This is a genomic window from Rhizobium sp. ZPR4, assembly GCF_040215725.1.
In the GTDB taxonomy this organism is placed as follows: domain Bacteria; phylum Pseudomonadota; class Alphaproteobacteria; order Rhizobiales; family Rhizobiaceae; genus Rhizobium; species Rhizobium rhizogenes_D.
This window is the reverse complement of sequence record NZ_CP157967.1, coordinates 3,105,326-3,162,996: the sequence shown is the minus strand read 5'-3', so window position 1 is coordinate 3,162,996 and position 57,671 is coordinate 3,105,326. Positions and strand designations below refer to the sequence as shown.

Here is a 57,671-nt window from a genome sequence, read left to right as displayed (position 1 = left end):
ATTGAACTTTCATCCAACGGCGATTAGAGCCCTGGCGGTGGCAGGTCAGAAACCAAAAAGCGTGGTTCTGCAAACTACGCCATTGGTCCGTGTTGTCGGTCAGCCGGAAGCTCTTGCCTAGCAAGCTCAGCGTGGCAAAGGGGTGTTATTGCTATGGGACGGCCCTCGACCAGACAGAAACCTAGGGGATTGACGGCACTCTGTAAACGTCCAGCAGTCAACCTTTGCTGGGCAGCACTAGGCACAAATAGGAACGGCTTTTCAGAGTTTTACAAGCGGACATTGCTGAGGACCTGCTATCGAACCCAGTAAATCTCGCTCGATAGAGCGTCGCAGCGTTGTTGTTGATCTTTTGTGTGTAGGGCGAAATCTCTCTGTATCCCGTAAGAGCCTCTGATTTTGCCTTGGCCAGAAGGCGTTGTGCTGCGGCGTCAGATTCGGACGCGGCGATTTGGATCTCCCAGCCGGAGCGAGCGATTGCGGTCCGGTTTGCCGCGGAGCCTTGAATAGACTTCGTCACCTCATTGCTGACCGAAGCAACTTCGATCGCGCCGGTGCGCTCAGGCGAGATCGGAACATTATCTTTTGGAAGGGATGAGCCTGTTGCGATTGAGACGTCAGCGATTTGTGTCCCGCTGCGGCTCGTTGCGAGGGATATGTTTTTGTCCAGTAGCGCAGCCATTCGATCGTCACGGCTGCGAGCGGTTTTACCACCCAGAACAACTCCGACGACATGCCTCCCTCGGTCGTTCACCGCGCTGACAAGGTTGAAACCGGAAGCGTTGGTGTAGCCGGTTTTAATACCGTCCATGCCCTTATAGCGGTACATCAAATTGTTGTGTCCGGTAATCTTTCGTCCCCGAAACATGAAAGACCGCTCGGAGAAGAGTGCGTACTCCTTGGGATAGTCCCGCATTAATGCGACAGCGAGGGTCGCCATGTCTCGTGCAGTTGTTACCTGCCGCCCGTCAGGCAGGCCCGAGGCGTTGCGGAATGTCGTTCGCGTCATCCCCAGCTGACGAGCCTTGCGCGTCATAATCTCCGCAAATTGTGCTTGTGATCCTCCGAGGTAATCACCCATTGCCTCGGCAGCGTCATTTGCAGACTTAATGATCATACCTAAAACCGCTTCACGCACAGTGAACATTTTGCCGGCGGGAACACCGAGTTTCGTGGGAATGGTGTTGGCGCCGTTTTTAGTCATGGGAATCGCCTGATCCCACGTCAGTCGACTGTCGTGAAGCGCCTCGAATGTCAGATAGAGGGTCATCATCTTTGTAAGAGATGCTGGGTGATTCAACACATCCGCGTTGTGGCTCTCTAAAACTCGACCAGAGTTCACGTCCATTACGAAATCAGCACTCCCTGCACGAGCCGGGGAGCAAACGGCAAATAGCGAGCACAGACTAATGGCTGCTGCTGCAGCCCATGCGTTTACGTATGGCTTCATGATGACATCTCAGAATTGTTTCAAAGCGTTTTAGTGTGGCATTCCAATCACTGGAAGATATTTAGTAAGCTCATCAAACTTTAGATAATTATTCGTAAATTTTTTATAAAACTGAATGTTGCAAGTGAATGGCATTACCCTTGAACAAGGTAACGATTTCGCGCAGCATGAGTAGCCTCTCCCTGTTGGTGTGGCTTTATCGCGAGCATCTAACTCCCATCATCAGTCCTTGGTCGATGTACCGCCTCGGCAACTAGCGATGGCCGTAGCAAATCGGCCTTCGCTTCTGTTCGCTGACGGCCCGTAGGATTTTTGTCCCTGTGGGTCACTCCGGTCGCGGGAAGACCCAGCGCTACGCCGACCTCGCACCTCATTCGGAAGCTGAGCCGACATAAACGAGCCGTCGCCAATGGGCAGCCAACTGGCTTTTAGGCGCACGAGAGCGAGGCGAACAAGGAATGTCTAGAATATTCGGACACGCACCCCACCGATCTGGACATCAAGGGGAATGATACGTGCTCGTCAATCGGCAGCGTGCTGGTCGCGGTGCCATCGGGACGTTTCCATCAAAATTTCCTTGATCGACTTGCTTGGTCGGGAGCAACCTTCGCGGAGGACCATTCTCCACAGGACGTCGGCGCGTTTTGCCTCATCATGAGAAAACCTCCAAGCGTTAAAGCGCAAATTAAAAGAAATCTTGGTCCCAGTATCCACAAACCCTACATTTAACGCTCTCTTCAAATTTGGTGTTCCTGGGTTCGAAAGGCGCTGAGATATGACGCCGTCGAAAGAGGGAAGAGGTTCCGCCGTTTGATAGTTCATGGCAACATCGGCGATTGGTTGTGAGAACACGCCATCGGCACCCGCGATATCGTTATATAGTTGCTCGAAGGGATATTCTTGATGTTCGTAAGCCTGGTTCATCTCCGTTTGAACCTTTGAAACAAGATCCGCGAAGCCGCAAGTGTCCTCGATCCTAACCACTATCGGGATATAATTATAAAGGCGTCCCACAACGGACGAGAGCGAGGGGTTTCGTCGATTTGCGGCGGCAAGGAGAATGACCAGATTGGGCGAATTGCTGAGTTTTTTGATCAAAAGCGCGGTGACGACGAGAAACGCAGCAAGTGGCGTCGCCTGAGCATGTTTCGCGATATCGTGAACAGCATTTCGGGTGCTGCTATCAAGGACGTGATCGAATCTTCGTTCCGGGACTGTTAAGCCTTCAGGAGGCTGTTCTTTCGGAAACTTCGCAAAAGGTAAGCTCGGAAGATTCAGTAATTGCTCCCTCCAGAACTGCCTTTGTCCATTGAGTTCTTCACGGACCTGCGCACTGTTTATCCAGCGAGCATAGTCAATAAATCCAATACTTTGGCTCGACCGAAGCTCTTTTGCCACTCTATCGGCATTGTAAAGCATCGCGAGTTGATCGATCACCAGCCCCATAGACCAGCCATCAATCGCAATGTGATGGAAAACAAGTACCAGGATAACATCGCCGCGGACGGCGCTCAGATATCCGCATCTAAAAGGAGGCCTATTACGCAGATCAAAGGGCTTCGCACAATACTTCTCAATGACAGAAGGTATCTCTTCGTCGCTAATTGGAGAAGGGACGATTGTGTCGAGTTCTACCGGTGGATAGTTGAACGCAGCAATTTTTACCTCATCACCGTGCTCAATAAATCGCAGCCCAAGGCTATCGTTTCGAACCTGAAGCTCGCGAATAGCGGCTCTAAGAGAATCCAGATTCATTTCAGACGAGCATCTGTATATACGCGACAGGTTTTCAGAGACATGATCCCTTAAGACTGCCGCCTGTTTGAATATCCGAGCCTGGCCAGGGGTTGCGTTGCAGTATGGTTCGTCAACACTAGGAACGATCGGGGCTAGAAGACCATTGGCCCCGGAATTGTTCGTTGCCTCCAGAAACTGTGCTAAACGGCCAATTGTTTGTCGTTGGAAGATGATCTCCGCAGAAAGCTGTGTCCCAAAGACTTGCTGAAGTTGTGCGACAAGCTGCATTGCGATGAGTGAGTGACCACCCAGGTCGAAGAAATTGTCATCTAGCCCTACGGGAGTTACTTTCAGTACATTCTGCCATATATCCACGAGCGCCCGCTCGGTATCGGTCCGCGGCGGGACGTGTTCTTTCCGCCCTTGATGCGCAGGATCTGGCAAAGCATTCTTGTCGAGCTTTCCATTGACAGTGAGTGGAAGAGCCTGCAGCAAGACGATGGCTGACGGTATCATATAGTCCGGCAGGATGGTCTGAACAAACGTTCTTAGATCTGCGATATCGAGTTCAACGCCGGCTGCAGGGACAACGTAAGCGACGAGGCGAGACGCCTCGGCGCCGCCATAGACGCGCGCGATAACTGCGGCCTGCTGCACGGAGGGATGACGGGCCAGGGCTGTCTCAACCTCACCCGGTTCGATGCGATACCCGCGGATCTTGACTTGTTGATCGGCCCGGCCGAGGAAGATCAGCTGGCCGTCTTCACGCCAGCGCGCCCGATCTCCCGTTCGATAGAGGCGCTCGCCTGTCCCGAATGGACTCGCGACGAACCGCTCCGCCGTCAGGTCGGGCCGGCCGAGATAGCCGCGTGCGACGCCAGCGCCTCCAATGAAAATCTCACCCGCAACGCCGATCGGCACTTCCTGCATCTCGCCGTCTAAAAGGTACAAGGACAGACCTGAGAGACGCTTGCCGATGGGACTCATATGGCTTACGGCTAGGTCGTCCTTTGTCATCTTTTTAAAGGTCGCATGAACGGTGATTTCGGTAATTCCGTACATGTTGATGAGTTCCGCCTTGTGGCCACAGATATCCCACCAGCGCTCCAGGTCTCGAGGCCACAACGTCTCCCCGCCAAATACGATGTAACGCAACCGATTGGATGTGGAGAAGGTTGGGAACATCTGAAGAGTTTCGCAGACTCTGCGAAAGGCGGATGGGGTTTGACTGAGGATTGTAATTTGCTGGTTTGTAATGAGGCGCAGAAATTCTTGTGGGTCTCTTGTAGTCGCCTTTGGAACAATGACCAGCTTCGCTCCGGTCAGAAGTGCGCCCCACATTTCCCAGACCGAGAAATCGAATGCGAAAGAGTGAAACAGACTCCAGACATCTGAAGAACCGAAGCTCATCTCGGTCGCTACCTCGTCAAGCAGACGCAACACATTCCTGTGGTCGATCGCGACGGCTTTTGGTTTTCCGGTTGAGCCAGACGTATAGATTACATAAGCAGTTGCCGTCGAGGAAACGGGCGGCAGCGTCGGCCACTCTTTTACCGTCCCAGTGTTTTCGGCTCTAGCTGGAATATGGGTCGTTGGCGGGAAGGTCGACTCGAAGCAGAAGTTATTGGGAATGACGACGATCGAGATCGCCGAATTCTCGACTATGTGCGCTATGCGCTCCGGCGGGTGCTCTGGATCGATAGGCACGTAGAACGCCCCTGCCTTGAGGATTCCCAGCATACCGATTGCCGTTTCCACGTTGCGCAGAGCGAGGATTCCAATTGAATCTCCTGATCTTACCCCGGAACGGGTTAAGCGCCGCGCGAGATCATCTGAATAAAGGTCCAGCTGAAAGTAACTCAATTCGTCGTCACCACAGACAACCGCAGTCTTTTCGGCCCATAAGGTCACTTGTGATCGAAAGCGCTCATGAATGGATTCCTCATGCGCAGGGACCCGCAGCGACAGATTTCGCTCGGATAGGATTTCCTTATCTTTGTTTGAGAGAAATGATATTTTTCGGAAAGAGCGTGTGGGGTCGTCGATCGCGTTCTGGAGGAAGTTCTTGAAGTGCTCGACGAACCGTTCGGCGGTGGTGCGCAGGAAAAGGTCAGTCGCAAAGTCGAGCCGACCCTGATAGGTAAAGCCGGTTTTTTCCAGATACATGGCAAGGTCGAATTTGATGAACGGGCGCCGATTGATGGCGAACCACTCAACAGCAAGCCCATGCACAGTCGGAAGCGGTTCGGGCTCGCCCTGGAGCGTAAGGGTGGTCTGCAGCAGAGGTGTGCGCCCGGCCGTCCTCGGCAAGTTCAGAGCCTCGACGATCCTCTCGAACGGGACCTCCTGGTTGGCATATGCTTCAAGCGCAGAGGTCCGGACCCGATCAAGAAGCTCCGTGAATGATGGGGCGTTGCTCAAGTCGACCCGTATCGGCAGAGTGTTGACGAAAAATCCGATGACATTTTCCATCTGTTGGTAGGTGCGCCCGGAGACCGGTGAACCCACGATGATATCGTCTGCTTCAGTCCATCGACTGAGCAAAGCTTGATAGACCGCGAGGAAGACCATGTACGGCGTGACCTTGTGCTCCCGGCAGAAGCGTTCGAATTTCTCCGCAAGTTCGATTGGAAGGTCGAAGCCGACGCTGTCACCTTGGAAAGTTGGTTCCGATGGGATCGGGTAATCTGTTGGAAGCTCGAGCGGCTCCGGCGCATGCGCGAGGTTCTGGCACCAAGACTCAAGTTGATCATCGAGCACATGCGATGAAAGAGCGCGCCGCTGCCAACTCGCATAGTCGCTATATTGGATTTGCAGATCCGGCAGCGTTGGTGGCACCCCACGCTTTAAAGCATCATATGTAAGCAAAAGCTCGCGAGCTAGCAGACCTGCGGACCACCCATCGAAGGCGATGTGATGGATAACCGCCAGAAATATGAATTCCTCTGGCGCTACCTTGATCACGGAAACACGCAAAATCTCCGAGGAAGGCTCCATGCCTTTCGCAAGTTGCCCGTCGATCCACCTGACCAATTCCAGAGTTGTGTCGTGTCGTTCAGAGAAGTCAACGAACCCTACCTCCACCTCATGCTGGCACGCGCTGAGCATGGGCGTCCCGTCGGCAGCCGTCCGCACTAGGGTTCGCAATACCTCGTGGCGAGAGACCACGCCACGCAATGCAGTCTGGAGCAAACCAAGATCGACTTTGCCCACGAACCGAAGTGCGAAGGGGACATTATAGCTGGCACTGGCCGCAGGCTCGATCTGGTTGTACAGCCACAATCGCTCCTGCCCAAAAGAAACTTCCTCTTTCGAAACCTCGCCCCAGACCGGCCCCGAAATTACCGCAGATTTTTGCCGGTTTGCTGCTCGAAGAAAAGTTTCAGCCGCCTCAGAAAGCGCCATTGGTCGATCCCCTTAAACTGTTCATCTGGAGTTGATGATAATCGACGCACCCTCCAAAGAAATAATATCCCGAAATATAAAATAGAAAATTTCCAGTATTCTTGGAAATTATTGTCTATGTTCAGCCTACGGCACTAATGTCTCCCGTTGCAATCATGTTGATAGGACTACGAATGACGCAGCAACACGACGGCTATCGGCGCAAAGCTGAACCTGTGGACCACGAACTAGCAGTCATCATTGACAAGGCCCTTTTTCGTCATCCTACCGAGACCTTCCCGCCAAGCCACGAACGAGAGGTTCGGCCATATGACTATTGGAAGTTCGCTCGCCTCAAAGCGGCCTTCGAAGCAGCCGATTTCATGGAAAAGCATTTTCCTCTCGCCGCCAATTTAATAAACCGTGTCGATTTGCTTCAGCATGCATGTTCGATAGCAAGTTCTACTGGAGACGTTCTGGAGTTCGGGGTTATGGATGGCCGAACTCTCAAGGTCATTTGCGAAAAGCTCCCCCACCATTCCGTTTACGGCTTTGATTCTTTCCTCGGTCTGCCCGAAGATTGGAGGCATGATCGCCGAAAGGGCGAGTTCAGTCGAGGCGGGAGAGTCCCGGATGGCCTGCCGTCGACCGCGACGATCATCCCGGGAATGTTCGCGGAAACGATACCGCCTTACCTCGCGGCAACAGCCTCAAACGATCTCAGTCTGCTCCATATTGACTGTGACTTATATAGTAGCACCCGCGATGTCCTCTTCGGCCTCCGCACCCGGATCGGTCCTGGCACAATCATCGTCTTCGATGAATTCCTGAATTATCCTGGATGGCGCGACCACGAGTACAAGGCACTTTCTGAATTCGTTAGCGAAACTGGAGCCGCTTTCGAATACGTGGCATTCGCGTCGAGCTACCTTTCGGTCGCGATTAGGGTCACAAAGAAGGGATCATAGCCGCCTCACGCCGGAGACGCTGACCGGTATCTGCAGCGAACGGCGTAGCTTGTCGGTTAGCGCTACTCCTCATCTGTAAGACTACTTAAAATGGTAGCTTGTGCCCTGCCTCAGTTTTCGCTTTGTATGTGAGAACATAATGAGGAATGACGCTGTTCAACGGATCGCCGCCATATAGCGAAGAGAGGATTAAAATGCCCCCAGATGCCTCCCATGAAGCAAGATCTAGCGCTGCAATTTACTCGCAGCTGAAAGAGATGGTAGTCAGCTATGCATTTTCGCCGTCGCAGCAACTGCAACCATGGAGCTTGGCCGATGCATTTAAGGTCAGCGCTACGCCGGTGCGAGAAGCTCTCATTCGCTTGAATGCTGAAGGACTGGTAATGACCCATCCGAACAAGGGCTTTTTCATGAAGCCTTTGAATGTCGCGGAAAACTGCGAATTATACGTGCTTCGTTCGCAGTTGGTGAAATGCTCGGTGGAACACATCATTGATCATGCTCAGACTCCGGCACTTAATTGGCTAACTGAAAGTTGGCTATCCCACCTCGAAATAATCCGCGAAGGCGGTGCTTCTGCCCCTTCCAGCCTTGAATTGTTTTTCGAGGACTGTCTTCGCGCCGCAGGTTCAGGAGCTTGCTTCGAAGTTGTCCGTGGCGTCCACGAGAAAACGCGCTATCTCCGGTCGCTATTTATCGAGCAAGAATCGCAAACAGCCGTCTATTTCGAAATTCTCGAAGAGCTTGCGTACACCGTACGCGAGAGGAATAAGCAGGCGGCCGCGGCAAAAATACGTGATGAACTAGAATTTAAACTCAAATGTGTTCCGGGGCTTTGCGATGCAGGACTCATACGAGCCTTTAGGTGCCAATAACCCCCGCCACCGAGCTATCCCAGTCGGCGACGCGGCGCCCGAGCCACGGGCCGTTCGTTCCGAAGCGGAGCCGAAAGCCAAGCGTTTTGTGTTTGTCATCGACCGGTACATCGGCCACCTCAACGGAACTCTGGGTCTCGCCCAGCGCCTTTACGAAGCCGGCAATCAAGTTATCTATATAGTCGCCCCAAGCGCTGCTCATCATTTCCGCGGGCAGCCCTTCGATGTTGTTTCCTTTAAATGGCTGGAGGGCACCAAAAAGCAACGAAGCATCGCCGATGCCTTCTTTCGCCGGGGTATCATTGCCGACCGTCGCAATGCTCGATTGATGGCCATACAGGCTGACATCGCACTTTTCGTGGAGCATAATGCTCCCGACCTCATAGTATTTGACCCGTTCCTTCTGAAATATCTGCCATTCTTCGATAAAACGGGAGCAGAGTGTGTGTCCGTCAGCACCAAGCCGCTGTTGACACGTTCACCGATGACACCTCCCTACACGTCCACGCTAGTGCCTCGAACCGGGAAAGCAGGTCAGCTACGCGTCGCTTTAGCATGGAAGAAACAAGAACTTTCCTATTTTTGGTACTGCCTGAAGGAGTTGGTAAATCATCTGATTTTTGCAGATAATCGTTGGCTCGAAGAGGCGGCTATCGAAAAACTCGCGGGGGGGAAATTTCGCCGCATGGATCGTCCCGTTCGTTTCGATATGCGATACGCCGGCGTGCCCGAAATTGTCCTGCAGGCCAGAGAATTTGATTTCCCAAGGGAACCGGAAAATCTTGGTCCGGCAATTTTTGTGGGACCTTGCGTGCGGCAATCTGCTGACACCTCGGATATCTCCGAATTTATTCCTGAAGGAGATGGTCCCTTGGTTCTCTGCTCGCTTGGAACCGTGCGGCGCGCTTCTCATGCACATATCGTGCCCTTCTACCTCGATGTGATCAAGGCTCTCGGGAACTCAAAATACCGCCTCGTTATCGCGGCGGGTTCTGCGGAAGATGTTGCGGCAATCCAAATGAACGATCATTTGCCGTACGGTAACGTGCGAGTACATCCCTGGATACCACAGCAAGAAATCTTGAAAGCCTGTTCGCTGCTGATCACACACGGCGGCGGAGGATCCCTGAAGGAAGCATTCGCGATCGGAGTACCTGTTTTGGTCTATCCCATGCGCGCCGACCAACCGGGCTGCGCGGCTCGGGTTAAGTTTCATGGCCTAGGCGAAACTTCTAGCCTTAAACGGGCGACACCGCGAAGCATACGACGGGCTGTTGAGGCCCTCTTGCAGAATGAACGCTACAAAGCAAACTGCGAGAAACTTGCCGAAACCTACCGTCGTTACGACGCCGAGCGCACTGCCGTAACTGTTCTTACAAGGCTCGCCACTCCGATGTGCGATCATAACTTCGACGGAGAGAGGATATGACGGGTTCAATTGCGATGCCGTTTAAACGGGTCTACCCAATCAAGCCAGAGCAACGCGTCATTTTTATTCATATCCCGAAGTGTGGAGGAACCTCTGTGCACGACTTTCTGGAGGCATCGGCACCGCTGCGACAAAAGCCGTCGACTGCAGCACAGCTGTCTCAATATTGTGAACACCGCCTACACAAACATATTAAGGCTCGTGATCTTTACGCAATTGTCGGTAGCGACCTTTGGGAAAGCACGGGCCGGCTGGCAGTTGTGCGCAACCCGTGGGACCTGATGGTTTCTAGTTACTGCTGGTGGCTTGAGAAAGCGCATCGTTTTTCGAGCTTACGCAACGACGCGTTTGAAGTCGCTAAATTCGGCGACTTCTCAAGCTTCATCATGTCTGAATATGGGGGCAATCGTATCAACGAATGCGATGGAAATCCGCAGGACTGGTTCATGGACGAGAAAGGGGCGGACATGGTAACAAGTGTCGCTCGGTTTGAAACTCTGGAAGAAGATCTGGCTCTCTTTTGTGAAAAGGCGGAAATTATTCCACAAAAAGCTTTACCTCGGCTAAACTTTACTGTTCGAACTGGCTACCGAGATTACTATAACACTGAAACGCGCAATATAGTAGCCAAGCGGTTCACTTATGTGATCGATCGTTTTGGATATGGGTTCTGATCGTATCTCTCGGCAATAAACTCGAATATATTTACCATTTCACTTTCCACCCCATCCTCGATGTGGCCTAGTATCTCATAATATTCAATCGCCGTGGTGCTAGCCCTGTGAATCTTATCCGGGAATTCATCGATCGACTACAGTTGATGGTCGACATCACGCCAGAGAGCGATGAGGTTTCTCTTCCTCCCGACCTTAAGAGCTTTTACCTTTTTTTTATCCGCCAGACTTGGCGCCCTTTGGCCGCTATACTGTTACTGGGAACCATAACAGCTGTGATCGATACGATGATACCAGCGGCGATAGCCTATTTCATCAGGACATCACTAAACGGCGCAAACCAGTTATCCTCGTATACGATTCCCATCATCGTGTTCTTCGTGGCGTTTCATCCGGCCGTTTCGACGCTGCATCGATTGTTTACGAACCATGCGATTTCAGCAAATCTGCCGACCCTTGTCCGCTGGCAGAGCCACACGCATATCGCTCGGCAACCCATTTCGTTCTTCCACAGCGACCTTTCCGGCCGGCTGGCTAGCCGAGTTTTGCAGACCGGTCCAGCCTTAAGAGATACCATCGTAACTGCGACGACGTCTGTCTGGTATATCGTCGTCTTCGCGGGAAGTTCGTTGTTTATGTTGGCAAACGCCGACTTAGTACTCGCAGTGCCTGTAACGATCTGGATACTGATTTATACGAGCCTTCTGGCCTGCTTCCTCCCTCGTCTGAAACAACAATCGCGAGAGATGTCAAAAATGAGGTCGTCTGTTACGGCGAGGCTTGTTGACACCTACGCGAACATCCAGACCATAAAGCTGTATTCTGGAGCGGGTGCTGAGAATGATTTTATCCGGGAGGGGCTCCGTGAGCACAACCAGACCTATCAAGCACTGCTCGCGCAGAATAGCATATTTAGCAGTCTGTTGGCATTTCTAAATGGCGCGCTGATAGGCAGCACATTGGGTCTATCGTTATGGCTCGCTGGCAAAGGCGAGGTGGAGCCCAGTCAGTTTGCGCTAATCATCCCACTCGTGTGGCATATCGCTAGTGCTTCTGTGAACGTCACTCAACAGCTGTCGTCGATTTTTGAGAACATTGGTGTTGTTCAAGAAGGCATCCGATCCATAGCGCGACCCATTCCCCCCGAGAACAAAAACACGCAAACCCCGTTGGATTTAACAGACACATCGATCAAATTCGATCGAGTCTCCTTCCGCTACCCTTCTTCTGACTCATCAGTAGAAGACATAACATTTGTAGTGCCCGAAGGTAGGCGCCTGGCAATCGTTGGCCCATCAGGAGCCGGGAAATCCACCATTATAAATCTCCTGCTCCGCCTACATAAAGCTGACTCTGGTTCAATTACTATCGGCGACCGATCAATTGCCAACGTCACCAACAGTAGCCTACGTTCCACGATGGCAGTTGTGTCGCAGGAAACTGCCATTCTAAGTCGATCAGTTCTGGATAACATTCGGTTCGGAAAGCCCGGCGCGAGCCTCGCCGAGGTTCAGAACGCCGCGAGCCTTGCCGGTGCTTGCGAATTCATTGAGGAGCTACGGGATAATCAGGGGAGATGCGGCTATAACGCCCATATCGGCGAACGCGGAGTGAAGCTTTCCGGCGGACAGAGACAGCGGCTCGCGCTTGCCAGAGCGTTGCTGAAGGACGCGCCGATCCTTATTCTGGATGAGGCTACGTCGAGCTTGGATGTGTTGTCTGAAGCTGGGCTGCGCAAAAAGCTGGAAAACCACCTGCAGGGAAAGTCGGTCATCGCCATAGCCCACAGAATAGAGACAATAGTCGGCTACGATGAAATTCTTGTTCTAAAGGACGGTCGCATTGTAGAACGCGGCGCGCATGCTGATCTGCTGGCCCATCAGGGGACATACCACGCGATGTGGATTGAGCAAAGTGGCCGCAGGGCGGGGTCGGACCTAATTGTCTCTTCTGAATAGGGCATATAGGGACATAATTTTTCGGAATATATTCAGAAATATTCCGGCCCTGTCACTTAACAAGAAACACAACTGAACTCTATTGTAGGTTCACTTCGTATTATTGTGTCAAAAATTCCACCCTGAAAGAAGATGTAATGTCTTGTTCGGCAGCAAACGGATTGAACATCGGAATCGTTGGAGCAGGAAAAATGGGCGCGCCAATCGCCCAACGACTGGCAGACGGCGGCTACAATGTCACGATCTGTGATAGAGATCCGACTGCCACTGAGTCATTAAAGAAGGCCGGGTTCCGAGCCTTATCTAGCGCACGCGATCTAGCTGCACGTTGTGAAATCATACTAGGATGCGTGAGTGGCCCTGGTTCTTACTGGAGCGTGACCGGTGGTCCAGACGGTATTTTGCACGGCGATCGTGTGCACACATACATCAACGTCGGGACGACCGGCCCCGAGTTGGCCGCCAAAATAGAAGAGACGCTCGCTGAGCGAGAGATCCAAACGTTGGATGCGCCTGTGACCGGCGGGCCGCGACGAGCTCATCGTGGCGAGCTCGCGGCAATGGTGAGTGGCCCTTCTGCGCTCGCGGAGAGCCTGAGACCCATCCTCAAATCCTACGCATCCAAGATCGTTTACGTTGGCGATGCCGTCGGCCAAGCCCAATATCTGAAGGTGGCCAATAATCTTATTACCGCCGGTAATCTGGTGATAGCTCTTGAAGCCCTGACGCTCGCCAGCAAAGTCGGTATCTCGCCCGGTGTATTCCTTGAGGTAATCAACGCTGGATCCGCAGCGAGTGATGTCACCCTCGTCAAACTTCCCAACCATGTTCTCACGAGAACGTTCGACTTCGGCGCCAGCCTTGCACTGGTCGACCATGATGTGTCGGCCTGCCTCGCCGCCGCAGAAAGCGCGGGGGTCGAAATGGCGGTGGGACACGCCATACAAGCTATCTACCGCGAGGCGATCGCCAGCAGCGGTCCTTTGGCAGACCTGACGATCGTAGCGAAATTTTTGGAAGAACGGGTCGGCGCCGGTCTTTGCAACGAGGAGTCGCCTGGCGGTTGGGACGTGGTTCCTTAGACCTGTTCGGCGTTTGAGGACATTAAATTCTATCGCCGTTCAAATGGAGGGCAGCATGTCTGATTTGATCCGGGAAAGCGCTCAACGGAGCCATGTGATCATTCATGAGGAGATAGCGCGCGACGGAGCTCAGGGCAAGACTCTCCTGAACGGGGATCAGCGAGTGCAGATCGCAAGACGACAATCCGCTTTGTTTGGCACCGCGGCTATGCACCATCTAGTGTTCAATGCTGGTTTCCCGAGCGCAGGCAAAGAGGAGTTCCGCGCAACCCGCCAGGTCGCGGAGGAGGTTGAAGAATGCTACATTGGTGCCGCCGGGCGCGCTATCCGCGAGGATATAGATCTTCTCTTATCAGCAGTCGATGGGGCGAAGTTTCCTCGAATATTTATAGCCGTTCCAGCTTCCGACCGAATGGCTCAGACTATGATGCATTGCGACGGAGCACAGGCAGCAAGATCAGCCGTCGATATGGTGCGCTATGCTAAAGACAAGCGGCCCGAGCTTTGCGTCGACGTAGCACTTGCGGATGCCTGTCGTAGCGACCCAGGTCGCGTTGCCGATACTGCTGTGGCGTTGACTGGAGCAGGCATGTCCATGGCTATAGTGTGTGATACCGTTGGTTCCTTGTATCCATCAGAAAGTAGAGCTTACTATCGTGACCTTGTCGGAAGTGCTGGCAGCGAAGTAGGTTTTGTGGCGCACATGCACAATGACCTCGGCTTTGGGCTTGTGAACACGCTCGAAGCCCTCTCTGCTGGCGTTTACGGTCTTACAAGCTCGTGGCTCTCTCTTGGAGAAAGAGCAGGGATGGCGGCCACCGAACAATTGCTATTCATCCTCGGGTTTCAACCTGAGGCTTTTGCTGAGAGGTTTGGAGTTCGAGCGCCTTTGTGGCGCCAGGAAATTAACCTAAAAATGCTCCCGTCTTTGGCTCGGTATGTGAGCGACGTTTCCGGGAGGCCTCTAGGAGCGACCGACCCAATTGTAGGCACAGGCGTGAACTCGATCTCGACTGGAACGCCATTCACGAATCCAGAGTTGTTTCAACCGTTCAATCCGCAAACGGTTCTCGGTATCCCGCCACAAGTCCATCTTACTGCCCTTGCAAGCAAACGTGTTGTTGCGGCCGTGGCGTCGGAGCTCGGGTTCTCGCTGAGTGATGACGAAATTTCATCGTCACTAAACTGGGTAAAGGCTGAAGCTTTTAGTCGCGGATCAGGAGTGTTGGGAAAGGAAGATTTCCAAGCATATCTGCACGAACAGGGGTTCGGAAGAGGCACAGAGCAGAACGACTTAAAAGAGCGAAAAGTACTGTTCGCCTGATCGGAGAACTGTGTTGTCTGAGACGGATATGAACGAGTAATTCAGTAAACGGAGAGCAGCCGATCATGTCAGACATTGAAAAATTCGGATCGTTACGGCCTCTTGCAGATCTGCGGGACAACATCGCTCAGGCAAGTTGCCTTTACGATCTCGTCCGGAGAACAGCTGATACTGTGCCTGCCTCTCCCGCCATCAAATTTTCCGGCGGACACCTGACCTACGCAGATTTGGTAGCTCAAGCTGAAAAGCTCGCGCAACGTCTCGCACTCATAGGCATCGAACATGGCGACGTCGTCGCTGTCGCCATTCCCCGGTCTTTCGACATGATCGTTGGCCTTCTTGGGATCTTGGCCCGTGGAGCGGCATTCGTTGCGATCGATCCTCAGTTTCCGCGCGAGCGTATCAACTTGATGCTCACCATCTCGGCCGCGAAGGCAGTGGTGACCATCGGAGACACAAAGGCGGCATTTCTTCCGGCGGGCCTGCTCGTAGTAGATTTGGGGGAGGGCTTGGACGAGCTAAATCGTTCGATAGATGTTGGTGGAGATCGCGTCGCGGCCGCTTATATTGCATTTACATCTGGCTCGACCGGTCAGCCAAAGGCTGTAGCGGCGTCGCATGGGGCTGTGCTCAATTATCTTCAATATATTGTATCGGAATATGGCGTGAACGACCGCGACACCGCCTTAAACATATCCGCACTGACATTCGATGCGGCAATTCGCGATATTTTCACTCCGTTGGCGGTCGGAGGTACTTTGGTAATCCCAGCCCAAACCGCTACTCGGGATATCGAACCATATGAAGACGCGTTGCGGTCCGGAGAGATATCCGCGATTCTCAGCATAACGCCATCGCTCCTTGGGTTACTTTGTGACCAGCTCAGCCAAGAGGACTGGTCAAGATCGGTTAGGCTGATCTTGGTCAGCGGCGAGATCTTCGAACCACGGCTCCTCGGGGAAGTTCGGCGTGTTTTCGGCACCGATGCAGTTATCGTAAACCAGTATGGTCCAACCGAATGCACAATGACTACGACCTATTTCCCAATCCCTAGGGATTTCCAAGGGGAAATTATTCCGGTCGGAAAGCCAATCAACAATGCATTCGTTCACCTCCTTGACACGGAAATGCGGGAAGTCGCCAACGGCGTTGTCGGTGAGATCTTCATTGGAGGACCAGGCGTCGCACGCGGTTATCTCGGTCGCCCCGACCTCACCGCCGAGCGATTTGTCGCCAGCCCCTTCCATGAAGGTGACCTTCTTTTTCGGACTGGAGATCAAGCGCGTATCCGCGGGGACGGACAATTGATCTTCCTTGGCAGAGCGGACCAACAGATCAAAATACGGGGTAACCGTATCGAGCCCGGCGAGGTTGAAACCGCCTTGGCGCGGCACCCATCAGTGCATCATGCCGCGGTTCTTGCGCGCGTCTACGGCAATGCCGATTCGGCTCGCCTTGTTGCCTATGTCGTTCCAGCTGGGGACTTTAAAGTTGACACCGACGATCTGAGATCATTTCTTCAGGAGATTTTGCCGGACTACATGATTCCGTCTGCTGTCGTTACAGTTCAGGCGCTTCCCCTCTCCGTTAATGGCAAGCTCGATCGTAGCGCTCTGCCTGATCCTGAGAACCCGCGCGGGATTGAACAAGTTCTCCCACGAACCGGAACCGAGAGGGTAATCGCCGAAATATGGCAGGACGTTCTTAAAGTTGCTCCGATCGGAGTCCATGAGACTTTCTTCGAGCTTGGCGGTCATTCTCTTATGGCGATGCGGCTCCACTCCCGCATCCAGCGACACTTTCAAGTCAAACTCCCTCTACCGACAATATTCGAGTTTCCCACGATCGAGAAGCTGGCCGCTGTCGTTGACGCGTATGTCACCAAGCGAGAGCAGGACATCTTTGCCCGAGCGCAGTTGATTGCTAGCGAGGAACAGAGTGGACGATAGCGCAACTGATTCGGTACGAAACGCTCGTCTCAGAGCACTGGTCGAACAAGAGACGGCGGCGTTTTCCGAGACGATTTCGGGGCCGGTCTGGGGCGAGGTTTCGAAAGAGGAAGTTTCTTTTGGGCAGGAGCGATTGTGGCTGTACAACCAGATCGAGCCTGCGGCCAGTGCCAGCTATAATGTCCCCTTCGCACTTCGGTTCGTGGGCAAAGTCGATCTTGGTTTGCTCCAGACTGCATTGCGTGGCGTGGTCTCTCGCCACGAGGTATTGCGAACCCTAGTGCGGACGGCTGCCGACGGGACGCCCATGCTCAGCGCGTGCCAGCATGAGGTGGAGGTAGGGTTCGTTGACTTCTCTGAACGACACGACACAACTCTGGAATTGGTCAGGTGGATCGACGGGCAACTTGCGAAAGGCATGGAGCCTTCCTCGGAGATTTTGCGTGTTTCCGTGATCAAGGTAGCGCCAGAGGAATTCATATTTCTGGCGGTTATCCATCACATCGCCTTCGATGGGTGGTCCGCAGGTCTGCTAGCTCGCGAGCTTTTGCTTACATATGATGCTTTAAAGCGTGGGGTGCCACCAACGCTGCCGGATCTGCAAATCCAATATAGCGACTATGCGAGTTGGCAGCGGCGCGCTCTTTCATCGCATGTGCTCGATGATCAACTTGAGTCTTGGTGCCAGAACCTCGCGCATGCGCCGGAGCCGCTCGAGCTTCCAACAGATTACCCGATCCCATCGGAACCAACTTTCCAAGGTGACAGCGTCGGCTTCGACCTTCCAATCGAACTTGCGGAGAAATTCGAACGCTTCTGCCGGGAGCACAAGGTCACGCCGTACATGGTCTTCCTCGCGGTCTATCAAGCTTTGCTCAGTCGATGGACTGAAGCAGACGATATCATCGTGGGTTCACCGGTCTCCGGGCGCACCTACCAACAGATGGAAAATGTCATCGGATTTTTCGTCAACACTCTGCCGATACGGGTCGACTTGAGCAACGCCCCATCATTCACGGAGCTTCTTGATCGGGTCCGGACCTCTGCGCTTGAAGCATATGCCAACCAGGAGGTCCCGTTCGAGAGGATCGTCGAGGCTCTGAACTTGCCGAGGACGGCCGGGCGCACACCTCTGCTGCAGACCACCCTTACGCTCCAGGGCGAGCCCGAACCGCTTCCGACTGTGCATGGGCTTGCTGTTGAGTGGTTCGCCATCAATCGGCGCCCGTTCATCAAATTCGACCTTGCCATGTATCTGGAAAAAACCGGCTTTACCTATCAGGGTCGGCTCGACTTTGCGACTGACCTTTTCCTGCGCACCACCGCCGAACGGTTCGTCGAGCACTTCAAGAACTTCCTCCAGAACGCGATCGACGACCCCACACGCTCTTTCCGAAAAATATCATTTCTCTCAAAGATAGAGCTTGAAACACTCAAAAGCTACTCTGGGAGAGCTTCCTTGAGCGAGGCTTCTTCATTTTCCGTGGTTGACAGAATTTATCACTGTGCCCAAGTGCACGGGTCGCGTCGAGCTATCGATGATGGAACACAAGCTCTAACATATGTCGAGTTCATGGCTCTGGTCGGCCAGATTTCGGGTCGCCTGGTTTCACTAGGGGTGCAGCCAGGCGCAATAGTCGGCGTAGAAACCATTCGATCTGTGGTGACTGTCGCCACGATCGTCTCGCTCATGCAGATTAAGGCGGTTTACGTCCCTTTAGACTCCCGACTGCCCCAGGCACGCCTCGAAGTAGTTCTAAAAACGGCTCGATGCGGATTGGTCATCTGCGACAAGATTAAGGCTTCCTCGGAACGTAATTACATCCAATTCGAAGAACTTGTATCCTGCCGAAACGCCGACGGCCACCTTAAACTTCTCTCCCTTTCTGAGACAGACGTTGCGGCCATCTACTTCACCTCAGGATCAAGTGGCCAGCCCAAGGCCGTGATGTCAACTTTCACCGGAATCGCGAACTACTTCCGGTTTCTGGACCAAAGTTTTGGCCTCGGTCATTGTGATGTTATAGTACAGATTCCGACAATGGGTTTCGATGCGTCGCTCCGGGACCTAATTTATCCTCTTACGATTGGCGCGAGCTGCATACTACTCGATCAAGAATCTGCACGGGATCCAGAGCATCTTTTCGATAAGATTGCTTTCCATCAACCGAGCGCTCTGTTGAGCATAACTCCCTCGTTTTTGCATGCATTGATAGAGTGCTCCTCTTCACATCCTGAAGCTCTCGGGAGCCTTAGGATCGTGCTAACCTCCGGCGAGCCTCTCCTTCCCAAGCTCGCGGTCAGCTTGCTTCGTAGCGTGCGAGACCTCAAACTCGTCAACCTGTACGGCCCGACAGAATGTACCATGACGACGACATACTTTCCGATCCCCCAAACCTTCGATGAAGCCACTATTCCTATCGGCAAGCCAATCGGTAACGCCGTCGTTCAGTTGCTCGACGGCGAGATGCAGGAAGTGCCGATCGGCGTTGCGGGTGAGATTTTCATTGGAGGCGCTGGCGTCGCACGCGGCTATCTCGGCCGGCCCGACCTGACGGCGGAGCGGTTCGTCGCGAGTCCATTCGGGACAGGCGAGCGCCTCTATCGAACGGGAGATCGGGCGCGCTGGCGTGAAGACGGCCAGCTGATCTTCCTCGGCCGGGCCGATCAACAAGTCAAGATCCGCGGGTATCGCATCGAACCGGGTGAGGTTGAGACAGCCCTGGCCCGTCATCCCTCCGTGCAGCAGGCCGCAGTTATCGCGCGCGTCTATGGCGGCGCCGAGGCGTCTCGCCTCGTCGCTTACGTTGTCCCTGCAGCCGGCGTTGAACTCGATATCGCAGATCTAAGAACGTTTGTTCAGACCATCCTGCCGGACTATATGATACCGTCAGCCATCGTCTTGCTGCAGGCTCTTCCACTCACTGTCAATGGAAAGCTCGACAAGAATGCTTTGCCAGATCCTGCGCATCAAGGGCGGAAAGAACACGTCCCGCCGCGAACTGCTTTCGAGCAAGTGGTAGCGAACATTTGGCAGGAGATCCTGAAAGTTCCCTCGGTCAGCGTTGATGACAGCTTTTTCGATCTAGGCGGCCACTCACTCAGTGCCGCTCGCATGCTATCGAAATTGCGGAGCACTTTAGGAGTTGAAATTCCGCTCCGCACGATCTTCGACAAGCAAACGCTCGGTGCCTTTTCCGACCACACCCTCTCTTATCTACCAGCAGAGCTCCGGGATCTTGCAGCTCGGAGAGTTTGAGCGCTCACATAATATATTTCATAAAATAGCGCGCACATTACTTTCGCGGGGGTAATATGTTGCTAACATCTCTCAATGGTAATCGTTGTCACATATTAGCCTGGTGACTGAAAGACCTCTCCAGATTGTTATCCTCATCAGGATCGCAATTCCCGAATCTCGTTGGGTGCGGCATCATCCCGCGCCATGCTTCTGAGAAAGGAGGGAGCCATTTGGTGACGCTTTGATTTACGGAGTCCATGATGGGAACAGATTACTGCACTGACCCCCATCTGCGAGAACCGGAAGGTTATCTCGGCATATGCAATCGCGATTGTTCGAGCTGCGGGCGAATGCGAGCTGAATTTGAAAGCAAGATTGTACATGATCAGAAAATCCCCTCGGTCGAGTTCGTTGGTATCTTAGGAGGCATGGGTCCGTTAGCAACACTCGACCTTCTGAAGAAAATCGCGGACCAAACAGAGGGAGATCGAGATCAGGATCACATCCCAATGATTGTTCTTGCTGACCCCTCAACACCCGATCGGACCGCCTCTATTCTAGACGAAAATGCTCCCCCGAGCCTTCCATTCATTTTGAGCGCGATCGAAAAGCTGAATCGATCCGGCGCCAGCGTAATTGCGATGCCATGCAACACCGCTCACCATTGGCTCGCCGAGATTAATGAAATATCCAAGGTTCCGATTTTGAACATGGTCGAGCTTACGTGTCGTCACATAACCCGGATACTGCCTCGAGGGTCGGTTGTCGGTATTCTCGGAACGCAAGGAACGATCTCCGCCGGAATCTATCAGCATGGCTTAAGCGAAGTCGGGCTGCAATCGATTGTGCCTTCTGAGAGCGCGTGCGCCGGCGTTTCGAATGCGATCGACGCAGTTAAAGCTAACAGGGTCCAAGAGGGCAAAGAGGCCCTATCCTTTGCATTAACCGAGCTCGCTGACGCTGGAGCCGCCGCGTCGGTCTTGGCTTGCACAGAGTTGCCCCTAATATGGGATTTGATCGCCGCGTCAGCGACGGTCGACATGCATGTCGTTGACCCCACGGCAATCCTCGCGCGAGAGTGTCTCAGGGTTGGAGAAGAACTCAGATTGAGAAATCGCTCCCGTTTTTCTTCGGACGATTGTTCACGTGTTCTCGGGGAACGGTAATGGCTGACGACACCCGCAAGTCCACCAACGACCCCTTTTTGAATCGAATGGCACGGCGAGCTCCCGATCGTCCACCTATGGACGAACCCTTCATCAATATGGCATTGAATGAGAACCCAGCCGGCTCTGATCCGAGGGTGGTCAAGGCCCTTCTAGACTTTAACGTGGACATATCTCGTTATCCAGATGGCGGCTGCTCAGCGTTGAAGGATGCGATAGCCAACAAGTTCTCTGTGTCCCGTGCGTGCATCGCGATCGGAAACGGCACCGACGATTTGTTGGATCTGGCAGCCAGAGCGTTGCTCTCTCCTGGTCGCAGTGCGATATTTTGCGAGCACGCTTTCTCTGCGTATCGGAAAGCGACTGAACTCGCAGGCGCGCGAAGTATAACCGTCCCTGAATGTGGGTGGGAGACGGATCTGACTGGCATTGCACGCGCGGTGGAACCCGATACATCCATGATATTCATCTCGAACCCCAGCAACCCAGCGCCTGGCTTCTTCACCGAGGCCGCTTTCGTAGCATTTCTTAAAGAAATTCCGGACTCGGTTACGGTGGTTCTTGACGAAGCATATGTCGAGTTCGTCGATCCCAGTCAACGAATCGGGTCCGCCCGGCTGACGCAACGCGCTTCTAACCTGCTCGTCCTCCGAACTTTTTCAAAAGCTTACGGTCTCGCGGGGCTTCGACTTGGATTTGGAATTGGAACAGAAGCGTTAATAGAAAAAATACATGCCGTGCGGCAGCCATTCTCGATTGGAGCAATCAGTCAATACCTGGGCGTGATCGCTCTGGAAGATGACCAATTTGTTGAAGCAGCTTGCGCACGCAATCGCAACGCCATGGCTAGGCTTGTTGAGGGCCTCGTAGCTCTCGACTTCAAGATTAAAGCATCGCAGGCGAACTTTATCATTCTTGAATCGGATCAAGCCCATGCCATCCAGCGGTTTCTCCTTCAGCGCGGCATAGCGGTGCGAAGCCTCGCATCATATGGATGGCCCCAAGCTCTGAGGATCACAGTTGGATTAGAAGAACAGAATATGAATCTCCTTAATCAGATGACAAGCTTCAAAGCCGGATAGGCGATGCGCTGGCGAACTTTACGGGGCTCGCCAAACCCATCGAGCGATGGGAGGCTCTGGCGATATCAGCGTTCTCACTATTGGCAGGATTCATTTCGGTGTTCGTCGAGCCGGGGGAGCAATATGGACGGTGATGACTTGAGCTCCGAGGTCTCGGGAAAGGTCCAGTTTGAACGACACAGCTACAGGGCCGTCTCGCTCGAGACTACGAAATGTCAACGTCAACATCCCTTGTGAAATTGTGGCACTGCGTTAGTGCGGTCAGCGAGCAAAGCGCATGCTCGATCTCAAGAAGCCTCTGCGGACCAAGAATGCAAGTTGATCGAAAAGATTGCAGAACCTACCAGCCCTCGACCGTTCTCCAACGGTCGAAAAGGAAAATGACCAAGCTTCATGGAACGACTCGTACTGGCGGGGAACGCAACATTTCCCCCATCAATCAGAACGCTATTTCATAGAGACCTTAACCTAAAGGTCCGAAAAGGCAATATGGTTTGATTGGGCAGTCTAATAGTCGAAATATGTGCCATTGGCAGCTATCACTGCTTTCCGGATGGCGTGGCAAGACACGACCTGCTTGCGGCCCTGACTCTAGGTGAAGCGACGAACTATTTTAAAGGTTCTTTGCAGTACGCCCGCAGGCTCGATTAATGAATTTGATTGGTGGCTCGGCCGTCTCGGTTCTTTCGTGCGGTTCAACAAGACTCATTGCTCGGATGCGGGCATTAGTTGCCAATGTCAGAGTGTACTATCACACGTGCAATGGAATACTTCTTCGTTACAACGGAAAATCTTATTTTATTTTTCAAAATATATTTTCCTTTAACTTGGACTCGGGCCAACACTTGCATATCATATTAGGCAGTGGAGATGCTCGTGTGCTCAATTTTTCTGATTGCTACGTACACGCTATCTCTCCGCGTCCATACATTAAGGCGCGACCGCCGCATTGGCGCTATGCGCCACGAACCAAGGCTGTCTTGATGAAGAACCCATTTGAAGACGAAGCACGCGAGTTTTTGGTGCTCGTCAACGACCAAGGTCAGTATTCGCTTTGGCCGAATTCTTTTTCGATCCCTTCAGGCTGGAAAACTGCCTGCGGTCCGGGCAGCCGCCGTTCCTGCATTGAGTATGTGAACGTGACTTGGGGGGGCCTTCGGCCAGGGAACGCGACAGGCGTAACCGCCGAGCGCTTGAAACAATACGGCCATTAAGGGCGTGACGCTTGTCCGCTTTGCTCGTGCGGGGCAGTAAGCCTTTAACGAGTAGGTTGCCTGATGACATAAGAATGCGATCGCATGACTTGAGTGGCGCGCCTGACCGGCCACAGAATGAGAGCATGTCATGGACATCAAGATCAAGAAACGACCAGGCCTCATACTTCAAGCAAAACTCAACATCTGAATGCCAACTCGCGAAACCCTAGATCATATGGAGGAGCCTCAATGGATACCCACCACCAAACGAGAACGAAAGACCACAATCCGTCACCATCCGGACTTGATACCTTTCTCTCTGGAGAAATCGAGGTCCTACGTGTTTCAGCCAGTGTGGGCGGTCCAAACACTATATCCGATGCTATTGAGTCGTATCACGAAGTCGAGCCGCGCGTTGTAGCGCATCTAAACAAGTCGGGTGCCGTCCTGTTTCGTGGCTTCGCAATGACGGATGCTGCCGCGCTGCGGAGCTTTGCTGCCGAGACTTCCGATGGGCTTTGGGGATACGTCAATGGTAACTCACCAAGAACAAAACTCGGGGACGGTATCTATACCGCATCAGAGTACCCGCCGCATCTGCCGATATCGCTCCATAACGAACTCTCTTATTCTGCGACTTGGCCAGGAAGGATCTATTTCTCTTGCCCTCAACCTGCTCCTGTTGGAGGCATGGCTTGCATGGCGGACTCAAGAACGATATTCGATTGCATGCCCAAAAGTGTCCCTGACCTTTTCGAAAAGCACGGCGGGGTCCGTTACGTGAGGGTTCTGCCGGGGCGTCCTGGCTTTGGCGCCACCTGGCAGCAGACATTTGATACGGCGGACCTCTCAGAAGTTAGACGGTTCTGCCAAGAAAACGAAAACTTGCTCGAAATTCTTGACGACGGCTACATTCGCGTGAGCAACGTCACACCGGCATATCGGCTTGATCCTGAAAGTGGACGGCGGATTTGGTTTAATCAGGCCGATCAATTCCACCCTTCAGGACTTCCCGCGGACACTTATGAAGCTCTGCTGGATATATATGACGGTAATGAGTCCCTCTTCCCCCAGAATGCATCATTCGGCGATGGCACTCCTATCCCGCTAGAGCTGCTCGCGGATATCCGTTCGATACAAGAGAGTTGCCAAAGAACCTTCCCCTGGGAGGCGAATGATGTGCTAATTCTCAATAATTCGCTCGTGGCTCATGGTCGACTACCATTTGAAGGTCCGAGACAACTGTATGTGGCGCTTACGCGTTAGGAGATGGAAGATCGGTCCAGTATCAGGATCCGTACACCGGCCGTGGCCGTTCCAGAGCGGGTGTAAGAGCGGATTGGTTTAATCCGTGCGACTAGATCGGTCTCGCGTCTCGGTCTTTAAGTCCCGCTAATCCATTGGCTTTTAATTTTTGCCGCACCCCAAGCAACGAAAGGCGGGTTCGAAGAATCTGGGTTGTTCTCCTGGTCCCGCTTGCCATAGAGCAATCGTGTACCATCCAACAAAGCAGTAATGCCTCCCGCCGCCCTCAGAACAGTCTCCGGCGGCAGCCTCAAGAGCTTCTATCATGTGAACGATCTGGCTCGAAGAAACTCGAACAGCTGCAATGCGAGCTCTCCTGCACTGTGTCCGACGGTCTCGAGCCGAATGTCCGGACACTCAGGCACTTCATAGGGTGAACTGAAGCCAGTGAAGTTGGCTAACTCTCCGAGAATTGCCTTTTTGTAGAGTCCTTTTGGGTCGCGCCTGATACATTCTTCGATCGGCGTATCGACAAACACCTCGATGAACTCGCCCTGTACCATCAAGCCGCGCGCCAGTTGCCGCTCTGAATTGAAGGGAGAGATGAGCGAGACCAAAACGATCAGGCCCGCATCGGCCATCAGATTGGCGACTTCGGCCACTCTGCGAATGTTTTCCACCCTGTCCTCCGCAGTAAAGCCGAGATCCTTACTGAGGCCGTGACGGACATTGTCACCATCTAGAACGTAGGTGTGCCGGCCCGCTGCGTGCAGCAGCTTCTCCAAGGCGCTAGCGATTGTGGATTTTCCGGAGCCTGAAAGGCCCGTAAACCATACCACTGTCGACCTCTGCTGTTTCAACTCGGCTCTCGCGTTGCGATCAACTTCCATCGCCTGCCAGTGCACGTTCTCGGCTCGGCGTAGCACGAAATCGATCATTCCGGCGCCCACTGTGCGATTGCTGATCCGATCGATCAGGATGAAATTACCGGTGTTCCGGTTATCCGCATAGGCATCAAATTCGAACGGGGTCTGCACAGAAAAATTGCAAACCCCGACTGCATTCATCTGCAGCGCTTTTGCGGCCAGATGGGCAAGGTTGTTTACGTCAACAGCGTACTTCAAGGCGGTAACCGTCGCCTCTACATTGTGAGTTTCCGTTCGCAGGATATAGCTGCGGCCTGGAATCATTGGACTTGCATCGAACCAGATGAGATGTGCTTGAAATTGATCAGCCACGTTGGGCCTATCGTGGGGAGCGACCAATAGATTTCCGCGAGAAATATCAAGCTGATCCTTCAGAACCAACGTTACCGCCTGTCCCTCGACTGCACAATCAAGCGGTCCGTCCCAAGTGACAATCTCCTTAACCTGCGTTGATTGGCCGGACCTCGCAACAGTTACGAGGTCACCAACTGCGACGCAACCAGAGGCTACTTGGCCGGCGAAACCGCGAAAATCAGAGTTGGGGCGGGATACGTACTGAACTGGGAATCGGAACGGCTTTCCGGGATTGACCTGTTCAGTCGGAATCATCTCCAGATGCTGGAGTAAAGTGGGGCCATCGTACCAGGGCGTGTTATGAGAGTGGCAAGTTACATTGTCGCCATTGCGGGCTGACATAGGGATAGGTTGGATTGTCGCGAAGCCGAGATCCTTAGCGAATGCATGAAAGGTGGTGACAGCGGCATCAAAAAATGCCCTATCGTAGGCGACAAGATCGATCTTGTTTACAGCGAGTACAATATGCCGAATCCCGAGCAACGAGCAGATATAGGAATGTCGCCGGGTTTGAGGGCGAATACCTTGGCGACTATCGATCACCAAAACGGCGAGCTCAGACGTCGAGGCGCCTGTCGCCATGTTCCGGGTGTATTCCTCATGGCCGGGTGTATCCGCGACGATGAATTTTCGGCGGTCAGTTGAAAAAAAACGATAAGCGACATCTATAGTGATGCCCTGCTCTCGTTCGGCTTGCAATCCGTCAAGCAAAAGGGCGAAGTCGACCTCACCTCCCGCAGAGCCGTGAGTGCGACTGTCACGCTCAAGGGCGGCGTACTGATCTTCGAAGATAAGTTTCGTATCATAGAGCAGACGCCCAATCAGAGTCGACTTACCGTCATCCACCGAACCGCAGGTCAAAAAGCGCAATAGGGGTTTGTTTTCCCGCGCGCGGAGGTAGTCAAGGATATTTTCAGAAGTACGCGCCCTCCCATATTCCATCAGAAATATCCTTCGCGCTTCTTCTTCTCCATAGAGGCGGCCTCATCGCCGTCGATCAACCTGCCTTGCCGCTCAGAGGTCCGTCCCGCGAGCAATTCTCGCAAGATATCTTCAGGCGTCATCGCTTCGGATTCGATCGCAGCGGTCAGTGGATAGCAACCGAGCGTACGGAAACGGACCATCATTTCCTTCACCGTATCGCCTTTGTCTATCGGCATACGCTCATCATCCACCATGATCAGCATGCTCTGGCGCATTACAACCGGCCTCTTCGCGGCAAAATACAGTGGCACGATCGAAATATTCTCCGTGAATATGTAATTCCAGATGTCGAATTCGGTCCAGTTCGATAACGGGAAAACACGGACGGTTTCCCCGGCTGTGACGCGGGTATTGTAGGTTTTCCACATTTCCGGACGCTGGCTCTTCGGATCCCAGGCATGAGATGAATTGCGAAAGGAGAGGATGCGCTCTTTGGCACGTGACTTTTCTTCGTCACGCCTGGCACCACCAAAGGCCGCGTCAAAGCCATACTTGTCGATCGCCTGGCGTAATGCGACTGTCTTCATAACGTGAGTATACGTTGTTGGACCGTGAACAAACGGCGAAATGCCCTCCTCGATGCCTTCCGCATTGGTATGTACCAAGAGATTGAGGCCTAGTTCGGCGGCAACGCGGTCACGAAAGGCGATCATTTCCTTAAATTTCCATGTTGTGTCGACATGCAGGAGCGGAAATGGCGGCTTTGCGGGATAAAAGGCCTTCATCGCCAGATGCAGCAGCACCGAGGAATCTTTGCCTATTGAGTAGAGCATGACTGGGTTGGAAAATGTCGCCGAGACTTCACGTAGGATGTGAATCGCTTCAGCCTCAAGCCGATGGCAGCGAACTGAGGTTGTAATATTCGTCATCATCGACTCCGACTATAGCTACGAGGCCTTCTACGCTCTTCGAAATCTGTTTGTTTGCGATACTACCGCGAGACCAAAACGATACTCGCGGCCGGTTTCATACTGTCCATACGTTCATTCGTCGTTTGGTCCTGAAAGCGTCCTGGATCACAAGCTCATATTATGAAGACCCGCCATGCGTTCCTGATACCGGTCAACGACGTCAAACTTACCATCCCAAAGGCGCACTCCGCCTCTAACACTACCAGCTGTAGTCTTGCCCCATACGTTAGCGAACTCAGCAGGCAGTTCGCGACTGCCCGGAACAGAAAACCAAAACCGGAAGAGGTGGCGGCGCCTGTCAAAGTCCTCATGGTCTTCATATGCGGTGCGGGAGTGATAGACGATATGGTTATTCACCAATTGGAGATCGCCCGGCTCGAGTTGCATTTCCATGTGCATCTCTGGATCGCTGGCCATCGTTTGAACAAGATCAACCGCCGCTCTCTGTTCGTCACTCAGCGACACCGAAGGTAAAGACGATGCCTTGATAATCCTGGCTCGGTAGTAGTGGCTAGTAAATGCACCTTTGTGCCAGCCGAAGACTGGAACATAATAAACCCGGACACTATCTTCGCTCGCGCCTAGTGCTGCAAAAGGAACAATCGACCGAAGCTGCTCAAACAGCCGCGGTTCTTCAGCCGCTATGCGTTGGCAAATTTCCACCGAACTGCAGAGCTTACTGCCCCCACCCTTGGCGGCCGCCCTTCGGCAAAACAGCCCAACGATATCACAAGGATCAATGTGGAACTGAATCTCTTCCGAGCTGCCGTTACCACGCAAGGTCTTCTGGCTCGTTTCACCTCGGTCCCGTACATCATGGATAAGCGTTCCACTGTCATTCTGCGGAAGCCCAATGCCGATATACAGACCTATTCCCCACGATATCAGGCGCGCCTCGTCTTCTGTCTTGTCAACAATAGGCAGGCCTTTTATTACGGTGAAACCGAGGCCACTTTCTAGGGCATCGGTAAGCTCGCGAAGGCGCTTCCCGAAGCGTGGAAGCGGAAAGTCGCTGGTTGTGAGATCATGAAATGACTTGTCCAGGTTACGCACAATTTTGAACGCAGTTTCGATCTCGTCTTTTTCTTCACTCGTGATTTGATACGTCCAAAGCTTCGGATCTGCGACATCCCGGCTACGCCAACCGGCTACGGTTTCAAACGGTTCGTTGATCGATGTGTGCTGCATTGTCTTGCCTCCTCGGTTGCATGAGATTCAGTTGGGGTAGCGGGAGCCTGGATCGGATATTTCCATGGTCTGCTTGTTTGATCAGCTCGTTCGAAGGCAGTGATGGCAGACGAATATTTCAACACAAATGTGATCTCGTCGATGCCTTCCAGGAAGATACGCCGCTGCATCTCGGGAAGTTCAAACGGGAAACATCGTCCCGATGGAGAAACGATGACTTGACTTTCGAGGTCGATTGCCAAGCAAGTGCCCCCGCCGCGGTGTTTGATTTCCGAGGCCAGCAGGGACAAAACACTTGCCGGCAGCTCTACCGGCAACACGCCGTGTCGAAAGCAGTTCGCAGCAAAAATCTCTCCGAATGACACGGCCAAAATCGCTCGAAAACCAAAGCCACGAAGTGCCTTGACTGCCCACTCGCGCGACGATCCACAACCGAAATTCTCTCCTGCCAATAGGATTTCAGCTTGGGCCCATTGCGGGTCATTTAGGATGAAGCTTGGATTAGGCGTACGGTCGCAGAGGTATCTCTGCGTCGCGAATAACGCCTCGCCCCACCGGGTATATCCGTCATCGGAAGATCGCATGAGCTCCGTCCCGGGGCTTATCTGGTCCGTATCGATATTGTCTTGAAGCATTGGAACTGCAGCTGCAACTATGCTAGATCTCGTCATAAGATGATTTCCACGGCGGGGATCTTGCGTACGTCAGCAATTGAACCAGCAACGGCCGATGCTGCTACTGTTGCAGGGCTCGCTAAATGAGTCCGTGTGCCTGGCCCTTGCCTTCCAATGAAATTTCTATTCGTCGTACTGATGACTCGTTTGCGTTCGAGGCGATCGTTTCCCATATGCCCGCATAAACCGCAGCCCGCATCGTGCCATTCGAAACCAGCCGACTTGAAGACCACATCAAGTCCCTCCAGCTCGGCTTGCGCTTTTGTCTCCATCGAACCAGGGACGCAAATGGCGATGATTCCGTCAGCGACCTTACGGCCCCTGAGAATGTTTGCCGCCGATCGTAGGTCAGACAGCCGAGCATTTGTGCATGCTCCGATATAGGCGGCGTCGATATGGATGCCTTCAATTGCATCACCAGGCGAGACATTCATATAGGAGAGTGCTCGTATCATATCGGCTCGTTGCGCAGCATCTCCAATGCCCATCGGATCCGGAATCCTTTCTCCGATCGAAATTACCTGCTGTGGAGTTATTCCCCACGACACCTGTGGTTGTAGATCCGAGCAGTCCAAAGAAAACTCGCTGTCAAAGGCCGCCTCTGGATCGGTCGCGATTGACTTCCAATAGGTGACAGCTTTGTCCCAGGCATCGCCTCTTGGTGAAAATTCCCTGCCATACAAATATTGAAATGTCTTGTCATCGGGCGGTACATACCCGTACTTTGCCCCGAGCTCCGACGTCATGTTGCAAAGCGTCAGCCTTGCTTCGATATCCAAACACTCGACAGCTTTACCCGCATATTCAATTGCATGGCCGATGCCCCCGTTAACACCGATCTTGCGGGTGAGTAGGAGCACAATATCCTTTGCCGAGACGCCTGGAGGAGGCGTCCCTGAGACCGTTACACGCATTGACTTTGGCCGCCTCATTGCGAGAGATTGAGTAGCGAGAACCTGCTCGCTATCGGTCGAGCCTATTCCCCATCCAAGTGCGCCTATCCCCCCGACTGTACAAGTGTGACTGTCCCCGCACACGATTGTGAGCCCAGGCAAAGCAATTCCAAGCTCCGGTGAGATCACATGTACGATGCCTTGCCGTGTGTCGCCTATATCAAACAGCCGGAAGCCGTGCTTCTTGGCAGCAGCTCTCGTTTCCTTAATCAACTGCGAACCCAACGATGCCGGAGATTGATTCCTTGTACGCCCTTCTTGTGTGTCTACGACATGATCGATCGTCGTGAATACCAAATCAGGCCGTCGCGCTGACCTGTTAGCGGCCTCCAACTGTCGGATAGTAGCTGCACCCGTCAGCTCATGTAGAAATAGTCTGTCAATATATAGGAGATCGGTGTGGCGATCTATCGGGCTGACAATATGGCTCGCCCAAGTTTTCTCGAGAAACGATTTCGGAGCAGACATGGTGGACCTCGGCTAGGTATACTTCCGTATAATATGCCGTATTCCAGCAATGATACTGTTACCAATGAATTTACGTCTAGGCTTGATCCAATTATATTCGTCAATATATTATTTCGGAGCGGGCTGAAATCGCAGCTCTCAGTTCTTAAATGAGGGTGCCACTTCTACGGCCCGCCCTGTTTTTCCTAAACATCGAGAACATCGGCAGGCGAAACGCCGAGCCTTGGTGATCGTGAACACTTAAACCGTCTCATCTCGAAGCTCAACTCGGGTTGCGAAAAGCCCGGTTGCGGCGCTCTGGTGCCGGCTGCTAGCGGCTTAAAAAAGAGTGGCAGGCTAAATTTGGACTTGCATTGATCTCTGTTGCCGTCTTCATTTCGAATCTAGCGCTTTAGTTGTAGCACCCATATCATCCACGAATCTTTGAGAAGCCTGACAGATGATTGCCACCGCTCAAATCGAAATTTCGTCCGTATCGATATGGTACTACGATATCGCAGCATACATTGATGGAACTATTAGAATACCGCAGGATGTCCGTCAGGTCCTATCGGAGCAAGAGTTTGCGCAAGCACGTCGCCATGTGTTTCATCGTGGACGTTCGGTCGCCCTCCTATCGCGCTACCTGTTGCGGCTCCTCTTGGGAACCGAGCTAAAAGTTCCTCCAAATCTGATTCAATTGGAGTCGGGAGAATTCGGTAAACCGCGATTGGGCGGTGATCATGCCGGCGCTGTGGAGTTTAACGTGTCTCATTCCGGCGCGTTCATTGCGATTTGCACGTCTCATTGTCCGGTAGGAATTGATATCGAGGTTTGTACACCGCTCGACGACATCGATACATTATGCCGCCACTGTATGACTCCTTCTGAGCGGTTGCTCATTGGAAACGCAACTAAATCAATGAAATTGCGCACTTTTCTTGAAATTTGGACCCGGAAAGAAGCTATTTTGAAAGCTCACGGTTACGGGTTCGCAATTTCACCCAGAAGCATTTCTGCTATCGACGCGCAACCGTCAGCATATAGTTGGCGTGTAGAAAACATCCCTTGCCCGCCGGGCTACATTGCGGCGATGGCGAGGCTGAATGTATAAACAATACCGTTGCAATAAATCGCATTTTTGTGACGGCCTAGCAGAACCGCAGAACACATAAATTCAGAGTAGAGTAATGTCCCTAGCACATGCATTTAAGGCGCTGACAACGGCTCTGGTGATTTGTTCGATAGCAGTAACAATTTGGTTATACCTCGCGCCGCCCGCGCTTCTCCGTGTCGGGACTGGATACGCGGCAAAGATTGTGTGTTCGAACGTTTTTCTCGCAAGCCGAGATCCTGATGCAGTTTTGTATGACGATGTCCAGGCTCCGGGGAACGTCCTTCTCCGGCTTGTAACTGTGTCAGTCGACCGTGCCAACAAACGTGTAACGGCTGCATTTTTAGGTTTTCTAGCCCCTAATTTTGCGCTTTTTCGTGGCGCGTCCGGCTGCACGAGTGTACCGGACGGGGATTTCGCTGCTGCATTAAATGCGGCTCCTTTCATCGAGCCAAAGGCGCTCGACTCTAGTGCCCGCACATGGCCGGAGGGCGACGCTGTTTTAGCGCGGAGCGATAGCAATACTTTGCATCTGCTTGATAACGAAGCTCTCACAGGACCGAAAATGCGCGCAGTTATTGTGGTGCACAATGGTCAAATTATTGCAGAACGTTATGGGCATGGCTTTAACGCTAAGACACCCCTCCTGGGTTGGTCAATGACCAAAACCGTCAATGCTCTTCTTATCGGGCGCCTCATTTATAGCGGCAAACTCGGCATCTCTGATACGAACCTTTTCCGACAATGGCAGCATGACGATCGTTCTAAAATAAAACTTAGTGACTTGTTGGCAATGCGGAGCGGGCTAGCTTTCAACGAAAGCTATGGGAGCGTCACCGATGCTACGCGAATGCTGTATCTGGAGCCAGATATGGTGTCTCTCCCGATAACGGCGAAACTTGTGACAGCACCAGGAGCACACTTCAATTATTCCAGTGGCACATCGGTTTTACTTTCTGCAATTTGGATGGATCGCGTCGAGGATCGACAGAAAGCATTTGACTACCCTACGGATGCACTTTTCGGCCCTCTTGGAATGACTAGCGCGGTATTAGAACAAGATGCCCGAGGTACGTTTGCCGGCGGCACCTATCTTTACGCGACCGCGCGTGATTGGGCCCGTCTAGGACAATTCCTTCTGCAGGATGGTGTTTGGAAGGGACAGCGCCTCTTGTCTGAAGACTTCATGGACGCGCTTAAAACTCCTCAGCGATCAGGCAGCCGATATACTCAGGCCCAAGCGTGGGTCGCTGCTCCCGGCGGAGAGAGGAATGCAGACGCTGGAGTGCCGGCCGATACGTTCTGGCTGGAGGGCCATGACGGTCAGAGTATGGCTATCGTACCCTCGCTTAACCTTGTCTTACTTAGAATGGGCCTGACGCCCGATCATCTTAGCTACAAACCACAAATTCTCCTGAAGCAGATAACAGACAAGATTGCAGCGCAGACGCAATAAAATATTACAAAAGGAAACGGTGGCGGTTTTTCTGCGACGGCAGGTAGCAGCTAGTACGCCCGAACCATCGGTAACGTTCGCGCGCAACTTTTCGATAAATATTGTCTCTCAGGCGAACCGGCAGAATACGCATGCAAGTTGCAAGGTTGTTGATTTGCACTGAGAACTGACCCGGGATAGCGGGAAATTATCACTGAGATTTGACCCATGTTTCAATCATCCCTCGCGAGGTTTCAGCGGGGGCTCTGGAGTGATCGACATGGCGTTACTGAGCGTAATCCGACGCTGGCATTTTCGAGAGAATATATCGATCCGGGAGATTTGCCGCAGGACCGGCCTATCCCGGAACACGGTCCGCAAATACCTGCGCCTGAATGGTGTGGATCCGAAGTTCAAAGTCCCGGAACGGCCGAGTAAGCTTGACCCGTTCGCGGCTCGGCTGTCAGCCTGGCTGATGACGGAGTCCAAAAAGAACCGCAAGCAAAAGCGCACCCTGAAGCAACTCCACGCTGACCTAATGAGCCTCGGCTACGACGGTTCCTATTGTCGTGTTGCAGCCTTTGCTCGGGAATGGAAGGCGGACCGGCATAGAGAATTCCAGTCCACAGGACGCGGCACGTTCGTGCCTTTGGCATTTGAACCCGGAGAAGCCTTCCAGTTCGACTGGTCGGAGGACTGGGCGATGATCGGAAATGAGCGCACAAAACTACAGATTGCGCATATGAAGCTGAGCTACAGCCGAGCATTCATCGTTCGGGCCTATCTCCTGCAGACGCACGAGATGCTGTTCGATGCCCACAATCATGCATTCCGCGTATTTGGTGGCATTCCGGGCCGTGGCATCTACGACAACATGAAGACTGCGATCGACAAGGTCGGCCGTGGCAAGGAGCGCGAAGTCAACACGCGCTTCTTGGCAATGACCAGCCACTATGTGTTCGAACCCGAGTTCTGCAATCCTGCGTCGGGCTGGGAGAAGGGGCAGATCGAGAAGAACGTGCAGGATGCGCGTCATCGGTTCTTTCAACCGTGAGCGCGACGCACAACCCACCTTTTCTTTTGTGAATGAGGCCGCGAGATAAGCTCCTTCATCGATAGGAGCTGAATGGAATGGTTGGAGACCGCGCTGATGCCATGCTTGAAGTCATGGATGAAGCCAGGCATGAGGGAAAGTATCGGCGGATCGAGGTGATCACCGGTCGGCGGCAGCGGCGGAATTGGACTGATGAGGAGAAGGCGCGGATCCTTGTGGAAAGCGCGGAACCTGATGTGAACATCTCGGCTGTGGCCCGGCGCTGGGGCGTCAATCGCGGCTTGCTGAACGTCTGGCGTCGGGAAGCCGGGCTGACCTCTCAACGAACCGCGAAGGCCGGCGCGCAGCAGGCGATGTTCGTGCCGGTGACGTTGGTTGGCGATCAAACGTCTCCCCAGAACTCGCCGTCGGATGTCGCCCACTTCGCCGCGGGTCGGATTGAGATCGAGATTGCTGGCGCGCGCATGACAGTTATCGGCTCGGTAGCGCCTGAGCTGGCACAAGCGATGGTGGCGGCGTTGCGAGGTCGCCGGTGATCGGAGTTTCGCCAAATGGCGTGAAGATCATGGTGGCGACGCAGCCTGTCGACTTCCGGCGCGGCATGAATGGCCTGGTGGCTTTGGTGGCGTCAGCGCTTGCGGCCGATCCCTATTGTGGCGATGTGTTCGTGTTCCGCGCCAAGCGTCTGGATCGGCTTCGCTGCATTTACTGGGACGGATCAGGCATGATCCTGGCAACGAACGATCTGCATTCATACTGCATCTCTCTTTCGCATTCAGTTGAAGGTTTTGGGGTGTCTGGCATTTTCCTTATGGGCGGCGACGCGATCGACGAGCTGGTTCCATCGACTGCATTGCTTTTGCGGTAGATCTGCCTCGGGGATCTCATAGAGGTAATAGTGTCCGTTGTAGGAATGGCTGGTGACGAGGCCATGTTCAGCCCATCTGGCGAGGGTATGCTCATGGATATTGAGGCGTGCAGCCGCCTCTTTCTTTGTCAACATCCCACGATCCCGGAGCCGGTCATAGCGTGATCTCAGCTTGTATTCGCGAACGAGGTAGGTGACGCGTTTGGTTGTGAAGCGGGCGTTGCGCTGGTCACGGCGCGTCACCGAGCCCGGACGGTATCCCTGATTGTTGAGCATCTCTGCGATCTCGGAAAAAATATGATCGTCGAGGAGTTTATCGATCAGCACGATGATGTCGGGGTTCGTCTTGACCTGCTGGCTGGGAGATTTGGGGCTCATGGTGACGAGCGTCTGGGTTTTGCCGCCCTTGAAGCGAATATGAGCCTTGGTTGTGCCTCTCTTCGGTAGTTTGAGGAGGGTGACGTCCTCAATGATGTGGGCAAGCAGGCGCTTTCGTTCGCGGTTCGGGGTCTCTGGATTGGTCCAGAGCTTTTTGAAGTCCGCCGTCATTGCGACCAACCGCTCGTGGACGGCCTTATCGAGGATGAACTGATCGTGCTCCCGGGCGCGCTCGCGCTCTTCGCGGGCATTAGCCAAGATGCGGAGCTTCTCGTTCCATTCGCCTTCGAGCGTGTCGGCGACGAGGCGGTTATTGGGATCGACGAGCATGAAACGGCGCTGGGCGAGATCGGCTTCCGTTTGGGCACGCTCGATCGCGCGACAGCGCAGCCGATCCGCCTCTTCATGCCGCGCTTGGATCTCTTTGCGGACTTCGATCGCCAGTTCGACGGCCGCCGGCGTCATCTGCTCTGCGATCAGCATACCGATGGCTTCATCGACGGGAGGTGCGGCGATCGCCTGGCACAAGGGTTCGCCGCGATTGGTACGGGCGCGATCACAAACGTACCAGGCTTCCTGCCGGCCACGCCGAGCAGCATAGCGCATGTGGAAATGCCTGCCGCATTGCCCACACACGGCGCGCCCCTGCAGCAGCGCCGGGCCTTCGCGCGGAGGTGATGCGACCGCCGCGTTCCATTTATGGCAGATGTTCGACTTTAGAATCCTCAGGTTCTCCTGATGCTGCTCCCAGCTGATGTAACCGGGATGGGCATCTGGAATGCATGCTGTCCAATCGTCACTACCTTGTTTGCGCACGAGCTTTTTGCCATCGATGGTTCGTCTATAGCGACGGCGTCCATAGGCATAGGCTCCGGCGTAACGTGGATTGTGCAGCACGCGCATCGCCGTCGAAGGCGTCAGTGGCCGGAAAACCGTCTGGCTGTCGTGCAAGCGGGATGGAAAGAGAATGCCTTCCTGACGAAAGGCCTTGACGGTCTGGGAGGCGGATCCGACGCGAGAGAATGTCTCGAAGAAATGGGCGATCGTCTCTCTGACTTGCAGGTCTGGATCAAGCGTCACATTGCCGGACGGATCATAGACGAGCCCGGTCGGCAGCGGACAACGGAACTCGCCACGCCGGGCCTTGTTGAGGATGCCGCCGCGCAGCCGTGCCTTGATCACATGCAGTTCGGCCTCACTCATTGTTCCCTTGAGGCCGAGCAGGAGCCGGTCGTTGAAACTTGCCGGATCGTAGACACCGTCCTCGTCGAGGATCAGGGTGTCGGCAAGTGCGCAGATCTCGAGCAGCCGCTGCCAGTCGGCATTGTTGCGCGCCAGACGGGAGACCTCCAGGCCCATGACGATCCCGGCATGCCCCATGCCGACATCGCTGACCAGCCGCTGAAACCCCTCACGCCAGACCGCCGATGCGCCGGATTCGCCCTGATCGTTATCGATGACGATAATCTGCTCCTCGCGCCAACCCAGGGCGATAGCGCGCCCGCGAAGCGCATATTGGCGCATGGCGCTCTCGGTATTGTCGATGACTTGCCGCATCGAAGATTGGCGGATGTAGAGGTAGGCGCTGCGTTCACGGTGATGAGACTGGACTTTGAGATGTACATTCATGGTGCTCTCCGTTGGTGGATGCTCATGGCGATGGTCGCCAGGACATGAACGACGGCGCTGAGTTCGCCGTGCGCCGGTCGGGTGGCCGATGACAGGTAAAACTGGTCTTGATCAGGACTTGCTGCTGCAGGCAGTGCGCGGGCCCATCCCCACATGCCGCGACGCAGAAAGAGCATGAGGCCGCTACGAGCCTTGAGCGGCAGAACTTCGCCGAGAGCTGCGCGGCGCAGCACTTCGTACTGGTCTGTGATGGCCGGCGATGAACATGCCGATGCCGTGGTAACGTCTAGCGGATCGTTTTTTTTAACAGCCGCTCGATCGTTCTGGGATGAAGCGCCACATCGAGTTCGATGCGGACCAGCTTGGCGAGTTCGCGCGCACGAACGGGTTCGCCCGCAACCAGCCGCGCCTGCAAAAATGCCAGCACTTCGTCGTCGACCTTGTGGGGTCCGCGGGGACCCGGCTTTGCCGGCACCAGTCCGGCAATCCCCCTCGTGTCGAAGTTTGCCTTGGCCTGGTAGTAGGTCGGTCTGGAAACGCCATACTCGTCGGAAGCGTCCGTTACGGAGACGTTGTCGACAGAGACTCGCCGCAACATCTCGTATTTGACCTGGACGGCGTCGTGCGGATCGAAGAACTCGCTGCCGCGGAACTTTGGGTCGCGCACCTTCTCGGAATTTGGATTGAAGGTGCCTTCGTCGATGAGGGCATCCATCTTTGATCGCTTGCCGCCGTACTTCGCAGGCATTGCGGGCTCCGAGTATGAGATCGGGTCTTAATGTAATGATAATTATACCGCATATCTCATTTACATCAAGGACACTTCCTGAGCTAAATAAAGCAATATGCCGCAAAAATTGAGGTATACCGTTCATTGCGAGTCCTCTTGCGGCATAATCTCGTTTACATCAGCGGCATAATTATCCTTACACTCCGCTCTCGATCGCGCTGCCAACCTGTCACAAAGGTGCTCCACCATGCTGGCTAGTTCCATCAAGTTCGAAACGAGCAAGAGCGCCCGCCCGTTGCTCGCGACAACTTCTGGATCAATGCTCGCAAGATCAGTCCATTGAGGGGGAAGCGGCCATATGGCGCCATCGTCGGTCTGCAACAGCAAACGTTCGCCCTGCAAGTTACTTCGCTTACCAACGCAGGGCAGCTGCCGTCCGAAAAGGGGATGAAACTGATGTGTAACCAGCACTAGCTGCTGATCTGCGCGGGTCGAGGCTGCATTCTCAGGTAAGGTACAAATGGTTGGAGGCGGGCAAGTTCGTTTGGCCGCCGATCCGTGATGGCGCGATGCAGATGAGTGCCCAGGAGTTCTCGCTTCTACTAGCCGGCATTGACTGGACGCGCGTCAAACGAAACGCGGTGAGGAAACCCTCAAAAGCAGGCTGATCCTATTGGTTTTGCTTGAAGATTCAGGCTCATATGGTAGGGTCTGTCATGCCGCTTCGACCCGATCCCTTGCCCCAGGACAGTGCGCAATTGACCCGGATCATTCTCTTGCTCGACGAAGAGAATGCCGATCTCAAGGCGCGCGTTGCCTTCCTTGAGCGCCAGCTCTTCGGGACGAAATCGGAGAAGATGACGGTGCTCCACCCGACGCAGGCGGCGCTCGATTTTGGCGATCTCAATGAGATTCCCGTTGCGGCCAATGACGATGTCGCGCCTGCCGCCGAGGACAAAACGCAGCCACGGCGATCGCCAGCCCGCAATATCGGCCGTTTGCCCAAGCACCTTCCGCGTTATGACGAGATCATCGAACCGGAGAACAAGCTCTGCCCCTGCTGCTCGTTCGAACTTCATTGCATTGGCACGGACGTCAGCGAGGCGCTCGACATCGTGCCGGCGGTTGTCCGGGTGAAGCGGACGATCCGGCCGCGCTATGCCTGCCGGGCCTGCGAAAGCGTCGTTGTGCAGGCGCCGGCACCAGCGCGCGTGATGGACGGTGGCATGGTGACCACGGCGTTTGCCGCGCATGTCGCTGTTTCGAAGTTTGCCTGGCATCTCCCGCTCCATCGTCAGGCCCAGATGCTTGCCTCCTGCGGCGTCATCATTGATCGGGGCACACTCGGTGCCTGGGTGACGCGGGTCGCCTGGTGGCTAGAACTTCTCTATGACGAGCTACTCGCCTTCATCCGCTTGCAGCCGAGGGTGTTTTGTGACGAGACGCCGCTCCCGCGGCTTGATCTAGGGCGCAAACGTACCAAGGTGTGTCAGTTATGGGCGCAAGCGATCGACGATCGCCCATGGAATGGTCCGGCGCCGCCGGCGGTTGCTTATATCTTTGCCGAAAGCCGCAGCGCTCGCGAGATCGAGGGACAATTGTCGTCATTCGCCGGCGTGCTGCAGGTCGATGGATACCAAGCCTATAAGACCATGGTCAAACGTCGGGGGAAGAGCAATGTCGCGCCCATGCGGCTGGCCTTCTGCCTTGCCCACGCGCGGCGCAAGTTCGTCGATGTCGTCAAGCTCACCGGCTCCTCGGAGGCTCTGTCGATCCTTGCCAGGGTTGCCGAGATCTATCGGATCGAAGCGAGACTGCGCGGCGAAAATGCCGATACCCGGCTCATAGCGAGGCGTCGCGAGGCAGCTCCTATCATGGGAGAGCTGAAGGTCCACCTCACCAAATTGAGCGACGAGGTGTCGGCAAAATCGGCGCTTGGCAAGGCCGTCACCTACACGCTCAACCACTGGAGCGGACTGGCAGCCTTCCTGGAGGATGGCCGGATCGAAGTGGACTCCAATGTGGTGGAGCGTTCGATGAAATCGGTGGCCCTGACGAGGAAGAATTCGTTGTTCGTGGGCAACGAGCGCGGTGGCAAGACCTTCGCTGTCCTGGCATCGCTCGTCAACACCTGTAAATTGAATGGTGTGGACCCCGAGGCCTGGCTTGCCGATGTGCTGGAGCGCATCATCTCCAGCAAGGTAAAAGCCAGCGAAATGGAATGTCTTCTCCCTTGGAACTGGAAGGCTGAGCGCGAGGCGATGACAGAACAGGAGCGACGGGCGGCATGACATCGAACAGCCAAGAGACGACCGCACGACCGAAGCTCGATGACAAGGCATTCGAAGCCTTTATAAGGGCACGTCGTCCAGCATCGCCAATCTGGTCAATGAGCGGTCTCGACGGTTATCTTACGGCTCTCATCATCGGCCCGAAGTTCATCGACCCACGCCAATGGATCCCGGAACTGACCGGTCCGCATGCCCTGAACCTGCCGATGGAGACAACCGAACATCGGGCCGTGCAGACGATCGTTGCGGAGTATAACCGCATCTCGGCGAGCCTTTCCGAAACACCGAAAGACCACTGGCCCAGGTTCACCAAGATCGATGATCAGACCTTTGATCCGTTCGATTGGGACCTCTGCTTTTTGTTGGGAACAGGATACGCGCCGAGGCTTTGGCAGCCGGTTCTTCGAGGTCATGCCGGGACTGGCGATATCATCGCGCCCATCCGCAAGCTCGGCGAGACAAAACGGAAAGCGACCCGCCAAGATGCTACTGCCGTCGCCGAAGCACTTGTCAATATCCGAACCTACTTCATGCCGAAGCGGGCAAAGCAGAAGTTCTGAAAGAAAGTGCTATTGCGATCCCGTCAACGCCGAAAGCAGTGGGCTGTTCGTCGCGCTCACTTTCAACCTGTTCCGCGCTTTCCATCGCTGGAAGCGTTGAATGACTGGCTGGAACTTAGATGCAAGGAGTTTTGGGCGCAGACACCGCATGGTCAGATGCGCGGCACCATCGCCGATATCTGGGCTGAAGAGACACAGGCATTGATGCCCATCGTCAGGCCATTCGACGGCTTCGTGGAGCATACGAAGCGGGTCACACCGACCTGCCTTGTGCATCTGGAACGCAATCGCTACAGCGTGCCGGCATCTTTTGCCAATCGGCCGGTGAGCCTGCGAGTCTATCCGGATCGTGTTGTTGTCGCCGCGGAAGGTCAGATCGTCTGCGAGCATCGTCGCGTCATTGACCGTTCTCATGACCGACCGGGCCAGACCATCTATGACTGGCGACATTATCTGGCTGTCTTACAACGCAAGCCCGGCGCTCTGCGCAATGGTGCTCCATTCGCCGAACTGCCGGATGCATTCCGGACTTTGCAGCAACATCTTTTGAAGAAGCCAGGTGGCGACCGCGAGATGGTTGATATCCTGGCGCTCGTCCTGCAGCACGATGAACAGGCCGTGCTGTCGGCCGTAGACATGGCGCTGAAGTCGGGCGCTCCAACCAAGACTCATGTGCTGAACCTGCTTCATCGCCTTGTCGACGGCAAATCCTTCACGCCACCCACTATCGATGCACCTCAGGCCCTGACGCTTACCAATGAGCCCAGGGCCAATGTCGAACGCTACGATACCTTGAGAAAGACGGAGGCTCGCCATGCATCATGACCCTGCAAGCGGCGCTGTCGTCATCATGTTGCGACAATTGAAGATGCACGGCATGGCCCAGGCCGTCGGTGACCTGACCGAGCAAGGCGCGCCAGCGTTCGAGGCGATCATTCCTGTTCTCTCACAACTGCTCAAAGCCGAGACAACAGAACGGGAGGTGAAGGCGATAGCCTATCAGCTGAGGTCTGCTGCCTTCCCGGCCTATCGGGACCTGAACGGCTTTGACTTTACAAACGGCGAGATCAACGAGGCACTCGTGCGTCAGTTGCACCGCTGTGACTTCCTCACCGAGGCCAACAACATAGTGCTGATCGGCGGCCCTGGCACTGGTAAGACGCATATTGCCACGGCGATCGGCGTCCAGGCTGTCGAGCATCACCATAAGCGGGTCCGCTTCTTCTCGACGGTCGAACTAGTTAATGCGCTGGAGCAGGAAAAGGCGCAGGGGCATTCAGGGAAAATCGCCAAGCGTCTCTTCCGATGTGATCTCGTCATCCTCGATGAGCTCGGATACCTCCCATTCAGTCCATCGGGTGGCGCGCTGCTCTTCCATCTCCTCAGCAAACTCTATGAGCACACTAGCGTTATCATCACCACCAATCTGAGCTTTAGTGAATGGGCCAGCATCTTTGGCGATGCCAAAATGACGACCGCCTTGCTGGATCGCCTCACCCATCACTGCCATATCCTGGAGACTGGAAACGACAGCTTCCGCTTCAAGAACAGCTCAGCACATCAACCTAAAACGACAAAGGAGAAGCGGAAGAACTTGACCACGACGACCAACACACACCATACCTAACGGCGGGTCAATTCTCGGCACCAATCCCGGGTCAGTTCTCAGCGCAAATCAACATTGCAAGGTTCCAGGGAAACCTAAGATGCGACGCAATTTCCACCACCGCTGAAGAGCAAGTTAGCAATTTGCCACCACTAATGACGAGGAGCGTTTCGTTCGGACCGATCGAAATTTTTGCAAATTGAGCCAAAATGGGCTCTGCGTGCACCGATGTCGCGGCGGCGAAGGTTATGCTCTCACCAGCTTCCCTTTTGAGAATAAAGTCGACCGCACGACTGCACAGAATGCATTCAGTGTCGAACACGACTATCATGCTCGTCTCTCATTCGATCTATCAGAAAAGCTGGACTCTAAATGGCTCAATGAATTTCTCCGCAAGCGATATTTGTCCAGCATCGGCTTTTTTTCGCTTGGAGTGGCTATCCGGGACAAAGGGAGATACTTGTGCCGGATCTTTTGAGTGCCGCTCTGCACGCTTAACCATCGCGTCGATCTCGGTTGATGATAGTGATACCCCCCACTGCTCAGAAAGCAGTGGGAATATGGCGCCAGGTAATGACGAGTAATTCATATAAGTCGCGTGAAAACCACGTTTCTGTGCAGCAGCCAGACACAATGCGCCAAGCATTCGCGCACAGTACTCCTTGTCGGAACCAAGCCGAACGGCCTCTTCGTCATCATCGAATCGAATGTGCTGGCTGATAACAGGCTCAATCCGCCTCCGGTTTCGTAGCCACAGCGGTGGCATGGCAGCGATTGAGACCATTACTTCTACACCGTTGCGATGAAGGAACGCCCACTTCTGTGCCACCCCGGTTTGAAGAAGTTCTTCAAGATAAAGCGCATTCCAACTCTCAAATTTAATCACTGCATACCGGCTCGGACGCGGTGCGCAAGCAACTAGGCACCGGAGGACTGCTCGGGTAAGTGCGGAACGATCAACAAACGAACCCCTGTAGCTTCTGTCCAGTGCCGAATTGACTATAATTGGTTGAGAAACGACAAAGAACCGGTCCGATGAAGATAACATCTGCGTCAACAGAGTAGAACCGCAGCGAGACATATGGAAAACGAAGAAGGTCTCCATTGAGCCAATATCCAATTCGTCGGAGTACTGCAAAAACTCTGGGATTGTCATGCGTATTAGCCGCGGGTCAACGGGATTATAAGCCAGTTGCGGGGTAAAGGGCGAAGCCCAATGCGAGCCGTGGTCGTTTGATTGCACCGGATATAAAATATCTGTGTGGCGATACAGCGTTTCAACAAAGAACGGATCTCGGAAATAAATTCGCGGGAGGCGAAATAGTAGCACGTGCCCTGTCTCCCCGTCGCCTGTTATGTCAACAGGGAGAAGCATGGTGTCGTTGTCCAATCTGGGTGGTTTCACAGGGCGATTCCTGAGCACGCTTTTGAGCACGGCATGACTTAGTCGCTAGACTGCCTCCTCTAGACGACAAGCTTCCTTGATTAGAATATCCCAAATGTGTCTCGCCACATCTGGATTGATACCAAGTCCTTGAGCGACTTCGGCCCGACTGTCTAGAACAGCAGCCACTCGGTTCGGCTGCATGACAGGTATTCCTGCCTGCTTCTTGAAAAGGCCTACGCGGTGAATAATCTCCATACGCTCCGCAACCAACTTTAAAATTGCAGTGTCAACTGCATCGAGTTGCTGGCGAAATTCGTTGAGATCTGCTTCTTGGTTTGAACTTTTATTTGTCATTGCATCTTCCTAAGTGGTGGAAAGCACAGAAGGATTCGAGCACGAAGGGCTCTGTGTGGAAACCGGTTGAATTTTAAGCGCCACCGTAGGGTGCGCGGTTTAAACGAGACATAATCATTAATCGACTTCACGTGCCCACCGGTAAAAATTCTGGACAGGGCGCCCAATTTGGGGCGCGTCTTTCTCGGTTTTGATCCACGAATTGTGAGCAAACGGCTTGTACTCAAGCTTGCAAATGTCGTCCACATTCACAATTTGGAAAAACGGCCCCCCATTTATGCTATGATTCAAAACCAAAGATACGGTATTCGACGAATTGCAATATTTGTTCTTTGCTGTAGAAAAGTACCCATACGGGTCACAGCGATGAAGCGCATTGCCCGATTTAAATTCGTCAACCGTTTTGCCATTGACGCCTATAGTGCCGAAGCATTGATGGTTTGCCTCAAACATGTAGAGGCCGTAAAAATTTCCCTCTAGCGTAAGTTTTTGGTCTCCGGGAATCGCGAGCGGAACCATCTGACCAACCAGAAGTAGCCCCATCAGGGCCCAGCCAGGAACGCTGCTCGCGCCGCTTGGGATCTTCACCGGGGCTTGGAACCAAGGTCCAAATAGGATTAAAAGTGCCGGTAAAACAGTAGCGGGATAGCGATAGCCGACCAGTATTCCAGAGTAGACGTGGAATATAGCAAAGAAAGCCAACATGCTACGCTGTAGCAACCGATTTGAGCTAAATAAGAACCATGCGCCAACCATCTCCATGAACATTAAGAAATTTGTTGCAATTATCTCGGTACCTTTGGGGAATAGGGGTAGTCCGTTCTTCAAGCTTGTAAAATACTCTCCAAGCACCCATGATGGGTGTATTTTTGCAGCTGTCGATAAAAAATAAAAGAATACCAAAGATAGCTGAAGAAAAAATTTCTTATTGGCAAAGAAAAGAAAGGCTAGGCAGAATACCGTGTGGTAGTAGTCATAGTTTCCTTTAAATCTGTAAGATATAAACGTGAAATAAAGCTTGAATACGAATAATACAAATATTCCAATATGAGCCGCCACCCAATCTCTACTGTATATCGCGTACGCACAACCAACGAGTATGGCAAACAACAGCATGAATACTACTGTCTGAGAATATCCGTTTGGATAAGTTGTCAGAAAAATAAAATCCGCGCAATTCGGTAGAAAAGGCCAGCACCGATAGGAACCGCTCTCGACAGCGTTCGTCGTGATCCAGGGAACGTTCATCCAGCTTGCGTATGTTACTGCGAAGCCAAGCAGTATGGCGCCCGCCATCCACTGCAAAACCTTGTCCTGCTCAATCTCACTGACGCTAAAAAGGCGTCTATAGAGCTCATAGAGGTTTCGGAGATAGGCGTTCTTCGGTAAAGGATTATGACCAGTTTCGAGGACTTCTGCGTTTGGTTCGTTCATTGCAGCCTCTGGAGAAAATCGAAGGTTATGCGAACAGCGCATGCGTCCTGTTGATATCCTACCCCTTACGGAGATACAAGCGCAGCGTGTTAAAACTGATGACCCATCTAATGCTTTGCGCCTCTCGCCGGATCGATTGGAGGATTAGGACTGGTTAAATTGGCACACGTCTACGAAGGGGATCGGATCATAAATGCTAGAGAAACGCTTCCTTGAGTTTTGATGACGGACACCGTTGACCCCAAGTTGATCGTAACAGCAAGGTGGCGCCAGCCGTTAGGCAGTCAGCTCCAGCCCAACGAACTTCGGCGTGTGGTAGCCATTTCGTTCGTCGTGCATCTGTCAATCCTTGTGCCTCTTACGCTGGTGAGGAGCGCGCAATCATTTAGAGAAGAGCCTGAGGCCGTTGCTGTAACACTTGTCGAGCCTCGCGCCGGTCCGGTTTCATCGAGCGAGCGCCCCTCTCAACCGCCTCGCACTGGTTCGCGGATGCAAGCCCCAGCGCCAAAAACCGAAAAGGGCGAACTCACGCACGAAGAGTCCAAGGTTGTAGAAAAGAGAGCCGACGCCTTGCCTCCGGAGATGCATAAAGGTGAAAATTTTCCAGGAGGGATGATCGAAGCGCACCGCCTTAGAGCCTCCGAGGTTTTGGCCGACCCAAGAAGCGCCGCGGCGTCAAAGGCGATGAAAACCCTTGCTCCCAGTGCACGTATCGAGCAACTGTGCAATCTGGAGAGTATGGAGCAGGTAGCGTTATGGAAGCCGGACCTTAAGCCGGACTTTGTTGTCGCTTATGCGATGGCGGATACGAAGCTAGAGGCACTCCACATTGAAGCCGACGGAGCAGCGGTGCGGATTGCGAACCGGTGGTATAACATGCGCTATCAATGCACAGTCTCACCAGATTTGGAATCTGTGAAAACTTTCGAGTTCCAGATGGGCGTCGAAATTCCGAAAAAAGATTGGGAGAAACACTATCTAACCACTAGTGACGGCGAACAAGAATGAGAAGGGGCCGGACAAGCCTTTCTGATTGCCGCAATTTGTAGGCGGGCAGCGGCAGCAAGCACCCTTGATTGTTGCGATTTAATAGATACACCTATCACTGGAGTTTTGGGGACAAGCGGGCTTCGTCCCGGCGAACGAACGCTGTTCGTGTCTGAGTTTCGCTACAGCTGGAGCGGTGATGCGCACCTTACTAATCGACAATTACGATAGCTTTACATTTAATCTTTTTCAGCTGATCTATAGTCTGAGTGGAATAGAGCCTATTGTCATCAAGAACGACCAGATGTCTTGGGCTGAGGCCGCGGCGCTTGGATTCTCGAACATAGTTATCTCGCCTGGCCCTGGGCGTCCCGATGTTCCCTGCGATTTCGGGATTTCTCGAGAGGCGATCCTCGACGGCCGGTGGCCAGTTCTAGGGGTATGTTTGGGACATCAAGGAATCTGTCATTATCTCGGTGGAGCGGTGCATCATGCGCAAAAGCCAATGCACGGAATCATTGATGCAGTGATTCACAACGGGACCGGCCTGTTCGAAAATATTCCATCGCCCTTTCACGTTGTCCGCTATCATTCCTTGGCCGTTGAAGCGCTGCCCGAATGTCTCATCCCAACAGCCTTTTCATCAGACAGCGTAATCATGGCAGTCGAGCATCGAGATAAACCAATTTGGGGCGTTCAATTCCATCCTGAGTCGATATGTTCAGAGCACGGCTCGAAAATTATAACTAATTTTCTCGCGCTAGCGGCAAACGAACGTCGGTCTCCGGAAATTGGCTGTAGCGCTGATGCCGACGACGGCAATTTTCGCATTTTCGCGAAACGGCTTGATCACTGGACTGATCCACAACACGTTATTGAAACATTTTCGACGCCCGAGCAGCCGGTTTTCTGGCTTGACAGCAGCCTCTCCGACTCAACAGCGCGGTTCTCCTTCATTGGGGATGCATCGGGACCACATTCTGAGGTCCTCTCCTATGAAGCAGCATCGCAAAAGTTGACAATTGCGAAAACAGAACGCATGCACTCTGTTTCGGAGAGCATACTGGACTACATGGATCGACGGCTCGAAGAATTAAAGGTTGATCCATGCTTAGAGACTCCTTTCGATTTTGCTCCGGGATATGTTGGCTATTTCGGTTACGAGATGAAGGCCGAAACTGGCGGGACCCTGGCGCACAAAAGCCGTTCCCCAGATGCGCAATTCATATTTGCCGACCGCGCGCTGTGCTTTGATTTACAAGAGCAGGCGATTTGGCTGGTCTGTATGGATTTAGAGACGAGGGAGGATCGCGCGAGAGCATGGTTCGAAGCCATTGAAAAACTAGTCGTACAAAGTCCCCAAAAACCGACATCAGCGGTCAAAGTCCATATCGAAAGTCTGACGCTGCGCGCAAACTCTGGAGAATATCTTGAGTTAATCGACGAGTGCCTTTCCAAGATTAGAGACGGAGAATCCTACGAAGTTTGCTTGACAAACACGATGGAGGCCCGATCTGACTTGGACGACCTTGCAACCTACATGTTGCTCAGAGGGATTAATCCAGCCCCGTACAGCGCGTTTCTTCGCTTCCCAAACACCAGCGTTCTCTGCTCCTCTCCAGAGTTATTTATCGAGCGAAATCGGCACGGAATTATTCGATCGAAGCCCATCAAAGGTACAATTCGTAGAGGGAAGGATCCTGAAGAAGATGCCGAACTAAAGGGACGTCTGAGTTCCAGCGAAAAGGAACGTGCCGAAAATCTCATGATCGTCGATCTGATCAGAAATGACTTGGGCAGGGTCTGTGAAGTCGGCACGGTGGTCGTACCTAAGATTTTTGACGTTGAGACATATGCAACGGTTCATCAGTTAGTAAGCACGATTGAGGGCCGATTGAGATCGGATCGCACGCTCGTGGATCTCGTACGAGCAACCTTTCCGGGCGGATCTATGACGGGTGCGCCAAAGGTCCGCACCATGGAAATACTTGACAAACTGGAGGATGGCGCTCGTGGCGTTTACTCAGGAGCGCTAGGGTTTCTCTCGGTTACAGGTACTGCGGCGCTGAACATTGTCATCCGCACCATCGTTCTACAGGAGAAGATGCTCTCAATTGGAGTCGGAGGTGCGATCACCGCACTTTCAGTGCCGAGTGAGGAGCTGAGTGAGACACAACTTAAGGCGGAAGCGCTACTGCGGACTTTGTCTACAGTAGCAGGCTATCCTATTAAATTTAAAGATTCGTGAGGCTCGCATGGTGTTGACGATGCTGTTTCATTGCAGACCGGACGTTGCCGCCCCAGTGCCCAGTTCTCTCGAAACCTGATTTAACTCTGTCACAAACTGACTTTCATACAAGCGTGCATAATGGGCTCCAGATCGGAGCAATTCATCATGCGTACCCTGCTCTAGAATACCGTTCTTTCCAATGACAATAATTCGGTCCACCTGCTTAATGGTCGATAGACGGTGAGCGATTATCATTGCGGTCCGATCTGCCATCAACTCAGTCAATGCGGATTGAATCAGACATTCTGTTTCATAGTCTAGAGCAGACGTGGCTTCGTCAAGGATTAGTATCGGCGGGTTCTTCAAGAAAAGTCGAGCGATCGCGATGCGTTGTTTTTGACCACCCGAGAGTTTGACCCCGCGCTCACCGACCAATGTGTCTAGTCCATCCGGTAATAATTCGATAAAGTCACCTAGGGCTGCGCGTTGAACTGCGGTTTCGATTTCGTCACTGCTCGCACCAATTCTCCCGTAAGCTACATTTTCCCGGATTGACGCGGTAAAGAGGAATGGATCTTGCTGGACGAGACCGATCTGTTTTCTAAGCGAAGACTGAGTTATATCGCGGATATCGATGCCTTCGATTGTGATACTACCGCTGTTGACATCGTAGAATCTTGGCAACAGTGAGCAGATGGTGGTCTTTCCAACTCCCGAGGCGCCGACAAAGGCAATTTTCTCCCCATGGCCGATGCGGAGATTAAAGCGGTCTAAGACTTTTAGATGTGGCGAATAAGAAAAAGTGACGTTGTTATATGCGATCTCGCCCCTTAATTTCTCTACTGAAATAGATTTTTCGTTATCAGTAACTTCAGGGACACTGTCAATCAGTGCTAGAAATCGTCGAAAGCCGGCTATTGCTTTGGGATAGGTTTCAAGAAAGCTGCCCAGTCTTTCGATCGGTTTAAAGAGAACATTAACAATAAGGAGTATACCGACAAAACTTCCCTGAGTGATCTCGCCGACCGCCACGTACCAAGCACCAGCCACCAGCACCAGTAATTGGACCGACCGCGTGCCGAGATAGGAAATCGTCGTACTCGTTGTCATATACGCATAAGCTTTCTTCTTGATTCTCCGGTAGTCATGATTCCGGCGGCGAAAAGCTTTGTATTCGTGGCTTTCGTTTGAGAAAGCTTTCACAATGCGAATCCCGCCGACGCTTTCCGCAATTGTTTGATTAAGCAAGCTTATCTGGCGAAGAAGGTTGCGCCAATTTTGCGCGAGCTTTACACCGTACCGTCCACTGGCCCATGCGATTGTAGGCACCAGACAGGTCACAAGTAGACCGAGCTTCCAGTGAATATAAAACATAATTGCGGCTGCGCCAAAGAACGTCATGACAGATAAAACGATGTCCTCTGGGCCGTGATGGGCAACTTCACCGATCTCCTCAAGGTCCTTTGTGACGTTTGTGATGAGGTCTCCCACGCTGTTGTTATCAAAATAACGAAACGAAAGTTGTTGAATGTGCGAGAACGCTTGCTGGCGCATATCCGTTTCGATGTTTATGCCAAGTAGATGGCCGTAATAGTTCACGATCGCCAAGAGTGCACCGTTTATGGCGTATACGAACATGAGAAGTAGGGCGCTCCAAATGATCAGGCCCCAATCGTGAGCCGGCAGTAGATCGTCTACGAAAATCTTCACGATTATGGGAAACCTTAGCTCTAATAGGCCGGCGATCACTGCTGATATGAGGGTTATGGCTAAAAGTTTTTTGTAAGGGTGATAGTAGGAGATGAAGCGCCGAAGCATTGAGCCTCTCAGTATATGGTGAAAAGGATGTGAGCCCCTTGTAATTACGGTTTGGGCACAGGGTATATGGCCGACCGCTCGCCGCCCAATGATTTCGAGGCTACTGTCTTTCCTGTAAGTGTATACTCTCGACGGCTGGTCGCAATTCTCAAGGTTATTTGTTCATCGTGGAATGTCACGGTCAACGTTTCAGTCTCGCCCTTTCCAAGAGAGTGCTGTTCGATTTCGATTGTGTTCTTGGTTAGCCGCCGCACCCGTGCGACCCCTATGCCATCCAATTGCACCGACTCAAGATACTCACCGTTCAAGCCGATACGCTGTCGAACGCGGAAGCTATTGGTTTGGCTTGGGTCTCGGTTGAATTCTGCCTCGTAGCAAGTATTGTTTTCAGAGAAATCGAATTGAAGCGAGTTCAGACCGACAGAATTCTTTGAAAAATAATACACGGTGTGAGAGAACATATCCAAGGTCGGCAGAAACGCCAAATCAAGATTCAATGGCGGTCCATAACCTCGATCGCCCATCTCATAGTCGATAGACCTGCTGGAGAGGTTGTCCAGTCTCTCAATTAGTGCAAGGAAATCGGCAAAGGGATAGGGCCTCTTTCCCGTCGAAACGACGACAAGGTCTGATTTGGGAACAATCAACATGATCTGCCGATTGTAGCCATTTGCCATGTAGCCACCTAGACCCGGCACACTCCAAAAGAACGTCGAGTACGCCCGATCACGATAGACCGTCCTTGCGCCTTCGGTCACGTGGCCGGTCCATCCTGAAGGGAGGATTCTTATTGAATTCCATCGCCCTTCGCGAAGATGCAGATATCCAATCTTAGCCATATCTAAGGGATGCAGGAAAAGACCATTCCCTCCATCGCTGATGCCTTTTGGATCGCTGCTCCAGTCGGTATCAGTTATTCTAAGAGGATCAAACAAGTGGCGTCGTGCAAAATCCCAAGCAGACGTTCCGGCGACGCTCGTGATAACCGCGGATATGAGGTGTGAATTGCCGCTATTATAATTGTAGTGATCTCCGGGTCTATGAGACATAGGTCTACGCAGAATGAAATCGACCCAATCATCTGCAAGACGCATTTCGTCAGCAGTGGTCGGGGTTCCTCGGCGAGGTCCGAGAGGTTCGGACCAATCAATGCCAGATGTCATATCTAGTAGATGTCGAAGGGTTATATCTTTCTTGTCGCTATACGAAGAAGAAAAATGTCCGAGGTATTTGTGCAGTTTATCGTCGGCGCTCTCGATGAGCTTTTGTTGAATGGCGATGCCGACTAAGCTTCCAAGAATGGATTTCGTTGCGGAGTTGAGCGCGTGCTTGATGCCGGATTTGAAGGGATGGAAGTATGTGTCGGCCACCAAATAGCCATGTCGGACGATACACAAACTGTCCATATCGACGGAGCGACCAAACTCCACCAGATCGTGGATGACATCACTCGCAAGCCCTTGTGTCTCAGGATCGGAAGTTTTCCATTCGGAGATCGGTGCACCGAAATACCGAACGGATTTCGTAAGGTCAGGAGATGCATCTTCGGCCCGTTCCGTTTGAGATGCGTCAACCGCGGATCTGATGCGATCTATGATCTGTGCGAAATGCTCCAGACGAGGCTCTCTAAAGAGCGTTCGATTGTCCAGTTCAATCGCAAAAGCATGCTTTGTGCGGGCTGTCAAATAGAGCCCTGTCAGCGAGTTTCCGCCGAGTTCGAAGAAGTTGTCATTGACACCGACCTGACTGACCTGGAGGACGTCGGCCCAGATGGCGGCGAGGATCTCTTCGGTGGGAGTGCGCGGAGCGATGTAGTCGGCGCGTGCCAGGCCGTTATCGTTGTTGGGACGGGGAAGAGCAGCGCGATCGATCTTGCCGTTCGCGGTCAGGGGCATCGCCTCGAGCGCGACAAAGGCGGCCGGCGCCATGTAGTCTGGCAAGGTGTTGAGGATATGAGCCCGCAAGTCCCTCGGGCTCGCCTCGCCGACAACATAGGCGAGGAGACGCTTGTCACCGGTCTGGTCCTCATGGGCGACGACGACAGCCTGGCGAACGTCTGGGTGGGACAGCAGCACGGCCTCGATCTCGCCGAGTTCGATGCGGAACCCGCGGATCTTGACCTGGTGGTCGGCGCGGCCGAGGAATTCCAGATTGCCATCCTTGCGCCAGCGCCCGAGATCGCCGGTGCGGTAGAGCCGGTCCCCTGAGCCGAATGGATTTTGCACGAAGCGTTCAGCTGTCAGGTCGGGGCGGTTGAGATAACCGCGAGCCAGGCCGACGCCGCCAATGTAAATCTCGCCGGTGGCGCCAATCGGAACCGCACACATATGACGATCCAGAACATAGACTTTCCGGTTGGCAATGGGCCTGCCTATGGGAACTATGCCCGAAGCTGGCTCATCCCCCACCATGAAGAAGGTGGAGGACATTGTGCATTCCGTCGGACCGTACTGATTTACGATTGGAAAGTGATGTCCCATCCTGCTTCTAGTGAGCCGGCATGTCTCGTAGCTCAAGGCCTCGCCGCAGGTCAGCAGGGCACGTAGCTCCATCAGAGGCTCCGCGACTTCCTCCAGAACGGGGGCAGTCAATGCGCTGGGCGTGACGCTCAATACGAGGCTGATCCCAGCCGAGGAGACGAAGCCAAGAGACGAAGCCCTGTCGGCTTGGTCGAGACCGTGGGGGACGACGAGCTTTGCGCCGGCGATAAGAGGGCACCATATGTCTCTGACGGAAGGGTCAAAGGAGATCGACGAGCTTTGCAGCACGCGATCCGAACTGGACAGGGAATAACGGCGGTTGAGAGTGGTGATGTAGTTCACCACGCCTTCATGGATGATCATGACGCCTTTTGGCTGTCCTGTTGATCCGGATGTATAGATGACATAGGCGAGGCTGATGGGGTCGGCGCCGGAAGCTGGGGGGGTGTCGGGGCAGGCCTCGATGACATCGTGATGGGCATCGAGATCGACGATGTTCTTGACCTGGTCGGGCAAGCTTGGGCGCGAGACTGTGCGGGTGACGACGACATGGGCTGCGGCGTCGCGCAGCATGTAGGCCAGCCGGTTCCTGGGGTAGGCCGGATCGAGCGGCAGGTAGGCGCCTCCGGCCTTCAGGATGGCGAGCATGGCGACGATCATCTCGGCAGAGCGGTCGACACACAGGCCGACAATAACCTCCGGGCCGACGCCCAGGCTCTGCAGGTGATGCGCGAGCTTGTTCGATCGCCGCTCAAGCTCCCGGTATGTGAGTTGCTGCTGATCATAAATGACGGCGACGGCGTCGGGGGTGAGGGCGGCTTGATCGGCGAAGAGCTCGTGCAGGAGCTTGTCGCGGGGGAAGTCGGCGGTGGTGTCGTTCCAGACGTCGAACAGCAGGTGCTGCTCGGCGTCTGTCAGCATCGGCAGACGGGATATTGGCTGTTCGGGGTCTGCCACGATGCCCTCCAGGAGGAGGCGATAGTGGTCCTTCAGACGTTCGATCGTGTCGTGCTCGAACAGATCGGTTGCATATTCCAGGGTGCCGGCGAGGCCGTTCTCCGTCTCCTGGAGATAGAGCGAGAGATCGAACTTTGCGGTGGCACGCTGTTCGGTGACGCGACGCAGGGTCATACCGGGGAGTTCCAACCTCTCCTGTGGCATGTTCTGCAGCACGACGAGCGTCTGGAAGATAGGCTGACGGCTCAGGTCGCGTGCCGGCCTGACCTCTTCGACCAGTCGATCAAAGGGCATCTCCTGATGTGCGTAGGCTTCCAGGGCGCCGTCACGGACCTGTCGCAGCAGCGTCCGGAAGTCGGGATCGCCGGCAAGACTTGTCCGCAAGGCCAGCATGTTGATGAAGAAGCCGATCAGGTCTTCGGTCTCGGCATGGGTGCGTCCCGCAACGGGGGTGCCGACAACGATATCGTCCTGTCCGCTCCACCGTGACAGGACGACTTTGAACGCCGCCAGCAGCACCATGAACAGGGTTGCACCCTCCTGGCGGGCCAGCACTGCGAGCGCCCCCGTCAGTTCCTTCGGCAGTTCGAAGGTGCAGCTGGCACCGCGATAGCTCTGGGTCAACGGACGGGGACGGTCGGTCGGAAGTTCGAGGGCGGGCGGTGCACCCGCCAGACGAGCCTTCCAGTAGGAGACCTGCCTGTCGAGCACCTCGCCCTGCAGCCAGCGTCTCTGCCAGACGGCGAAGTCGGCATATTGCACTGGCAGTCCGGCCAGAGGCGAAGGCCGGCCTTCCATGAAGGCGGTATATAACGCGCCGATCTCACGGATCACGATGGACATCGACCAGCCATCGGAGACGATGTGATGCATCGTCACCAAGATGATGTGCTCCTGGGCCGAAAGCCGCAACAGGGTTGCGCGGATCAGGGGGCCCTGCACCAGATCGAAGCGGTGCGCCGCCTCGTCCTGCTCGGCCCGCCGGATCGTGTCGGCGCGCTGGGCCGGGTCAAGACTGGACAGATCCATCAGCGCCAGCCGGAATGGGGCCGTCTCGTCGATTGCCTGGAAGACCTGGCCGTCGCGAGTGACGAAACGGGTGCGCAGAACCTCGTGTCTGCGCACGAGCTCCGCGAAGGCCCGCTCAAGGGCGACCACGTCGAGATTGCCGTCCATCCGCACCGCCGCGGCGATGTTATAGGCCGCACCGAGCGCTTCCAGCTGTTCCAGCACCCAGAGCCGGTTCTGCGAGAACGACAACGCGATCTCACCATCCCTCGCAACCGGCATAAGACGGGGGGACGTTACTCCTCGCTCTTGCCGCTGGATAATCTCGATGCGGTGTCCAAGTTCAACCACCCTTGGATCCTCGAAGAGGGAGCGCAACGGCAATTCGATGTTGAAGATGCTTCGGACCCGGGCGACCATGCGCATGGCCAGCAAGGAGTTTCCGCCGAGTTCGAAGAAGTTGTCATTGACACCGACCTGACTGACCTGGAGGACGTCGGCCCAGATGGCGGCGAGGATCTCTTCGGTGGGAGTGCGCGGAGCGATGTAGTCGGCGCGTGCCAGGCCGTTATCGTTGTTGGGACGGGGAAGAGCAGCGCGATCGATCTTGCCGTTCGCGGTCAGGGGCATCGCCTCGAGCGCGACAAAGGCGGCCGGCGCCATGTAGTCTGGCAAGGTGTTGAGGATATGAGCCCGCAAGTCCCTCGGGCTCGCCTCGCCGACAACATAGGCGAGGAGACGCTTGTCACCGGTCTGGTCCTCATGGGCGACGACGACAGCCTGGCGAACGTCTGGGTGGGACAGCAGCACGGCCTCGATCTCGCCGAGTTCGATGCGGAACCCGCGGATCTTGACCTGGTGGTCGGCGCGGCCGAGGAATTCCAGATTGCCATCCTTGCGCCAGCGCCCGAGATCGCCGGTGCGGTAGAGCCGGTCCCCTGAGCCGAATGGATTTTGCACGAAGCGTTCAGCTGTCAGGTCGGGGCGGTTGAGATAACCGCGAGCCAGGCCGACGCCGCCAATGTAAATCTCGCCGGTGGCGCCAATCGGAACCGCACACATATGACGATCCAGAACATAGACTTTCCGGTTGGCAATGGGCCTGCCTATGGGAACTATGCCCGAAGCTGGCTCATCCCCCACCATGAAGAAGGTGGAGGACATTGTGCATTCCGTCGGACCGTACTGATTTACGATTGGAAAGTGATGTCCCATCCTGCTTCTAGTGAGCCGGCATGTCTCGTAGCTCAAGGCCTCGCCGCAGGTCAGCAGGGCACGTAGCTCCATCAGAGGCTCCGCGACTTCCTCCAGAACGGGGGCAGTCAATGCGCTGGGCGTGACGCTCAATACGAGGCTGATCCCAGCCGAGGAGACGAAGCCAAGAGACGAAGCCCTGTCGGCTTGGTCGAGACCGTGGGGGACGACGAGCTTTGCGCCGGCGATAAGAGGGCACCATATGTCTCTGACGGAAGGGTCAAAGGAGATCGACGAGCTTTGCAGCACGCGATCCGAACTGGACAGGGAATAACGGCGGTTGAGAGTGGTGATGTAGTTCACCACGCCTTCATGGATGATCATGACGCCTTTTGGCTGTCCTGTTGATCCGGATGTATAGATGACATAGGCGAGGCTGATGGGGTCGGCGCCGGAAGCTGGGGGGGTGTCGGGGCAGGCCTCGATGACATCGTGATGGGCATCGAGATCGACGATGTTCTTGACCTGGTCGGGCAAGCTTGGGCGCGAGACTGTGCGGGTGACGACGACATGGGCTGCGGCGTCGCGCAGCATGTAGGCCAGCCGGTTCCTGGGGTAGGCCGGATCGAGCGGCAGGTAGGCGCCTCCGGCCTTCAGGATGGCGAGCATGGCGACGATCATCTCGGCAGAGCGGTCGACACACAGGCCGACAATAACCTCCGGGCCGACGCCCAGGCTCTGCAGGTGATGCGCGAGCTTGTTCGATCGCCGCTCAAGCTCCCGGTATGTGAGTTGCTGCTGATCATAAATGACGGCGACGGCGTCGGGGGTGAGGGCGGCTTGATCGGCGAAGAGCTCGTGCAGGAGCTTGTCGCGGGGGAAGTCGGCGGTGGTGTCGTTCCAGACGTCGAACAGCAGGTGCTGCTCGGCGTCTGTCAGCATCGGCAGACGGGATATTGG

The 57,671-nt window shown here is 54.1% G+C and carries 37 protein-coding genes and 4 pseudogenes (1 of these 41 cut by a window edge); 25 read left to right on the top strand and 16 right to left on the bottom strand.

The annotated features are described in order from the left end of the window. Positions 1-217: 217 nt before the first annotated feature. Both ABOK31_RS15340 and ABOK31_RS15335 read right to left on the bottom strand, forming a co-directional pair. Complete coding sequence (locus ABOK31_RS15340) at positions 218-1,450, bottom strand: D-alanyl-D-alanine carboxypeptidase (protein ID WP_349956577.1); 1,233 nt, start codon at positions 1,448-1,450, stop codon at positions 218-220. A 522-nt stretch (positions 1,451-1,972) separates the two neighbouring features. Then, positions 1,973-6,592 (bottom strand): amino acid adenylation domain-containing protein, encoded by a 4,620-nt coding sequence (locus ABOK31_RS15335; protein ID WP_349956576.1) that lies wholly within the window; start codon positions 6,590-6,592, stop codon positions 1,973-1,975. A gap of 173 nt (positions 6,593-6,765) precedes the next feature. On the opposite strand from ABOK31_RS15335, the gene ABOK31_RS15330 reads away from it, so the two are divergent. The 13 genes from ABOK31_RS15330 (at position 6,766) to ABOK31_RS15270 (ending at position 24,781) form a co-directional block, all read left to right on the top strand. After that, positions 6,766-7,539, top strand: a complete 774-nt coding sequence (locus ABOK31_RS15330) for a TylF/MycF/NovP-related O-methyltransferase (protein WP_349956575.1) — start codon at positions 6,766-6,768, stop codon at positions 7,537-7,539. Positions 7,540-7,685: 146 nt separating this feature from the next. Beyond that, entirely contained in the window at positions 7,686-8,414 is a 729-nt protein-coding gene (locus ABOK31_RS15325; protein ID WP_349956574.1) for a GntR family transcriptional regulator, read from the top strand. Then, entirely contained in the window at positions 8,380-9,843 is a 1,464-nt protein-coding gene (locus ABOK31_RS15320) for a glycosyltransferase (protein WP_349956573.1), read from the top strand. Before ABOK31_RS15325 ends, ABOK31_RS15320 begins: the two co-directional genes overlap by 35 nt. Next, entirely contained in the window at positions 9,840-10,517 is a 678-nt protein-coding gene (locus ABOK31_RS15315) for a sulfotransferase family 2 domain-containing protein (protein ID WP_349956572.1), read from the top strand. Before ABOK31_RS15320 ends, ABOK31_RS15315 begins: the two co-directional genes overlap by 4 nt. Positions 10,518-10,663: 146 nt before the next feature. After that, positions 10,664-12,475, top strand: coding sequence for an ABC transporter ATP-binding protein (locus ABOK31_RS15310; RefSeq protein ID WP_349956571.1), 1,812 nt, complete (start codon positions 10,664-10,666; stop codon positions 12,473-12,475). A gap of 137 nt (positions 12,476-12,612) precedes the next feature. Continuing rightward, positions 12,613-13,557 carry an NAD(P)-dependent oxidoreductase gene (locus tag ABOK31_RS15305; RefSeq protein WP_349956570.1) on the top strand — a complete coding sequence of 315 codons (945 nt, stop codon included), beginning with the start codon at positions 12,613-12,615 and terminating at the stop codon, positions 13,555-13,557. A gap of 55 nt (positions 13,558-13,612) precedes the next feature. Continuing rightward, the gene (locus ABOK31_RS15300) at positions 13,613-14,881 is read left to right on the top strand and encodes an isopropylmalate/homocitrate/citramalate synthase (RefSeq protein WP_349956569.1); all 1,269 of its coding nucleotides are present in this window, start codon (positions 13,613-13,615) and stop codon (positions 14,879-14,881) included. A 65-nt stretch (positions 14,882-14,946) separates the two neighbouring features. Beyond that, positions 14,947-16,830: a non-ribosomal peptide synthetase gene (locus ABOK31_RS15295; protein ID WP_349956568.1), complete on the top strand. Its 1,884-nt coding sequence runs from the start codon at positions 14,947-14,949 to the stop codon at positions 16,828-16,830. After that, on the top strand, positions 16,820-20,089 hold the full coding sequence (locus ABOK31_RS15290; protein WP_349956567.1) for an amino acid adenylation domain-containing protein: 3,270 nt from the start codon (positions 16,820-16,822) through the stop codon (positions 20,087-20,089). The genes ABOK31_RS15295 and ABOK31_RS15290 overlap by 11 nt, the downstream gene beginning before the upstream one ends. Before the next feature lie 332 nt (positions 20,090-20,421). Beyond that, the gene (locus ABOK31_RS15285; RefSeq protein ID WP_349956566.1) at positions 20,422-21,237 is read left to right on the top strand and encodes an amino acid racemase; all 816 of its coding nucleotides are present in this window, start codon (positions 20,422-20,424) and stop codon (positions 21,235-21,237) included. Beyond that, positions 21,237-22,319 (top strand): histidinol-phosphate transaminase, encoded by a 1,083-nt coding sequence (locus ABOK31_RS15280; protein WP_349956565.1) that lies wholly within the window; start codon positions 21,237-21,239, stop codon positions 22,317-22,319. Before ABOK31_RS15285 ends, ABOK31_RS15280 begins: the two co-directional genes overlap by 1 nt. Before the next feature lie 650 nt (positions 22,320-22,969). After that, positions 22,970-23,533, top strand: coding sequence for an MbtH family NRPS accessory protein (locus ABOK31_RS15275; RefSeq protein ID WP_349956564.1), 564 nt, complete (start codon positions 22,970-22,972; stop codon positions 23,531-23,533). Between the two features lie 231 nt (positions 23,534-23,764). Further along, positions 23,765-24,781 (top strand): TauD/TfdA family dioxygenase, encoded by a 1,017-nt coding sequence (locus ABOK31_RS15270; RefSeq protein ID WP_349956563.1) that lies wholly within the window; start codon positions 23,765-23,767, stop codon positions 24,779-24,781. 302 nt (positions 24,782-25,083) lie between these two features. On the opposite strand, the gene cysN is transcribed toward ABOK31_RS15270, so the two are convergent. From cysN to ABOK31_RS15245, 5 genes are all read right to left on the bottom strand, one after another. Further along, positions 25,084-26,982 carry a sulfate adenylyltransferase subunit CysN gene (gene cysN, locus ABOK31_RS15265; RefSeq protein WP_349956562.1) on the bottom strand — a complete coding sequence of 633 codons (1,899 nt, stop codon included), beginning with the start codon at positions 26,980-26,982 and terminating at the stop codon, positions 25,084-25,086. After that, entirely contained in the window at positions 26,982-27,893 is a 912-nt protein-coding gene (cysD, locus tag ABOK31_RS15260) for a sulfate adenylyltransferase subunit CysD (RefSeq protein ID WP_349958962.1), read from the bottom strand. Before cysD ends, cysN begins: the two co-directional genes overlap by 1 nt. Before the next feature lie 147 nt (positions 27,894-28,040). After that, positions 28,041-29,123: a TauD/TfdA family dioxygenase gene (locus tag ABOK31_RS15255; RefSeq protein ID WP_349956561.1), complete on the bottom strand. Its 1,083-nt coding sequence runs from the start codon at positions 29,121-29,123 to the stop codon at positions 28,041-28,043. Then, a complete protein-coding gene (gene leuD / locus ABOK31_RS15250; protein WP_349956560.1) occupies positions 29,084-29,758 on the bottom strand; it encodes a 3-isopropylmalate dehydratase small subunit in 675 nt (224 codons plus the stop codon). The genes ABOK31_RS15255 and leuD overlap by 40 nt, the downstream gene beginning before the upstream one ends. Positions 29,759-29,790: 32 nt before the next feature. After that, on the bottom strand, positions 29,791-31,218 hold the full coding sequence (locus ABOK31_RS15245; protein WP_349956559.1) for a 3-isopropylmalate dehydratase large subunit: 1,428 nt from the start codon (positions 31,216-31,218) through the stop codon (positions 29,791-29,793). Between the two features lie 439 nt (positions 31,219-31,657). On the opposite strand from ABOK31_RS15245, the gene ABOK31_RS15240 reads away from it, so the two are divergent. The 5 genes and pseudogenes from ABOK31_RS15240 to tnpB (ABOK31_RS15220) all read left to right on the top strand — a co-directional run. Continuing rightward, positions 31,658-32,311 (top strand): 4'-phosphopantetheinyl transferase superfamily protein, encoded by a 654-nt coding sequence (locus tag ABOK31_RS15240; RefSeq protein ID WP_349956558.1) that lies wholly within the window; start codon positions 31,658-31,660, stop codon positions 32,309-32,311. Between the two features lie 76 nt (positions 32,312-32,387). Further along, a complete protein-coding gene (locus tag ABOK31_RS15235; protein WP_349956557.1) occupies positions 32,388-33,767 on the top strand; it encodes a serine hydrolase in 1,380 nt (459 codons plus the stop codon). 259 nt (positions 33,768-34,026) lie between these two features. Beyond that, positions 34,027-34,797 (top strand): annotated as a pseudogene (istA, locus tag ABOK31_RS15230) (IS21 family transposase); the annotation flags it as partial. An 80-nt stretch (positions 34,798-34,877) separates the two neighbouring features. Next, positions 34,878-35,336, top strand: a complete 459-nt coding sequence (locus ABOK31_RS15225; protein ID WP_349956556.1) for a transposase — start codon at positions 34,878-34,880, stop codon at positions 35,334-35,336. Beyond that, a pseudogene (gene tnpB, locus ABOK31_RS15220) lies at positions 35,333-35,533 on the top strand (IS66 family insertion sequence element accessory protein TnpB); the annotation flags it as partial. The gene ABOK31_RS15225 and the pseudogene tnpB (ABOK31_RS15220), both read left to right, overlap by 4 nt. A 42-nt stretch (positions 35,534-35,575) precedes the next feature. Here the strand turns inward: tnpB (ABOK31_RS15220) and ABOK31_RS15215 are convergent. From ABOK31_RS15215 to ABOK31_RS15205, 3 genes are all read right to left on the bottom strand, one after another. Continuing rightward, the gene (locus ABOK31_RS15215) at positions 35,576-37,675 is read right to left on the bottom strand and encodes a recombinase family protein (RefSeq protein ID WP_349956555.1); all 2,100 of its coding nucleotides are present in this window, start codon (positions 37,673-37,675) and stop codon (positions 35,576-35,578) included. Positions 37,676-37,961: 286 nt separating this feature from the next. Then, positions 37,962-38,423: a helix-turn-helix domain-containing protein gene (locus tag ABOK31_RS15210; RefSeq protein ID WP_349956554.1), complete on the bottom strand. Its 462-nt coding sequence runs from the start codon at positions 38,421-38,423 to the stop codon at positions 37,962-37,964. A gap of 123 nt (positions 38,424-38,546) precedes the next feature. Next, positions 38,547-38,876 (bottom strand): DUF5372 family protein, encoded by a 330-nt coding sequence (locus tag ABOK31_RS15205; protein WP_349956553.1) that lies wholly within the window; start codon positions 38,874-38,876, stop codon positions 38,547-38,549. Positions 38,877-38,923: 47 nt separating this feature from the next. Here ABOK31_RS15205 and tnpB (ABOK31_RS15200) point away from each other — a divergent pair. The 5 genes and pseudogenes from tnpB (ABOK31_RS15200) to istB form a co-directional block, all read left to right on the top strand. Then, positions 38,924-39,073, top strand: a pseudogene (gene tnpB, locus ABOK31_RS15200) (IS66 family insertion sequence element accessory protein TnpB); the annotation flags it as partial. Positions 39,074-39,121: 48 nt separating this feature from the next. Further along, a complete protein-coding gene (locus tag ABOK31_RS15195) occupies positions 39,122-40,696 on the top strand; it encodes an IS66 family transposase (RefSeq protein WP_349956552.1) in 1,575 nt (524 codons plus the stop codon). Beyond that, positions 40,693-41,256: a UPF0149 family protein gene (locus ABOK31_RS15190; protein WP_349956551.1), complete on the top strand. Its 564-nt coding sequence runs from the start codon at positions 40,693-40,695 to the stop codon at positions 41,254-41,256. Before ABOK31_RS15195 ends, ABOK31_RS15190 begins: the two co-directional genes overlap by 4 nt. A 48-nt stretch (positions 41,257-41,304) precedes the next feature. Further along, positions 41,305-42,081: pseudogene (locus ABOK31_RS15185) on the top strand (IS21 family transposase); the annotation flags it as partial. Next, positions 42,071-42,883, top strand: a complete 813-nt coding sequence (gene istB / locus ABOK31_RS15180) for an IS21-like element helper ATPase IstB (protein ID WP_174171745.1) — start codon at positions 42,071-42,073, stop codon at positions 42,881-42,883. The pseudogene ABOK31_RS15185 and the gene istB, both read left to right, overlap by 11 nt. 31 nt (positions 42,884-42,914) lie before the next feature. Here istB and ABOK31_RS15175 read toward each other — a convergent pair whose 3' ends face one another. The 4 genes from ABOK31_RS15175 to ABOK31_RS15160 form a co-directional block, all read right to left on the bottom strand. Beyond that, positions 42,915-43,193, bottom strand: a complete 279-nt coding sequence (locus ABOK31_RS15175) for a DCC1-like thiol-disulfide oxidoreductase family protein (protein WP_349956550.1) — start codon at positions 43,191-43,193, stop codon at positions 42,915-42,917. A 21-nt stretch (positions 43,194-43,214) separates the two neighbouring features. After that, entirely contained in the window at positions 43,215-44,192 is a 978-nt protein-coding gene (locus ABOK31_RS15170; protein ID WP_349956549.1) for a hypothetical protein, read from the bottom strand. 120 nt (positions 44,193-44,312) lie between these two features. Beyond that, positions 44,313-44,603, bottom strand: coding sequence for a chorismate mutase (locus tag ABOK31_RS15165; protein ID WP_349956548.1), 291 nt, complete (start codon positions 44,601-44,603; stop codon positions 44,313-44,315). A 117-nt stretch (positions 44,604-44,720) separates the two neighbouring features. After that, positions 44,721-46,037, bottom strand: a complete 1,317-nt coding sequence (locus tag ABOK31_RS15160; RefSeq protein ID WP_349956547.1) for a hypothetical protein — start codon at positions 46,035-46,037, stop codon at positions 44,721-44,723. Positions 46,038-46,259: 222 nt separating this feature from the next. On the opposite strand from ABOK31_RS15160, the gene ABOK31_RS15155 reads away from it, so the two are divergent. Together ABOK31_RS15155 and pabB are read left to right on the top strand one after the other, a co-directional pair. Next, on the top strand, positions 46,260-47,045 hold the full coding sequence (locus tag ABOK31_RS15155) for a DUF930 domain-containing protein (RefSeq protein WP_349956546.1): 786 nt from the start codon (positions 46,260-46,262) through the stop codon (positions 47,043-47,045). Between the two features lie 178 nt (positions 47,046-47,223). Beyond that, positions 47,224-49,272 carry an aminodeoxychorismate synthase component I gene (pabB, locus tag ABOK31_RS15150; protein ID WP_349956545.1) on the top strand — a complete coding sequence of 683 codons (2,049 nt, stop codon included), beginning with the start codon at positions 47,224-47,226 and terminating at the stop codon, positions 49,270-49,272. A gap of 27 nt (positions 49,273-49,299) precedes the next feature. Here the strand turns inward: pabB and ABOK31_RS15145 are convergent, their stop codons facing one another. Both ABOK31_RS15145 and ABOK31_RS15140 read right to left on the bottom strand, forming a co-directional pair. Beyond that, positions 49,300-51,072, bottom strand: coding sequence for an ABC transporter ATP-binding protein (locus ABOK31_RS15145; protein ID WP_349956544.1), 1,773 nt, complete (start codon positions 51,070-51,072; stop codon positions 49,300-49,302). Positions 51,073-51,116: 44 nt separating this feature from the next. Next, a protein-coding gene (locus ABOK31_RS15140; protein WP_350019260.1) for an amino acid adenylation domain-containing protein crosses the window boundary here: on the bottom strand, positions 51,117-57,671 show its 3' portion. 4,548 nt of this gene lie beyond the right edge of the window; 6,555 of the gene's 11,103 nt are visible here — the last part of the coding sequence; its start codon lies beyond the right edge, outside the window; the stop codon is at positions 51,117-51,119.

Coding starts and splice junctions, on each gene's coding strand:
- ABOK31_RS15340 (WP_349956577.1), bottom strand. CDS start 1,450: ATGAAGCCATACGTAAACGCATGGGCTGCAGCAGCAGCCATTAGTCTG.
- ABOK31_RS15335 (WP_349956576.1), bottom strand. CDS start 6,592: ATGGCGCTTTCTGAGGCGGCTGAAACTTTTCTTCGAGCAGCAAACCGG.
- ABOK31_RS15330 (WP_349956575.1), top strand. CDS start 6,766: ATGACGCAGCAACACGACGGCTATCGGCGCAAAGCTGAACCTGTGGAC.
- ABOK31_RS15325 (WP_349956574.1), top strand. CDS start 7,686: ATGACGCTGTTCAACGGATCGCCGCCATATAGCGAAGAGAGGATTAAA.
- ABOK31_RS15320 (WP_349956573.1), top strand. CDS start 8,380: ATGCAGGACTCATACGAGCCTTTAGGTGCCAATAACCCCCGCCACCGA.
- ABOK31_RS15315 (WP_349956572.1), top strand. CDS start 9,840: ATGACGGGTTCAATTGCGATGCCGTTTAAACGGGTCTACCCAATCAAG.
- ABOK31_RS15310 (WP_349956571.1), top strand. CDS start 10,664: ATGGTCGACATCACGCCAGAGAGCGATGAGGTTTCTCTTCCTCCCGAC.
- ABOK31_RS15305 (WP_349956570.1), top strand. CDS start 12,613: ATGTCTTGTTCGGCAGCAAACGGATTGAACATCGGAATCGTTGGAGCA.
- ABOK31_RS15300 (WP_349956569.1), top strand. CDS start 13,613: ATGTCTGATTTGATCCGGGAAAGCGCTCAACGGAGCCATGTGATCATT.
- ABOK31_RS15295 (WP_349956568.1), top strand. CDS start 14,947: ATGTCAGACATTGAAAAATTCGGATCGTTACGGCCTCTTGCAGATCTG.
- ABOK31_RS15285 (WP_349956566.1), top strand. CDS start 20,422: ATGCGAGCTGAATTTGAAAGCAAGATTGTACATGATCAGAAAATCCCC.
- ABOK31_RS15280 (WP_349956565.1), top strand. CDS start 21,237: ATGGCTGACGACACCCGCAAGTCCACCAACGACCCCTTTTTGAATCGA.
- ABOK31_RS15275 (WP_349956564.1), top strand. CDS start 22,970: ATGAATTTGATTGGTGGCTCGGCCGTCTCGGTTCTTTCGTGCGGTTCA.
- ABOK31_RS15270 (WP_349956563.1), top strand. CDS start 23,765: ATGGATACCCACCACCAAACGAGAACGAAAGACCACAATCCGTCACCA.
- cysN (WP_349956562.1), bottom strand. CDS start 26,982: ATGGAATATGGGAGGGCGCGTACTTCTGAAAATATCCTTGACTACCTC.
- cysD (WP_349958962.1), bottom strand. CDS start 27,893: ATGACGAATATTACAACCTCAGTTCGCTGCCATCGGCTTGAGGCTGAA.
- ABOK31_RS15255 (WP_349956561.1), bottom strand. CDS start 29,123: ATGCAGCACACATCGATCAACGAACCGTTTGAAACCGTAGCCGGTTGG.
- leuD (WP_349956560.1), bottom strand. CDS start 29,758: ATGCTTCAAGACAATATCGATACGGACCAGATAAGCCCCGGGACGGAG.
- ABOK31_RS15245 (WP_349956559.1), bottom strand. CDS start 31,218: ATGTCTGCTCCGAAATCGTTTCTCGAGAAAACTTGGGCGAGCCATATT.
- ABOK31_RS15240 (WP_349956558.1), top strand. CDS start 31,658: ATGATTGCCACCGCTCAAATCGAAATTTCGTCCGTATCGATATGGTAC.
- ABOK31_RS15235 (WP_349956557.1), top strand. CDS start 32,388: ATGTCCCTAGCACATGCATTTAAGGCGCTGACAACGGCTCTGGTGATT.
- ABOK31_RS15225 (WP_349956556.1), top strand. CDS start 34,878: ATGGTTGGAGACCGCGCTGATGCCATGCTTGAAGTCATGGATGAAGCC.
- ABOK31_RS15215 (WP_349956555.1), bottom strand. CDS start 37,675: ATGAATGTACATCTCAAAGTCCAGTCTCATCACCGTGAACGCAGCGCC.
- ABOK31_RS15210 (WP_349956554.1), bottom strand. CDS start 38,423: ATGCCTGCGAAGTACGGCGGCAAGCGATCAAAGATGGATGCCCTCATC.
- ABOK31_RS15195 (WP_349956552.1), top strand. CDS start 39,122: ATGCCGCTTCGACCCGATCCCTTGCCCCAGGACAGTGCGCAATTGACC.
- ABOK31_RS15190 (WP_349956551.1), top strand. CDS start 40,693: ATGACATCGAACAGCCAAGAGACGACCGCACGACCGAAGCTCGATGAC.
- istB (WP_174171745.1), top strand. CDS start 42,071: ATGCATCATGACCCTGCAAGCGGCGCTGTCGTCATCATGTTGCGACAA.
- ABOK31_RS15175 (WP_349956550.1), bottom strand. CDS start 43,193: ATGATAGTCGTGTTCGACACTGAATGCATTCTGTGCAGTCGTGCGGTC.
- ABOK31_RS15165 (WP_349956548.1), bottom strand. CDS start 44,603: ATGACAAATAAAAGTTCAAACCAAGAAGCAGATCTCAACGAATTTCGC.
- ABOK31_RS15160 (WP_349956547.1), bottom strand. CDS start 46,037: ATGAACGAACCAAACGCAGAAGTCCTCGAAACTGGTCATAATCCTTTA.
- ABOK31_RS15155 (WP_349956546.1), top strand. CDS start 46,260: ATGACGGACACCGTTGACCCCAAGTTGATCGTAACAGCAAGGTGGCGC.
- pabB (WP_349956545.1), top strand. CDS start 47,224: ATGCGCACCTTACTAATCGACAATTACGATAGCTTTACATTTAATCTT.
- ABOK31_RS15145 (WP_349956544.1), bottom strand. CDS start 51,072: ATGCTTCGGCGCTTCATCTCCTACTATCACCCTTACAAAAAACTTTTA.